This window comes from Brevibacterium zhoupengii, from assembly GCF_021117425.1.
Taxonomy (GTDB): Bacteria; Actinomycetota; Actinomycetes; order Actinomycetales; family Brevibacteriaceae; genus Brevibacterium; species Brevibacterium zhoupengii.
On the sequence record NZ_CP088298.1, the window covers coordinates 403,065 to 459,405 of the forward strand.

Below are 56,341 nucleotides of genomic sequence, written 5' to 3' on the forward strand. Positions count from 1 at the left end.
GATTGTCGAGCGTGGTCTCAACGGCCTTCGTGCCATCGATGTTGCCGCCTACTCCGAGCTGGGTGCCGGGTCGGTGGCGTACTACTATCCGGACCTCGGCGATCTGGTGCGCGACGTGCACGAGGATGCCGTTTCGCGTTTCTACTGGAACCGCAGGCAGCAGGGGGCCGAGAGTGAGGATCCTCGGGCCAGACTCGGGCGCATCATCCGTAGCGGAATTCCACAGTCGCGCGAGGACATCGATTTCCAAGTGCTCAACGAACTGCACACTCATGCCTACCGGGATACGTTTCACGCTTTGCTTATGGCGGAGTTGTATCGTCTCGAGGTTTCGCTCTACGTCGATGTGCTGAGCGACGGTGTTGAGGCGGGTGAATTCACGATGGCGCTGCCGGTCGAGACGGCGGCGAGCAATCTGGTCGCGATGGAGGATGCCTACGGGCTGCACCTTATGGGCGGGACACCGCTTGATGGTGAGGACATCTATCGGATGATCGCCGCCAACGCCGGGATTATGACGGGGTGTCGGTTGGGTGACGGATGAGCCTGCCTCCTGACGAGTGCTCGAGGTCGATTCCTCCATTGCGCGAAATTCTGAAAGGTCGGAAGACATGCACAGACAAGTAGTACAGACCGAACACTGGAGGCTCTGCATCATACCCATGACAGCACCATCCCTGGCAGATGCCGTAATGGGTGGGACGGTCTCGGTCGATAGTGCGGGTGGAGTGACTGTGCATACGGGGGCAATGTACGGACCCGTTGAGGTCACGATTGAACATCTCGACCACGCGCCAGAGAACTCTGCCGAGGACTGGGAAGATGTCGTCGAACTGAGTGCGTTAGCTACCGAGGACGAGCCGGTGACGTTGGTTGGAATGTTCAGCGAAAGCAGTGCACTCTCCGCCTATGGTTCGGGAGCTCCGGCTCTGGAGAAAGGGGAGTTCTACCGAATCCGCATCCACCTGTGCGGACGAGATGATTCGGACACGGACGAGCTGATCGAGCGCGACCACGGAGCAAAGGATCACCTCCTTCTCCAGCTGTGGCCCGCAGCCACGTCCGAGCCTGAAATCATCAAGATGACATCGTCGAAAGCCCACGATGACAATGAGAATTCCGAGTGGCTCACAAGGTCTCGGTCGGTCGTCATTGGCACGGGCGAACCCGATATCGAAGCCTTAAAGGCTCAAAATCTCTGCAGCGATCGATAAGAGGCCGGATCCGCCGCAGATCAGTTTGGGATTCCAGGCTGCCGACAAGAAGGGCGGCTCTCAGGGGTCGGTGTAAATGCGGAGGTCATGGCGGGTGTCGGTTGGGTGACTATCGGCAACGATGCTTGTTTCAATAGTGTGGAATAGCCGCCACCGCCGACACGGATATCGAGTTGGGAAGGGCCATGATGACTGAATCTTCGGACGCGCTGACGATCCCACAGAACATCGCGATTGATTCGAAGCCGAGCGGGCTGCTGAGGCTCCTGTTCCTTCGGCATGCTTGGGCTCTGGCTGCGAGGCCAGATGTTCCGGACCCTTCCCAAGCCCCTGATGTCGGCGAGACTGTTCGCCCGAATAACGTGACTACGCCGGAGTTGAATAACGAGTGGTCGCAGCTATGGGATGCACGCATTGACTGGTACTCACAGTACGGCGCAGAACAGCCGCGTTCACACGCTCCTATGCCGCAATGGGGAAACATGACGGCGAGCGACGAAGGCATCGACCTGGCTGTATTCGATCAGTGGTCGTGGCCACTTCGCGAACACAGCGGGTCGAGTCGTCCAGAAGACGCGGTCGCGGAATCGCTGTCGGAAGCGTATGCGAGTGGACTGAGGAGCATTACGGTTCTGCCAGTTGTGGGCGAGTATGTTCAGTGGCCAACGACTTCTGGGCTGATTGTCTCTGAACCCATTCGCGCGGATCAGGCTCGATATGCCGCCGTTCTGCGGCGGTCTCCCGCGCCCAACTGAAGCCGGACGCGGGAGAGCGTAAGAGGCTTCATCCCCACTGCAGCCAAGTCGTCTTGAAGTCCGAGTAGTTCTCCAGCGCATGGACCGAGAGATCACGTCCGAACCCGGACTGCTTGAATCCGCCGAAGGGTGTCGTGAAGCCCAGTGCATCCACGGTGTTCACCGACACCGTGCCGGCGACCAGGCGAGACGAGACTCGGTGGGCCCGAGCCATGCTGCCGGTCCACATCGAGGCCGCGAGACCATACGGTGTTCCGTTGGCCTTCTCGATCGCTTCATCCTCGGTGTCGAAGGGCGTGACGAGAGCGACGGGACCGAAGATCTCGTGCTGGTGGAGTCGGTGATCGGCCGGCAGATCGGTGACGATCGTGGGGTCGATGAACGCCTTCGAGCCGTTGATCTCTGGGCGGTTGCCGCCCTTGACGATCGTGCCGTCGGCTCGAGCTTCCTCGACGCATTCCCATACCTGATCGGCGTGCTTCTCAGAGACCAGCGAACCGATTGCCGTGTCCGGGTGGAGAGGATCACCGGGCTGGAAGCCATCGGCCGCGGCCTTGAAGAGTTCGAGGAACTTCTCGTACACGAGGCGTTCGACGAAGATGCGTGAGTTCGCCGAGCACACCTCTCCTTGGTTGTAGAAGGCACCGAACGCTGACTTGTTGGCAGCCGCCTCGAGGTCGTCGCAGTCGGCGAAGATGATGTTCGAACTCTTCCCGCCGGCTTCCAGGGCCAGGCGTTTCATGTTCGACGTTCCGGCGTACTGCTGGAGCTGCATGGCCACTTCGGTGGAGCCGGTGAAGCCGAGCATGTCGACGTCCATGTGCATGCCCAGTGCCTTGCCCACAACCGATCCGCGGCCGGGAACGACGTTGAGGATGCCTGCCGGAACCCCTGCCTCGGCGGCGAGTTCGGCCAACAGCAGGATCGAGTGCGAAGCCTCGACCGGGGGTTTGACGACGAGCGCGTTGCCCGCAGCCAATGCCGGAGCGATCTTCCACGTCGCGATCTCCAGCGGGTAGTTCCACGGCACGATGATGCCGATGACACCGAGCGGCTCACGAGTCACCAGGGCGGTCGATCCCACCGGAGTGACCGGGATTTCGTCGGCGGTCTTCTCGATCGCCTCCCCGTAGAAACGGTAGAGCGCAGCGGAACCGGGCGCATCGATCGTCGACGATTCCCCGATCGGCTTGCCCATGTCGAGAGTATCCAATAACGCGAATTCGTCAGCCCGTGCCTCGATGAGATCGGCCAGGCGCAGCAGCACCTCACGGCGATCGGTGGCCGAGGCTCGTGACCACTCACCGGATTCGTAGGCGGTGCGTGCCGCACTTACTGCGGCATCGACATCGTCCTGCCCGCCGAGGTGGAGCTGCGAGATCGTCTCGCCATTGGCAGGGTTGACCTTCGGCTGGGTCTGGCCCGAGATTGCATCGACGCGTTCGCCGTTGATGACGGGGCGTCCGTCGATGCTCAGGTTCGCGGCCTTGTCATGCCAGGTCGTGGCGGCAGCGGTGGGTGCTGAGATGGTGTCAGTCATGAGTGAGTCTCCAGTCGTTCGTGATGGCTCAGGTGGTCAGGGAATCGGCGGTTGCCGGGGTATCGAAATCGTCGTCCTTGAGCAGGTCCACACCTTGGGTCTCGGGAATCGAGACCACGGTGATGATGCCGACGACGCCGACCACGGCCAGGAAGAAGCCGGGGCTGAGCATGCTGCCGGTGTTCTCGATGAGCCAGGTCAGAGCGTAGGGCGCGGTGCCGGCGAACAGGGCAGCCGTGAGCGCATAGGCGATCGACAGCCCGGTCTGCCTGGTCCGTGTCGGGAAGAGTTCGACCACGGTCACGGCATGCGTTCCCAGGATGACGGCGAGGATGAATGCCAGGCCGAAAGTCGAGACGAACGCGGCCAGCGAAGACTGGACCTGCATGAGCATGAACAGAGGAATCGCGAGCACGGTGAGCGAGACCGCGGCGGTCATGAGCACGGGCTTGCGACCGAACTTGTCCGAGGCGATGCCCGAGAGTGGAACGATGATGAGTCCCAGCGCCGAGGCCAGTGTCGAGAGCAGGGCGGCCCGACCGGCATCGAAGCCCAGCTCGGTCTCCTGGTAGGTGAGCAGGTAGACGAGAACGACATAGAACGTGACGTTCATGAAGATCTCCATGCCGCACGTCTGAAGGAACTGCTTAGGGTTGCGTTTGAAGACCTCACGCAGCGGTGACTCGGAGACGGTCTCCATCTTCTGCAGTGCCTCGAACTCAGGGGTGTCCTCGATCTTGCGGCGGATGTAGAGGCCGATGAGGCCAAGCGGAACGGTGATGAGGAACGGAATCCTCCATCCTCCGGCCAGGACCTGTTCGGGGCTGAGCACCTGGGTGAGCAGGAAGACGACCAAGGAGGCCAGGAGGAACCCGAGCAGGGAACCGAATTCGAGCCAACTGCAGCCGAAGCCTCGGCGCTTCCGGGGTGAGAACTCACCGAGGAAGGCCGCAGCACTGCCGAATTCACCGCCGGCGGCCAGGCCCTGGACGATGCGGGTGACGATGAGCAGGATCGGGGCGAGCATCCCGATCGTCTCGTAGGTCGGCAGAACTCCGAGGACCAGCGTCGAGGCGGCCATGGCGATGATGACGACGGAGAGCGTGAGCTTGCGCCCCAGTTTGTCGCCGAGGCGGCCGAAGATGATCGCACCGACCGGGCGGACGAGGAAGGAGACCGCGAAGACGGCGAAGGTCGCGAGCAGTCCCGCGGTCTCGTCGCCTTCGGGGAAGAAGATCGCCGCGATCGTCGTTGCCATATAGGCGTAGACGGCCCAGTCGAACCAGTGGACGAGCACGCCGATGGATCCGGCTGCGACGCTCTTCTGCAGACCCTTCTTGTAGGCCAGGTCTTTCGCGTCGGCAGGGTGTGCACCGCTCATATCGAGTTCCTCCTTTGGAACTTCAGGCGCCGGCGGTGTGCCGGCGGCTTCGACTCGGTGAACCGACAACAGCTCGGTCCATGCGGGTGGCTGTTGTCGGTTCACCGAGCTGGTGGATCGGTTGGTCAGGTGCCCGAGCGTCGGGTGCTGACGTCGGCTGCGGTCCAGGCCAGCGCCGTAGCACCGTCGATCAGCGTCCGTTCGGCTTCTTCTCCGACACACGACTCGGCGAAGGCGGCCTGGTGGTTGCTGGCCTCCCCGCCGACCCCGATGTAGGGGTGGATCGCGTTGACCATTTGGGACACATTGCCCATGTCCGTCGAAGCACGGTTCATTGTCGCCGCGATCGGGTCGACGTCGAAGTTGCGTCCGAGTGCGATGGCATTGGCCCGATAGGACTCGAGCGCGTCCTCGTCGGTGCGCATCTCCGCATACCGCTTGCTCTCCGGTGTGATCGAAAGTGTGGCACCGGTAGCCAGCGCCCCGGCTTCGAAGCAGTCGATGACCCGTTTCTCCACCTCGAGGAGTTCCTCGGTGGACTCGGCGCGGACATACCAGCGGCCCTCGGTCTTGGCAGGGATGGCGTTGGGGGCTTCCCCGCCGTTCGTCATCACACCGTGGACGCGTACGGTCTTCGGCAGCTGCTGACGCAGCAGACCCAGGGCGACCTGGGCGACGAGGAAGGCGTCGTTGGCGTTGATTCCACGCTCGGGATAGGCGGCCGCATGAGCCGCGCGACCTGTGTATTCGACGTGCCAATGGGTGACCGCGAAGGGCTCTGCCTCGGAGACGTCGACGGGGGCGGGGTGGGCCATGAGTGCGAAGTCGAGGTTCGTGAAAGCTCCGCGTTCGAGCAGCTCGATCTTGCCGCCGCCACCCTCTTCTGCGGGAGTGCCGATGACCTCGACGCTGAGCCCTAAGTCCTCTGCCGCAGCGGCGAGGCCGATGGCCCCGCCGACGCTCATCGCGGAGATGAGGTTGTGCCCGCAGGCATGGCCGAGGCCGGGCAGGGCGTCGTATTCGGCGAGGAATCCGATGGTGAAGTCACCCGATCCGAACGTCGCGCGAAACGCAGTGTCGAGTCCCAGGTAGGGCTGTTCGATGGTGAAGCCGTGATCGGCCAGAACGCCGGCCACCGAGGCGGAGGAGCGGAACTCCTGCCACCCGATTTCCGGATCGTCGTGGAGCGAATTCGACAGGCCCACGAGTGCGGGGGTCACCTCGGCGAGGCGAGCGGCGATTCGATCCTTTACGGTCAGCTCGACATCGGTGGACTGGCTCATCGCTCGTCTCCGGGGACGCCGTAGGACGGCGAGGCCACGGGGTTGAGGCCGCGGGTGATGTAGTCCTCGCGCTGGGGCATCCAGATGTCGAGGAGTTCGCCCAGTTCGCCGATGGGGTCCTCATCGGCCCAGTCCACGCGCAGGTCGGTGACCCTCCACCCGGCGTCGCTGACGACGGCCAGCCCGGCCGAATGCACGGGACCGGCCTCTCCGCCCGCGTCGAAGGCGGCCTGGAAGGCTGCGAAGAGGCGACGTTCGATCGGCCCAGTCGATTCCAGGGCGGTCTCGATGAAGGCATCGAGGACGTCGAGTGATTTCAGCATATTGCCACCGGCCACGGCGTTCTGCTCGGTGCGGGCACCGAAGATCCCGAGAGCCTCGGCGCCGGAGTGTGCGGCGGTATTGCCGGCACCGTCGATGACGAGGATTTGCCGATAGGCGATGACATCGGACTCGACCTGATCGACGATCGAATCCAGAGCCAGCTGTGCCGATTTCCCGGACGACATCTCCGAGAGGATCGCGCCGCCGAGGCGGGGGTCGGTGACGTTCTGCGAGTTCACTCCGCCGATCCCATCGGCCAGGTTGAGGCAGCGAGCGGCAACGGCAGGTGAGGAGGAAGCGATCGCGGATCCGAATTCACCGGTGTCGGGATCGTGGAGGAGGAGGGAGAAGGTCACTTGGCCACCTCGGCGGTGGTGGAAGTCTTGGGTTCGCTGATGACGGCGGTGGCGTCGATCTCGACGAGCCATTCGGGGCGGGCCAAGGCCTGAACGACGATGCCGGTCGAGACGGGGTAGACCCCCTTGAGCCACTTGCCCACGGTGCGGTAGACGTCTTCGCGGTAGCGGGGATCGATGATGTAGATGGTGACCTTGACGATGTCCTCGAGCCGACTGCCGGCCTCGTCGAGGAGCATGGCGATGTTGGACATGGCCTTCTCCGCCTGCGCGGTGACGTCGCCGATGCCCACGGATTCGCGGGTTTCGAGGTCCTGGCCGATCTGTCCGCGGAGGTAGACGACACCGCCGGCGACGACGGCCTGGCACAGATCGTTGTCGAGGTTCTGTTCGGGGTAGGTCTCTTTGGTGTTGAACATTCTCAGACGTGTGTGCGTGGGTTCGGCCACTTCGGTCTCCTCTTCGAGCTGATCGGAACATGTCGAACGGGTTGTGGAGCCGTTCGGGTGTGTGGTTCTATTCTCGGAAACATCGGAGTATCTGTGAAATAGTTATTATCTAGAGACTCCATCTGAAAAACAGATTCCAAATCTGAATCATCGATTCCACTGACGAAGAGGTCGCCATGGTCCACAGATTCTCGATCACGCTGACTCAGCTCTCGTATTTCACAGAATGCGCGAAGACGCTGAATATGACGACGGCGAGCCAAGAGCTCCACATTGCGCAGTCGGCGGTGTCCACTGCGATCAATCAGCTCGAGAAGGCACTCGGTGCCCCGCTCTTCGTCCGTCAGCACTCCAAGGGCCTCGTTCTCACCCCCGCCGGCGAGGGGCTGCTCCACGAGACCCGGCAGATCTTCGGACTCATCACCGATGCGGTCGAATCGATCCAGGCCGGGCAGAACGAGGTCCGCGGCACGATCGTCCTTGCCTGCTTCAAGACCCTGGCTCCCTTCATCCTTCCCCAGCTCATCGGGCGGCTCAACGAACGCCACCCCGAGCTCTCGATCGAGGTCGTCGAGGGCGATCACGAGGAGTGCATGGCCGCACTGCGCAGCGGCCGGGCGGAGATGGCGATCAACTACGACCTCACCGATGCCGAAGGCATCCAGGCCAAGCGAGTCGGCGAGGTGCGCCCCCACGTCATCGTCGATACGAACCACCGTCTGGCCGGGAAGAAGAAGGTGAAGCTGTCTGCACTCGCCGAAGATCCTCTCGTGCTCCTCGACCTGCCCGACAGCCGCGAATACTTCCTCACCATGCTGCGCACCGCCGGCATCACGCCCAAGGTCAAGTACAAGTCCTCGAACTACGAGACCGTGCGCTCGATGGTCGCGATGGGTCTGGGATTCTCGATCCTCAACCAACGCCCCGACATCGAACAGACTTACACCGGAGCGAAGACTTCGATCCTCGAAATTGCCGACCCCGCACCTAGCCTCCACCTCGTCGTATCGGCTCTGTCGCAGGCGGCCGGGACCGCGAAGGCGAAGGCCGTGACGACCATGATGCGCGAGATCCTCGCCGAGGCGGCCCCACCGGAGAATTCTCCCTGACCCTGGCGAAGCTGCCGACGTTCGAGATACTCGGAAATGATTGACTCATGACGGCTACATCTATTCAGTAGATGCAATTGACCGTCAACAACTATTGGCATTGACACTCTCACCTGCGGTTTGCTGGATCACGAGAGGGCGAGGCGCACCATCGCCCCACGAGCAAAGACGCAAGTGCCGTATCTGCAGGTCAGGCACGGTTTTCGAGAACAGGAGTGTCCCATGTCGGGCAAGGAAACTGAGACCACCGAAGTCGTCATCATCGGCGCGGGTCAAGCCGGAATCGCGATGAGCGAGCACCTGCAGTCCAGGGGAGTACCCCACATCGTTCTGGAGAAGAACCGCATCGCCGAGGCATGGCAGTCCAGGCGCTGGGACTCCCTCGTCGCCAACGGTCCCGCCTGGCATGACCGGTTCCCCACCCAGGAATTCGCCGACGTCGACCCCGACGGATTCGCGACCAAGAACCAGGTCGCCGAATACTTCCGCACCCTCGTCGAGAACAACAACCTCCCCGTGCGCACCGGAGTCACCGTGACCACAGTGACTGAACGCGAAAAGGCCCGCGGCTACCTCGTCAAAACCGATCAGGGCACCATCGAGGCCGACTACGTCGTCGCCGCGACCGGACCTTTCCAGACCCCGATCATCCCGAAGATCATTCCCGAAAGTTCCGGGATCACCCAGATCCACTCGAACTCATACAAGAACCCCGCGCAGCTCGACGAGGGCGCCGTGCTCGTCGTCGGAGCAGGTTCCTCAGGCGTCCAGATCGCCGCCGAGATCCAGAAATCCGGCAAGAAGGTCTACCTGGCCGTGGGCCCACACGATCGCCCACCGCGAGCCTATCGAAACCGCGACTTCTGCTGGTGGCTCGGAGCCCTGGGCAAATGGGACCTCGCAGCCCCACCCGTAGGCGCTGACCATGTCACCATCGCCGTCAGCGGAGCCGAAGGCGGACACACCGTGGACTTCCGCAACCTCGCCGCTTCCGGAATCACCCTGCTGGGACGTGCAAACTCATTTGCGGATGGCAAGCTGCAGATCGGTTCCGACCTGGGCAAGAACATCGCCCGTGGCGACGACAACTACCTGTCCCTGCTGCGTGAGGCCGATGAATACATCGAACGCAACGGCCTCGACCTGCCGCCGGAACCCGAGGCTCATGAGCTCGGTGCTGACCCTGAATGTGTGTCCAACCCGATCCTCGAACTCGACCTCGCCGAGGCGGACGTGCAAACCGTGATCTGGGCGACCGGATTCGGAGTCGACTACTCCTGGCTGCAGGTCGAGGGTGTCCTGGATGAGCGCGGATACCCCGTCCAGCAGCGCGGCGTCACACCTGTTCCCGGCATGTACTTCCTGGGCCTGCCATGGCTCTCACGTCGCGGATCGAGCTTCATCTGGGGAGTCTGGCACGACGCGAAATACCTCGCCGACCAGATCGAAATTCAGCGGAAGTACCGCGACTATGAGCCAGATCATAACGCCCTGCTCGAGGCCGCAGTATCGTAAATGATGACGGGCACTGAGTGCCTTCGGGAACCCAGTGACCGCACACACCGGGGAACAACCTCGGCGAACATATCGACGTCCTCACGACGAAAGAAGGCACCAGCGGTGACCGACAGCGCTTTTGCACCCACCCGCACTGAGACCGATTCGATCGGCAGCCTCGAGATCCCGACGTCAGCGTATTGGGGTGTGCACACGGCGCGAGCGATGGAGAACTTCCCGATCGCCCGCCGCCCGGTCTCCGTCTATCCCGATTTCGTGCGTGCCTTCGCCTGTGTGAAGCAGGCGGCGGCCCGGGCGAACTTGGAGATCGGGGCCCTCGACGAACAGCGAGCGAACCTCATCGACGCCGCCTGCGAGGAGATCAAGGGCGGGCGACTCCACGACGAGTTTACCGTCGGCGTGATCCAGGGCGGTGCGGGTACCTCGACGAACATGAACGCCAATGAGGTGATCACGAACCGCGCCCTCGAGATCGGCGGTCACGCGAAGGGCGACTACTCGTTCATCAACCCCAATGACCACACGAACCACAGCCAATCGACGAACGACACCTACCCGACGGCGATCAAGATCGCGCTGGCCTTCTCACTGCAGAACCTCCTCGGCGAACTTACGCTCCTCGCCGATGCCTTCGCTGCCAAGGGACGCGAGTTCTCCCACATCATCAAGGTCGGTCGCACCCAGCTCCAGGATGCGGTGCCGATGACCTTGGGCCAGGAATTCAACGCCTTCGCCACCACCTTGCGCGAGGACGTGCAGCGACTCGAAGAGGCCGTCGCCCTCCTCGGTGAGGTCAACATGGGCGCCACCGCGATCGGAACGGCGATCAACGCCCCGGTCGGGTACAAGGAAGCGGTGATCAAGCACCTGCGCACCATCACCGGACTCGAGCTCGTCACCGCCGGTGACCTCGTCGAATCCACCTCCGACACCGGTGTCTTCATCACCTTCTCCGGGGCACTCAAGCGCAGCGCCCTGAAGATGTCGAAGATCGCCAACGACCTGCGGCTGCTGTCCTCAGGACCGCAGGCAGGCTTCGGTGAGATCAACCTGCCTGCCCGCCAGGCCGGGTCGTCGATCATGCCCGGCAAGGTCAATCCCGTCATCCCCGAGGCTGTCTCCCAGGTCGCCTACTCGGTCGCCGGAGCCGATGTCACCGTGTCCATGGCCGTTGAAGGCGGCCAGCTCCAGCTCAACGCCTTCGAGCCGATCATCGCCCACTCCCTGTTCCAGTCGATCACCTGGCTCGAGCGTGCCTGCCAGACCTTCCGCGTCAACTGCGTCAACGGCATCACCGCCAACGAGGCGGCGCTCGAGGACACGGTGGCGCGTTCCGTCACCGTCATCACCGCACTCGCCCCGGTCATCGGCTACGCCCCGGCCGCGCAGCTGGCCAAACAGGCGCTGGCGACCAACGAGCCGATCGCTGACCTGGTCATTGCGCAGGGTCTGCTCGACCGCGCCCAGCTCGAGGAGATCCTCAAGCCCGAACGCCTGACCGGTCTGCCCGCCGATCATGGTGTCAAGAACACGGCCGACAGCGCCGAGGCGGTTCCCCGTGACGAGATGACCTCGGAGCTGCCGGTGGTGCCGTCTCCAGAGTGACCAGCGTTGGCCGTGGGCGGAGTGAATATTCCTTCGCCGAGTGCTAAACTGGGCGCATCAGACATCGTCTCCCTCTGAGTCTTCGGACTCAAGGAGACGATTTTCATTTGCGCGATAATAAGCTGCATGCACTTCACAAAAGCGTTCAAAGAGCGCGAGGATCTGATTACAGACCTGGCTGAAGCTGGGCTGAAGATTCCGAATCACGCACGCGCCCTCGGTTTCCTTACTCGGGTGGGCTACCACCGGTCTGGAGGATACCGCTACGTGTTCCGTGAGCTGCTGCCGGCCGACCAGATCAATGCCGCAATGCGCGAATACCGAGCTGCCACGTACATGGCAGGGGCGAGCATGGACCATGTCATGACTCTTGAATCGTTCGATATGAAATTGGCCCGCATCTGCATAGACGGGACTTTGGACTTCGAAATTCGCTTGCGGGCTTCGATTGCGCACGCCTTGGCCAGGTTGGATCCGGCTGCGCACTTAGACCAAAACTGCCTCGACACCGCGAAGTGCAATACGCTGATCCTCAGGAGCCAGCCACCTCAGACCAAATTCCAGGCCTGGGAACGCACCGTCAACAGAGCTATAAGAAGCGCGAAGCCGGAAGAGGACTTTGTTGCTCATCACCTAGCGAAATATCCCTCTCAACCATTACCGGTCTGGGCCGTAACCGAGCTTCTCAGTTTCGGGAGCTTGCCGTATCTTTTCGAACTGATGAAGTCCGCTGATGCCCGGGCTGTGGCCAATGATTTTGGCTTCATGCATCCCGCCCCGTTCGGGAAAGTCATCCGGGCAGTCGCCGATTTACGCAACTACTGCGCCCATGGCTCGCGGCTTTTCAACCGACACTTCAAGCGCGCGCAGTCGATCGCGCCCAGACACACAGTCGGCCCATTGCTGGACCACGTCTCAACCCCTGGATATTCTCGCACTTCAACCGAGAGCAAGCGGCTCTATATAAATGCCGCCGTCTTGGCCTTCATGCTTAGGTCACATTCTGAACCGAGTGATTGGCCTGCCAGGTTTCGAGATCACATCCTGTCCTTCAGCCTCCCGCTAATCACACCCGATGGACATCATGTAGTCACGCCGGAGTTGGACATGGGCTTCCCTGCGAGTTGGAACACCAAGCTCCTGTGGCAGTAACTTCTGGACGATAGTCGACCACCAGGTTTGGGTAGAGAGCTGACACATACACGCCCCCGGTCCTTTTGCGGTTCGCAAGTCACCTGCCGTACCCACCAATCTCACCCCTTCCTGAGTTCCAGAGCTTCCCAAGCGAACGTCGCCACCCAATGCGAGGCCATGTACTCATCGGACACGGCAGCCTCGAGTCCCGTCGCCATGAGGTCATCGACTCTGGTGAGGAAGCCCCTGGTGCGGTCAGCGCGGTCCAGATTGCCTGAGTCCTCGGCGATCTGCAGGAGTCGTGGGGCCAGGCGCATGATCGAGGCTGCAACGGAGAGCCCGAGACCATAGAGGTGGCTCTGGTATCCGTCCGTGGGATCGAGGACCTCGATTGGTTTGAGTGCAGGCGATTCCGGCGTCAGTTCCGAGAGGAAGTCCGGCAGCCACACGGCGAGCTCGTCGGCGGTGAGGATCTCGGCCATGAGGTCGGCCTCGGACAGGCCGGGGGAGAGGAAGTCGTGGCCGCTGCGCTCCTGGCTGAAGTTCCAGGCGTGATCATCGGCGAAGCAGCGCCGAGCGGCACCAGCGATGGCATCGACGACATCATGTCGGCCGAAGTCTCGTGCGCCGAGCAGAATGCGGCGCAGACCGAACGCGGTGTTCGGGTGGATTCCATGGCGGACGGGTTCGGGCATGTGCGGAAGCCATGCCACGGTCAGGTCGAAGACCGTCTGGGCGAGCACCTCGGCGCCGGGAGCCAAATCCCGCAGTCGCGGTTCATCGTTGGCCCGAAGTGCACGTACGAGCTCGACGGCCCAGGCCCAGCCATAGGGACGTTCCCAGGTCGGATGCTCGCGGAGGAACATCGCTTCGGCGGTGAGATTCTCCGAGCTGAGATGGGAGGTGAGGACTATGATGGCCTCGTCACGCCACGGAGCTGTCTGGGCGGTCTCGGTGCTCAGCAGGGTTACGAGCAGGTAGTGCATGTGCACGCTGGAGTGCCAGTCGAAGGAGTTCGCGAACGCCGGATTCTTCTCCCGCGGTTCGACGACGTCGGCGGCAGATGAAGCGACGTGGTGGGCGGCGTACGGATATTCACGGGTGATGTTGCTCAGGGCCACCTCGGCGAAAGGTGTGATGAACTTGGCAGACTGTGGCATGGATCCTCATCGGTTCGGGGATTTCACTCTACTCGGACGAGTCGCGTCGGCAATTAGAGTGAGAACTGGCAGCAGTTCAGCAAGGGAAGGTAGGTGCGGGGTGTCTCGGTCACCTCAGGTCTATGGCAAGACCTTTGATGAGCACACGCGGTGTGAGCACTATGCGACCGAGCTCGACATCATCGCCATTCGCTTCGCGTGCTGCGACCGGTACTATCCATGCCACCTCTGCCATGGCGAGACCGCCGACCACCCGGCGCAGCAATGGCCGCGTGATAAGTGGGATCAGGCTGCCATCCTGTGCGGAATGTGCTGGGCAGAGCTGACGATTGACACGTACCGGGGTACCGACGCGTGTCCCGAGTGTGCGGCGGCGTTAAACCCTCGGTGCGCGGCGCATTCGAGCTACTACTTCGAGGGCTGACTCAAGGCGACCGCAACGGCGAAGGAGTGGTCGCAAGTCGGTTCGGCGCGGTGGGCCTCAAATTCACTGTCGTGGCTCTGAAGAACGGCCGAACAGGCAACACGACTTTGGTAGTCTGGCGAACTATGGACCTGGCTTTTCTCTTTGGGACTGTGACGGGGATCGTGACGCCGATGTTGTGTTGCCTCGTCGGTCTTGCGCTGTTTGCTTGGCGCGGACGCGGCAGAACCCGATTGCTTGGAATCATCGGCACCGCACTGCTGTTGTTCTGTCAGCTCTTCGAATTGGCCTGGATGCCCTTCGGCTTGTCGCTGGGCCTGGCCACCGGCATCCCGGCTGTTCAGTGGGTCGTCCTGACACTGGGTGTGGTGCTTCAAGCTGGGGGTCTTGTCCTCATCGGGTTGGCATTTGTGACTAAGCCAAGCGGTGTCCCCGCTACTCAGTCTCCTCGGGCCGACGGCTCCGTACGTCTTGGCCCTGGTCCGGAGGGAGTCGCGCCATGATGCCTTCCACAATGTCTGGTCCGGCAGGAATCGTGGTCACGGTCCTCGCCGCCGTCGTTGTCGCCATAATGGCGATCATCCACCGCCGAGGTGGTGCCCGAGTCGCCGGCATCATCGGCGTTGTCCTCGTCATCGGAGGAATCCTCGCACCGCACGCCATCGACCTCTTCGGAATCGGTCGAGTCGGAATATCCACCGAGGCCGTCCCCAAATTCATCGTCGGAGCTGAACCCGGAGTGCTCACGGGTGGAGGGATTATTCTGATCTGTATCGCCGCGCTCAGCTGGCGAACTGTTCCCAAAACTCCTCGACCATCACGGTCTGAGTGAACGAGACTATGGACTGCTTCTCGAAAGGCAACGATGCCAAACGATGACAGGCGCCCGGCTGGGGCTCCATTCTGGGTCGAATCCTTCCAACCGGACCCCCACGCCGCGGCTGAATTCTATGCAGCGTTGCTCGGCTGGAGTTTCGACAATGCTCCGGGTGTATCCGATGGTGCTGAGCCACTCCTTGCGCTCGCCGGCGGAAAGAGAGTCGCGAGCATTCGCCAGTCACCCGACGGGGTTCCTCCGACCTGGCTGATGCACATTCGAGTCGAGAACCTTGCGCGGGCACTCGCCGAGGTGGACGCGGTCGGCGGCAGCAGCCTGATGTCCCCGTCCGACTGGGACTCGACCAGCCGAATGAGCATCGTTGCCGATTCCACGGGTGTGCCCTTCTGCATTCGTGAGGCAGACAGCGATGGCGGAGTCGAAGCCTCCGGCGCGGCGGGTGCGTGGGCGATGTCCTCACTGCACAGTTCTGATGTCCAAGCGGCGCAGGACTTCTACGGGTGGGTCTTCGGCTGGGAGCTACGACCTGTTCCGGATACGCTCTTCTCTGCCTGGTCTTTGGCGGATCAGCCAGTCGGTCTCCTCATCGATGCTGGCGACACCCCGCAGCATTGGAGCCTCAATTTCGCGGTCGCAGACGCGGATACAACTGCCCGAAGCGCGGCTGAACTCGGTGGAACAGTGCTGCTTGACCCATTCGACACCGACCAGCACCGCAACACTGTCATCGCGGACCCCGCTGGTGCCGTCATCGCATGCAGTTCGTTGCGAGCCTAAGCTTTCGATCTGGCAATCAATATTTACTTTAGGCAAACTGAAGTAAATATTCTCGAGCGTAATGTGACTTTAGCTCTGGCTGCCTTCGTCCTTGCTGCTGCGATCGAAGAGGACGATAAACGTTGCACCAGCGAGCACCAGCCCGGAGGCAATGATCGCGAAGATATGCTCTGGTGCTGTCGATAGCGTCGCGCTATATTTGAGGTATGGGACGGTTCCATGCAGAGAATCCGAGCGAACTCATTCGCGAAGCACGCCTTGACGCTGGCCTGACGCAGGCAGAGCTGGCGAGGCGCGCTGGATTGCGCCAACCAAGTCTGGCGCAGATGGAATCTGGGACGAGAAACGTCTCTGAGGAGATGCTCGATCGAGTTCTCGAAGCGGCCGACTATCGACCGTCGCTCGCCTTGGAACGCAATTTCAACGCAGTCAGAAAAGCCGCATCTCGGCGTGGCCTGCGCAATGTGAGGGTATTCGGCTCTGTGGCGCGCGGCGAGGACAACTTCAACAGCGACATTGACCTTCTTGTCACCCCTGACAAAGGGACTACTCTGTTTGATCTTGCCCTATTCGGTGAGGACGTCCGGACGATCACCGGATTCACGACCGATGTCATTGTTGACGACGGCCCCTTCCCTTCAGGGTGGCAGGCGCTGCGCGAGGCGGTTCCTGTATGACTTCATCGGACCAGCCTGGTGTTCCGTTCGTCAGGAAGCCACGTCAGACAGCGTCCAGTTCGGTCGATCACGATGAGGAGAACATTCGCACAGAGCTGTCACGCATTCTGTTGCGCTCGAAGTCTGTGGCCACCAGCCGACGTGATGAGTTCGCCGACGGATCTGTTGCCTATGATGTCGCGAGCATGGTGATTATCAGGTTGGCTTCACTGACCGAACGATCTGAATTCTCGCCCTGGGCAGAGTTGCTTTCAGCGGAGGAGATCGCTGCAATTCGCGCAACTCGCAATATCGCCGCTCACGCCGGGTACGCGGTGATGAATGATGATCGTTTCTGGGAGGCCATCACGGTGAGTGTGCCAGAAATTATCGAGCGACTGCTCAAGAGCTGAGTTCAGTCCACCAACGAGTACCTGCGGCTACCCCTCGAGCAACCCCCGAATGTCCTCGGCCGTCACCGTCTGGCTGAATGCCTGACCGTTGGGGCCGCGTCCCTCGAATGCTCCGCCGTCGGTCATGAGAGAGTCGAAGAGCTCGGCTTTCTTCTTCTGCAGGGCCAGGACCTTCTCCTCGATCGTGCCTTCGGCGACATAGCGATAGACCATGACGTTCTTCGTCTGCCCGATCCGGTGCGCTCGGTCGATCGCCTGATTCTCCGTCGCCGGGTTCCACCACGGATCCATGAGGAAGACGTAGTCGGCCTCGGTGAGGTTGAGGCCGAACCCGCCGGCCTTGAGGCTGATGAGGAACACCGGAGCCGCACCGGATCGGAACTCCTCGACGACCTGGCCGCGATTGCGAGTCGAGCCGTCGAGGATGACGTAGGGGACACCTCGGCGATCGAGGTCCTCGGCCACCTTGTCGAGGAAAGAAGTGAACTGGCTGAACACGATTGAGCGGTGGCCCTCGGCGACGACATCCTCGAGGCGTTCCATGAGGGCGGCGAGCTTGGACGAGGGCACGCCTTCGTGTTCGACGTCGACGATGCGCGGGTCCAGGGCGATCATGCGCAGCAGGGTCAGTGAGCGGAAGACGATGAAGCGCTGCTTGTCATACTCGCTGTCGATGAAGCCGAGGATCTTCTTCCGCTCCTTCTGCAGCACCCGATCGTAGAGTTGGCGGTGCGCAGTGTTGAGCTCGACATTGATGACCTGCTCCTGCTTCTCCGGCAGATCGGCGGCGACGAGATCCTTCGTGCGGCGCAGTATGAAGGGCCTGATCCGCTTCTGCAGCCGTCCCATTCGTCCCGGATCCTCACCGCCTTCGATGGGCCGCACGTATTCCTTCTCGAATTGATGCGCGCTGGGGAAGAGTCCAGGTGCGGTGATGGAGAACAGCGACCACACATCGCGCAGAGAATTCTCCATCGGAGTGCCCGTCAGAGCCAGCCGGAAGGGTGCGTTGACCGATTTCGCAGCCATGTGGACCTGGGAAGAGCTGTTCTTCACGAACTGTGCCTCATCGAGAATGAAGCCGGCCCAGTCCAGGCGGGAGATCGGGTCCTCGTCCAGGCGCAGCATTGCATAGGACATAACGATGACATCGGCACCGGCGACCACCTCGGCGAGGGGCTTCTGCCTCTTCTTCGTCGACTCGGAAACAACACGAACGTCGAGGTCAGGGGTGAACTTTGCGGCCTCCTTCGCCCAGTTGTCCACCACCGAGGTGGGGGCGACGACGAGGAACGGAAGCTCTGACTTTGCATGAGCGATGAGTGCCAGGGTCTGCAGGGTCTTGCCTAGGCCCATGTCGTCGGCGAGGATTCCGCCGAGGTGGCACTTGTACAGCAGAGCCAGCCACCGGAATCCCTGCACCTGGTAGGGCCGCATGGTGACGCCGTTCAGACGAGGGACTTCGACGGTGGGCAGGTGGTCGAGGTCGAGGTCGAGCAGAGCCTGTGCGGATTCTTGCCACGACTGGGCCGGCTGGGACTCATCGGCGAGCTCTTCGAACTCCGACCACAGGCCCACATGCAGGCGCGTGATCTTGGGCGACTCGGGCTCCCACTCGGGGATGAGATCGGCCTCGGCCAGGAGCGCCTTGAGCTTGTCGAAGGCGGGTTTGTTCAGCGATAGGAACGTGTGATCGACGAGCTTGATCTTCTTCGTCCCCGATGCCAGGGCTTTGTAGAGCTTGACGAAGGGGATCGGCTTGCCGTCGATGGTGATCTGGAAGCCGAGGTCGAACCAATCGTTCTTCTCCGACTCGACCGAGGTGATCGTGATGTTCGGTTCCCCGCCGAGCTCGCGGTAGGGCTGCTTCTTCCCGCGCGTGATGACTTTGACGTGCTCGATCTCCTCGAGCCCGGGCAGGACATTGACGACGAAGTCCGCGGTGTCGACGTCGGAGAGCTCCATGTCTCGGGGGTGACCGGGCGGTTGAGTCTCAGCGAGAACGGACGCGACTTGGTCTAGCACGGCGCCTTCATGCTCTAGGTCGCGGTTGTCGCGTGGGTCCGGCGTCGGAGTGGTGCTGCGCGCGCCCGCTGTGGTGCGGATGGCGGAGGTCCCAAGCTCCGACAGGGGCACCACGGGCAGGGTCCGGCGCGGTCCCGAGTACTCCCAATACCACTGCAGGCTCAGGTGGTCCTTCGCACCGTAGACCATGAAGAGGACCAGCCGCGGCTGGCTGAACTGGGGGAACTTCACCGTCTCGTCGGTGCTGACGACCTCGGCGGAGGTACGCAGCAGCGGGTAGTACTCCTCGAAGAATTCCTCGGATTCGCTTGCCGGGATCGTGATCGGGCCGGGCGATTGGAATACTGAGAGTGCTGACTGTGCGGTCGGTTTGGCCGCCGGTGCCATGGCTACGGTGAAGCCCGTGCACAGATCGACGCCGAAGAACCCGTGCGTCCAGATGGGTTTGGTCAGACCCGGTGAGAATTCGCGTTCATCGATCGTGACCTGTGGCTGCACTCGCAGCTGGTTCTTCACCCGGTTGACGTCGATGATCGCCTTCGCCTCACGACCGATGTGCACATCCATGCTCTGATTGACGCCGACGAGTTCGATCCCAAGTTCGACGGCCTGAGCGAAAATGTCCCACAGCAGTGGAGTGTGAAAGTCGCCGAGGTTGTAGGGCGCACCATCGGGTGTGAAATCCGTTTTGTCCCGAGTCCGCAGACCCGAAAGTTGAGTGAACCACTCTTGGTGGCGAGGATCGACGTTGAACTGCCTGGCCATGCGGTCGATGGTGCGCCAGGTGAGGGATTTCTTCACCCAATTGCCGGATTCGCTGAGGATGAGCGGGCGGATCGCAAGGCTGGGATTGGAGCCGGGGGAGACCTCCTGCTTCTCCAGCACGACCGAGTGCTTCGGTTCGAACCATGTCCGGGCGATGACCTCGACGAGTTCGAATCCCAAGGCCACGGGCGTGTACTCCTGCGGGGCCACCTCGGCGAGGGAGGCGAAGGCATCACGCCAACCGGCGGTGTGATGGGACGAAGCATGGTCATTGTCGGGCACCGTGCCATCTTCTCATTGAGGGCGGACACATCGGTTCCCAGCACCCACCGAACATCGCGTGGACACGCGATGTGGACACAGTCATCGAAGGAGAACAGACTGTTGATCATGGGCCAGGATGGGGAGTGCGAATACAGTGAGACGCAGAAATGGATGGTCATCAAGGGCCGGAAATGGCGCAGAACCGATCCGGAACTGCCTGAGGAGATGGTCGCAGAACTGAAAAGCCACCTCGGCACAGCACGCAACGCTGTCCGGACTGCAAAGAAGACAGGCACGGACGAGGACGTGAGCACGGCCCGCAATCGGGTCAATATCGCCAAGCACGGACTCGGCGAACGGGGCGACTACTGGTGGCAGATGTGCGCAGACAAGCGACTCGCCCGCGCCGAGGATGCGCTGGATCGATTGCGCTGAGAACCGTCGAGGGGTGGCGTTACCCTGCGACGAGAATGAGAGCGACGGCGATCGCGCTGACTGTGAGGCAGATAGCCAGCGACACCAGACCTCGCACCCACCACTTCGCCCGCATCGTCTTATTCAGGAGGGCCGTGACGATTGCGCAGAATCCCAACCAGCCGATGGTCGCTGGAATGCCGAAGAACAAGGCGAACATGGCGATCGTGTCGCGTGGAGATGGAGAGCAGCCGAAACCAATGCCTTCACACGACCCATTGACGTTGTGGGCCGGAGCGAAAGCCCACATAACGACGGTAGCAAGTGCTGCCAGGGCCCACACGCTGAAGGGAATCAGGTAGGCACCCAGCGTTTCTCGCCGTTCGACGGCTGGTGGTTCGACGACCATGCGTACACTTTAGCGCGGCGGTGTCCGTGGCGGCATGGAGTCACGGAGGCAGTTCAAGGCTTGAACAGCTCGATCTCGTCCGGGGAATAGTAGTCCTGTGTGCCCACGCCCGTGCGTACAAGGTACTTGCCTGTCTCCTCATAGAGGTAGACGACGGTGCCGACGCTGTGGGCCATGGCTCCGGAGGTGACTTGGACAGTGTCGCCGATCTTGAACTCAGTCATGACTCAATGTAAGCATGCCGAGGCCGCTGCCATGGTCATGCGCGGGTGGCCACAGTGGATGGGCCGACAGCGAATCTTTCCACACCAGAGTGAGGTCCGCGCGAAGAAAATGTGTGTTCGGCTCTAGACTGGGTAACGTCTGGTACCGACGACGCAGCGGCGAGGGGAACGACCCGTGGGGTGGAGTACGAGCGAGTTGGCGGAGTTGACCGGGACCACGGTCAATACGATTCGGCATTATCACAAGCTCGAGCTGCTGGCTCAGCCCGAACGGATGAGTAACGGGTACAAGCAGTACGGGGCGGCCCACGTGCTCAGGCTCCTGCAGATCAGGCGGCTGCGCGAGATCGGCATTCCGTTGTCCGACATCGGCTCCATTCAAAATGATCATGAAGCGCAGCAGCTGACGCTCAAACGTCTCGACGTCGAACTCGGCGAGACCATCGCCGAGCTGGAGAAGGCGCGTGGGCAGATTGCGGAGCTGCTTGAGTACGGCGCCCCGATCGACACTGCCGCCGGCTTCATCGACATCGCGGCGAAGATGTCAGCTCCCGACCGCAACCTGATGTCACTGTATTCGCGGCTCTACGACGAGACGACGATGACTGAGATCAAGTCGATCATGGCCACAAATTCACCCGCCGATAGGGAAATCGACGATCTCGCCGAGGACGCCGACGAAGCCACGCGAGCACGGCTGGCCGAGGTCGTCGCGCCGAGCATGAAGGCGCATCTCGAGGCGAATCCCTGGCTGCTTGCACCAGCACACGGCATGCGCGGAGACATCAGCATCGGACAGTCTGCCATCGCCGGTTCGATCACTGAGCTCTACAACAGCGCCCAAGTCGATGTCATCCAGCGAGCCTTCCTCCAGATCTTCCCGACCTTGGACATCTCAGACGAAGAACGCGAGCGCTTCATCGAGTTCGTGAAGGCCCAGGCGGCCAAAGAATCGAACTGAAACCCGCCGAGGTGACCGTGCGGCAGCCCGCCCAGCTGTGAATTTCCGGTGTTCGACCTTCAGGGCTTGACCCTGTTCTGAGAACACAGTTTCCACTGGAAGTAATCAACCGGACTACTTCCAGAGGACATCATGAACACCCTCATCACCTTCTTCCAAAGCCTCGCCTCCCACGTCCCCGACCTTCTGCAGCCGTTCATCATCGCGCTCGCCGGAGCAGTGCCCTTCGTCGAGGGCGAGGTCTCAGCTGTCATCGGAGTGTGGGCTGGCCTCAACCCGATCGTCGCAGGGCTCGCCGGGGCAATCGGCAACTTCATCTGCGTTACCGTCATCGTGCTGCTCGGTGCCCGGGCTCGTGAGGCCGTGGTTGCTCGCCGAAGCCGAGCTCGGGAAAGCGTTCCCGTGGGAGCCGGAGTGGCTGGAGCTGGGGCGGACGCAACCTTTGCCGATGAGGGCGCGACCGTTGCCGGTGAACGCGGACCTGCGGAGGGCGAAGTAAGGTTCCTCGACGAGCCACCCGCTCAGAAGAAGCCCGAGTCGAAGGGCCGCATCAAGTTCAAACGCTTCCTCACCCGCTTCGGTGTCCCGGGGGCGAGCCTGCTCGGACCCCTTGCCATTCCGACTCAGATCACCTCGACGATCTTGGTCAGCTCAGGAGTCAAGACCTCATGGATCCTGCTCTGGCAGGGCATCGCCATCGTCGCCTGGACGACACTGACCACACTCATCGCCACCGGAGCACTGTCCCTGTTCACCAGCTGAACCGGAAAGGAAGAACCATGACCACCGCCTACCGCCACAGGAAGATCCTCACCTATTCGGCCATCGCTGTTGTGGCCACGGTCCTTCCCCTGCTCATGCCGTTCTCGGCCACCCTGCTGGGCTGGGCGCTCGAGGTGCCGATGCGTTTGGCCCTCTCCGAGTCACTGCTGGCGACCTTCGGCATCTTCGTCGCCTGGTTCGTCATTTCCCGGCTCATCGACGTCATCCTCGACGGCAGCGACATCGGCGGGACGCTGACCAGCCGCATGGTCTCAGCCGGAGTGTCGATGGTGCTCCTCGGCGGAGGTTACTTCCTCATCGTCGACTCGGCGATCGCTTCGCTGCTCATGGCCGTGGCCGTCTGCAGCCTGCCGTTCGGGATCGGAGTCGTCAGGGATGCGTTTGCCGACGAATCTCGGCGTCAGCGGGCCGTCTGATCTCAGCCGTATGAGATGACCACTCCCAAATATTTCTCATCAGGACGGACGACGTAGCACTCCTGCTTGGTCACCTTCCGGCCCTGGAGCTGGTGAGCGAGGGCCTTTCCTGCCGTGACTTGTTGGCATTTTTCGAGGGTCGGGTAGTACCCGTACGTGGACTTGCTCGTGTCTGCCATCGCGGGGCCGGCACCGAGCACGCTCACCGAGGCGAGGACGAGCGAGGCGGTTCCAATTCCGAGAATCCTTTTCATTCTCACGACAATCTCCTTTTTGCAGTCGTGCCCCTGACCAGTCGGCCGGGGACACAACTGACTCTAGATTCGGCCTTTGGCCAGGTGAGGAGATCGGTGTACCCGGTTCGGCACATCGTGTGACCAGCCTGGTACGCACAGCCGACGTTGCCGGAAAGCAATGCCCAAGCGGGGAAGAGCTTCAGCGAAGAACACTTCGCAGATGCGGCACGTAAGATGAAGTCGATGATTGACTCCGACACCGACAGATCCCACACCGCCGCCCCCGCACTCATCGGGGCGCTGCTCCACCTCGCCGCGACCGACGCTGACCTGGCCCCGACTGCCGCGTCCGCGCTGAGTCCCAAGGACCGCGAGATCCTCGCCGAGGTTGAGGTAGCCCTCCACAATCAGACGTTGGATGAGAGTGGTGTGAAGAAGGCCCTCGCCGAGGTGGCTGATTCCATTGCACGCGTGCGCAGCTCACCCAGCCCGGTGGCGTTGACCGCGGCGAAATACGAGAAGGCACGCACCGCAGTCCTCGGGCAGCTGGGCGTGGTCTCGACTAAGGGCGCCAGCGTCTGGCCGCCTACCAGCCAAACTGCTGTCCAACGTTTCGGTTCCTGGAACGAGGCACTCAAGGCCGCGGGACTTGCCACGAGCTCGGTGGGTCGAGCACGAGGCCAGCTGCGCTTCGACGAGGCCGCATATGACAAAGCGATCGCCAACTTCGTCGCCGACTGCGACGACCGGGACCTCGGTGCCACGTACAAGGCCTACGGAGAATACGCCGCCGAACACAAGGGTGAAGTGCCCTCGGCCGCCGCTGTGCGGAAGTTCTACGGCAGTTGGAACGCGGCACTTGCCTCGGCGGGGTGAGCGCCCCAGGTATCCCGAGCGCGGGGTCAGTGGCCCAGCACGGAATTTTTAAGCCACCGCGGGATGGCTCGATGACGCCGAAATGTGCAAATACACAATTCTGAGCCCCACCCCGGTGTGAAATTTCATTGTTGGCGGAGTGCACACAGGGAAGAGTGATGACAGTCACTTCTAACCCTGTTCATCTGCACTCTCGGAGGCACCACCATGAGTTCGCCAACTCGCACCGACGACGGTTCCGTCGACAACTCAGGCACCGGCACCGCCGCCAGCGCTCGCCTCGATCGCACGAAGATGCGCAAGATCGCGACCGCCAGCGTCATCGGCACCACCGTGGAATGGTACGACCTGTTCCTCTTCGGCACCGCCTCGGCGCTGGTGTTCAACCAGGTCTTCTTCCCCGAACTCTCACCGGCCCTGGGTACGATCCTCGCGTTCCTCACCTTCGCCGCCGCCTACCTGGCGCGCACGGTCGGTGCGGTCCTGTTCGGACACTTCGGTGACCGCCTCGGACGCAAATCGATGCTGCTCGTCTCCCTCCTCGTCATGGGTGGCGCTACCCTGGCCATCGGCTTGGTCCCCGACTTCAACACGATCGGCATCGCCGCACCGTTCATCCTGCTCACCCTGCGCATCATCCAAGGGCTGGCGCTCGGCGGCGAATGGGGCGGGGCGGTTCTCATGACCGTCGAACACGCACCCGAGGAGCGCCGAGGCTGGTACGGCTCGATGGTCCAGGTGGGCGTCCCCGTGGGGACCCTGCTGGCCAACCTCGCCTTCCTCATCGTCACCGGTCTCGTGTCCGAAGAAGCGCTCATCTCCTGGGGCTGGAGGGTCCCGTTCATCGCCTCCGTGCTGCTCGTCGCCGTCGGCATCTACATCCGCCTCAACATCGAAGAGACCCCGAGCTTCCAGCAGGTCCGCGAACAGGGCGCGAAGGCCAAACTGCCCTTCGCCCACCTCATGCGCCACTACTGGAAACCCGTCATCCTCGGCGGCATCGCGACCCTGTCGACCGGTTCCACGTTCACACTCATGGTCGCCTCGGGCGTCAACTACGGCACCCAGGAGAAGGGGCTGTCGAGCAACTTCATGCTCTGGGTCGTCCTCGTCGCCTGCATCATCGGGCTCATCTTCATCCCGGTCTTCGGCCGCCTCTCCGACAAGGTCGGACGGCGCCCGATCATCGCCGCAGGAATCGCCGGCGAAGTCATCCTCGCCTTCCCATTCTTCTGGCTCATGAACACTGGCAGCGCCGCCGCAGTCTTCCTCGCCTACGGGCTGATGATGATCGCCTTCTGCGCGAACTACGGGCCGATCGCGACCTTCCTCGCCGAGCTCTTCGGCGCGAAGATCCGCTACTCCGGACTCTCCGTGTCCTACATGCTCTCGGGTCTGCTGGGCTCGGCCATCACCCCCGCGATCACCGTGTGGCTGCTCGACGTCACCGGCAAGTCCGACTCGATGGCCTGGTACATCGCGGGCTCCGCGGTCCTGTCCCTCATCGCCCTGTTCCTGCTCACCGACAATCGCCTGCAGAGCATCGACAAGGCCGACACCGCCGAGGCTGGAGTGGCGCCTGATACCGCTGCCCCCGCCGAGGTGGGGGAGGAGGGTCGATGATCCGCCGGATTGAGACCGCCCCTGGGCTGGCCCCGAGCATTGGACCCTACTCCCAGGCCGTCGTCGCCAACGGGTTCGTGTTCACCACCGGACAGGTCCCCTTCGCCGCCGACGGAGTGAAACCTGAGGCCTTCGAGGACCAGGTGCGAACCTGCCTGAGCAACCTCAAGTCGGTGCTCGAAACCGCGGGCAGCGGAATCGATCGGGTCGTCAAGGTCAACGCCTATCTGACCGCGCCCGAACAACGGGAACCATTCAACCGCGTCTACGCGGACTTCTTCGCAGAGGCGAAGCCGGCACGGACCACCGTGTGCGTCTCGATCTGGGACATCTCTCTCGAGGTGGAATGTGTTGCCGTCGTCGACGAGGCTGCCTCTGCGGACGAGACTGCAGGGGTAGCTGACGTTGCTGCGCCCGAGGTGGTTGCGTGAGCCGGCCTTCTGCCGAGCTGCTCGCTGCCCTTCGTGAGGTCGAGCTGCCTACGCTCGGACACTTCCTCGAGGACGGCTTCTGCTCCCAGACTATGGCCCCGATCAACGCCGGGCCGCAGATGGTCGGCGTCGCACGGACCCTTGATCTGCGTGAACCCGACGCGCTCGCCGTCAACCGGGCGCTGCATGCGTTGGCCCCGGGTGATGTGCTCGTCATCCGAGTTGCCGGTGGGCTCCACGCACCGGTAGGGGCAGTGACTGCTGCTGCGGCGATCGCCCAGGGCGCCGCGGGCATGGTCGTCGATGGGCCCGTGACTGATGTCGTTGCGCTCCGCGCAGTCCAGGACCAACTCCCGGTCTTCGCCACCGGACTCACGGCGCGGACGACGAAACGGTCAGGCAACCTCGGCGACGGCGTGCTCGACTGCGAGGTCGAGGTCGGCGGGGTCAAGGTCCGACCGGGTGACCTGGTTCTCGGTGACGCCCAGGGAGTGCTCGTTCTGCCGCCCGACGGACCGGGCGATGAGATCCTGCAGGCGGCACTGGACTCCGACCGTGGAGAAGGCGAGCTGCTGGCTAAGATCGCGGCCGGGGGTGACCTGAGAGTGCTGTTGCCGGGGTGAGGTGCTGACTGTGTTCGACCGCGACCTCGGGACCGAACGGCACTGGACCGGGAGTTAGCTCAGAAAATCCACCGAAGCTCAGGGGCAAGCCGGCATGAGCGGTTGCACGCGGATCGGGCAGGTATAGATTGTGTCGTGTAAGCAGTCCTGTGGACACGCGATGTGAGGAGCCACCGATGTCAGAACCGCGAACAGTCACGAACGCCGAGGAACTGCAGTCAGCCGTGGCCGACGGCGCCCCGATCATCGAAGTCACAGGAACGATCACGGGATCACCGCGCATCGTTCTCTCCCCAGGGACCACCCTGCGGGGCGGACGTCTCGAATTCGGCTCCAAGGGTGTGATGCTCACCGGCGACAACATTCTCGAAGACGTCGAGGTCATCGTCCCCGAACACGAAGTTGCGATCTACGCGGACACGAGTGTCGCCGACTGGGGCACCCTCAACCTGCGCAATGTCACCACAGTCGGCCAGGTTGCCCTCGTAGCCACAGACCAGGCGAGGTCCGGACACATCGCCATCGACGGACTCGCAGTCACAGCCGCGGACCTGCGGGGACGCTTCGACCGACCTCGAGGATTCGGCGTCGAAGCTCTGCAGGGCGGACTCACGATCTGGAACCGCCAGCCTGAGGCGGGCGCTGCCATCACTGCCGAAGTCACCGGAATCTCCATCGGAACCGAGCAGACCCCGGTGCGCGGCAGCGGCGTCTTCGTCGGAGGCCACGGCACCGACGAGGGCAAAGCCTCCGGCGGCACCCTGACGATGACCCGGCTGGTCACAGGTGAGATCCACACAGACGGAGGAATTCCCGCAGGCGCGGCCGACCTCATCAGCGGAGGTGTGTTCGTCATCAGCGGTGCCCATGTCGACGAAGTGGTCAACGAGGGGCCGGTGACCACGAATGGTCAGAACGACATGGTCCTCGACAACTGGGGCGATGTGAGGTCCTGGACTGCGAAGGCCCCGATCACATCGAACGGGCCCAGCGGCATCGGGTTCGTCAACTTCAGCGATATCGGCACGCTCACTGTCACCGCCCCGATCCAGACCTTCGGCAAGGGGGCGCGCGGCTTCAACCTCTACGACGGTTCACTGGCTGAGGCGAACTTCGAATCCATCGCCACTCACGCGGACGGGTCGATCGGCATCCAACTGTCCAGGCCGCTGCCCAAGCTCCGGGTCAAGGGCGACATCAGCACCGAGGGCGGGACCGGACTCAGTCTCGTCAAAGGAGTGCAGATGACGCTCAAGGCAGTGGCATTGAGCATCAAGCCCGGCGGATCGGTTGAAGAAGTGCGGGTCGGAGGCGCGATCACCACTGCCGGGGATGATGTCGTCACCGTGGAGATCGCCGACACCGTCGATTCGTGGGATGTTGCAGGCGGCATCATCGCTCGGGGACTGAGGTCAGACGGCGTTCAAGTCACCGCATCGGGTGCTGCGCCGTCTGGAGTCAGCGTCACCGCAGAGAACGGCACCGGGATCACCGAGGTGGAATGACGGCTGCACGGTGACCGGATGACCGCTTACCGGCTGGCTGCAAACGCGGCCAGCCGGTCACACGCTTCATTGATCGTCTCCGGGGCAACGGCGAACGTCAGCCGCATGTACCCCTCGCCCGCAGCACCGAACGCCGAGCCGGGGATCGTCGCGAGATTGTGCTTCTCCAGCAGCTGCGTGGCCAGCTCCCAGCCGGTCAGTCCCCACTCCTTGATGTTGACGAAGGCGTAGAAGGTGGCTTCGGGGCGCAACAGGCTGAGCCCGTCGATGGCGTTGATGCGCTCCATCATGAGATCGCGGCGCTGCGCGTAGGATTTCACCATCATCTCGACGTCGGACTGCGGCCCCTCGATCGCGGCCACTGCTGCCTCTTGGACGAATCCCGGGAGGCTGGAGGTGAGGCCCTCCTGCAGCAGCGCCATCGGTGCAATGAGATCGGTTGAACCGATGACGAAACCGCACCGCCAGCCGGTCATCGCGTAAGTCTTCGAGAAGCTGCCCACGACGAGGAAGCGATCGAAGCCGGGCCGCACCTCGGCGATGGAGGTGAAGACGGCATCGTCGAAGACCATCTCTTCGTAGACCTCGTCAGAGATGATCGTGAACCCGTGCTCCTCGGCCAAGTCCGCGAGCTTCTCGAGCTCAGCCCGATCCATGACCGAGCCCAGCGGATTGGACGGACTGTTGATGATGATCGCCGCGGTCTTGTCGCTGATGGCGGCGCGAACATCCTCGGCGCGGAATTTGAACCCGGCCTCTTCCTCCACCGGAACTGCCACCGCGACCCCGCCGAGGCGGTGGATCTGACCGACATAGTTCGGGAAGCTGGGATCGGGGATGATCACCTCCTCACCGGGGGAGACTGTGACGTCGAGGGCGAAGGTTAAGGCTTCCATCGCGCCGAAGGAGACCATGACGTTGTTCGAGGTGACTTCCCGGTCCCAGCGCTTCGCGTACTTGCCGGCGATGGCGTTGCGCAGCGGTGGGATTCCGGCGTTGGCAACGTAGCGCGTCTGGTTGTTCTCGATCCCGCGGATCCCGGCAGTCTTGATGTGCTCCGGGGTGTTGAAGTCGGGCTCACCGACAGTGAGCTTCACGGCATCGGGGTAGTCCAGTGCGAGGTTGAACATCTTCCGGATGTTCGAAGCCGGGTAGTTCTGAGCCATCGGGGAGATGCGGCGGTACTCATGTGTCATTGATTCCTCGTACTTCTGTGTGGAGCCACGTTGGTTGGGCCGGGTCTATTCGTGGAGCCCGGCGAGGCGGGACCCGAATTGGGCGAGCAGGCTCGTCTTCTTAGCGCCCGTGATTCGCTCCCACTCATCGGCGATGTTGAAGATCTTGTACATCGAGCGGATACCCAGCCAGCGAATCGGTTCGGGCTCCCACTGGCCGGAGAAGTGGTCGTTCCACGGCAGCGCCGTCAATGGAGTCGACGCGCCGGACGCCCGATCGAGCAGGGTCTTCGCCGCCAGATGCGTGGCCGTGACCCCATGTCCGGCATAGCCGCGGGCCACACCGATGCGCTGGTCGGCGTCGAAGAAGATCCCCGCACACCAGTCGCGGGTCACACCCAGCGCACCGCGCCAAGCGTGGGCGACCTCAAACTCGAGGTCGGGAAAGAGCGAGGCCAAGCGCGAGGCCAGCAGATCGACCACCTCGGCGGGGACCGTCCCGTCACCGGGCAGACCCGAGCGAAAGGCATACGGTGCCCCGCGACCGCCCAAGGCGATCCGATCGTCGTCGGTGCGCTGGGCGTAGATGAAGGTGTGCGCGGTGTCGCCTAAGCATTCGCGACCGTCCCAGCCGATGTCCTCCCACGCCGAGGCGGGAAGCGGGTTGGTCGCGATCATCGACGAGAACACGGGGATGACCTGACGCCCCTCCAGCCCGGGCAGGTCACCGGTGACGGTGTCCGAATACCCCTCGAGGCACACGAAGATCGTGTCCCCGGTGACCGGGCCACGATTCGTTGCGACGATACCCTTGCCGATGTGACCCGCCGAGGTGTCCTCGCAGATCGTGACACCGTGATTCTTGAGGACTGCGGCCAAGCCACGCGTGAGGAGTGCTGGATCAACGCGGGCGGTGCCGGGGAAGAACACGCTGCCGTGGGCGTTGTCGACGTTGACGTGTGCCTTGGTCGCCTCGGCGTCGAGGAACTGCATGTCCTCGGGTCCGTAGCCGTACTGCTTGTCACCGTCGAAGAGTTCGCGCAGTCGGGTCATTCCGGCCTCGGACTGGGCGATGTCGATATGGCCGCCGCGGGCCTGATGGGCGTCGATGCCCTCCCGTTCGAGGACGTCGAGGACCTCGTCGATGGTGTCGAAGAGCGCGGATTGGAACGACCTCACCGACTCCACTCCGGTCAGTCCGGCGGAGCCGACCGGACCGTTTGGGTCACTGCTGCGGGCACGGTCGACCGCCTCGGTGTACTTGGCTCTGTTCCCGGGCATCAGCGTGGAGAGCCAGCCGCCGTTGCGGCCCGAGGCCCCGTAGCCGATGTGCTTGGCCTCGACGACGGTGATCTGCCAGTCAGGGTGGGCCTGCCTCGCGTAGTAGGCCGACCACAGCCCGGTCATGCCGCCGCCGACGATGACGAGGTCCTGTTTCTCGGTGGGCAGCGGAGCGGGGACAGTGGTCTCGGGAGGGGACTGGGTCAGCCAATGGGAGGCCTCGCCGTTGAGGTAGGACATGGAATCAGTTCTATCCCACCGCTGGAGCGAAGTAAATGGTTGCAGGGCGGCGTATTGCCATATGGATTCCGTGCAGCCCGGGGACGGTTTCATGAGTGCCGTCGCATGGGGCGGTGGGAGTCTCGATAAACTGGCACCATGAGCGCACTGGAGCCGATCAGCACCCACGATTTCCCACTCGAGCATGAGCCCATCGAGGACTGGCAGCGGTTGGATGACGGTGTCCCGACGAGAGGTCGTACCGATAATCCGACCACGGCCTTCGCCGAACTCGGCACGATCGCCGGAGCCGAATACGGGCTGTGGGAGATGAGCGCTGGGACGATGCGCGACATCGAAGACGATGAGGTCTTCATCGTCATCAGCGGCAACGGTCGGATTGATTTCGATGACATGAAGCTGGACCCGATCGATCTGTCGCCGGGGACGCTTGTGCGTCTTGAAGAGGGAATGACGACCTGGTGGTATGTCGACGACGCACCTTTGCGCAAGCTCTACATCGCCCCGGGCGAAGACTGGCCGAACCCGCACGGGATGTGAAGCGGTCTCACCGACAGCGGACGGCAGATCAATGTCTTGACCACGTCCTCTATCGTGTTCAATACGGCTGTCGATCGGTGTATCAGTTCGCTGGAACCGAACCGCAGACCGTAGCAATCCCATCTGCACTAAGGAGCCGACAATGAAGACTGCTCGCCGCTTGGAGAACCTCGGCACCGAGACCTCGTTCCGAGTTGCCCAGGACGCCGCCGACTGGAAGGCCCGCGGCAATGTGGTCTATCCGTTCCACCTCGGCGATCTCAACTTCCCCATGGCGCCCCACATCGTCGAAGCGATGGACAAGGCGATCAAGGACGGCAAGACCGGCTACTGCCCGGGCCCGGGAATCCCGGAGCTGCGTGCGGCGCTGGCCGATGACATCGGCTCCCGACGCGGGATGAGCATCGACCCCGCCGAGGTGGTCGTGACCACCGGTGGCAAGCCGGTCATCACGAAGTTCCTCCAAATGGTCATGGATCCCGGTCAGGGTGTGCTCTATCCCAGCCCCGGCTTCCCGATCTACGAATCCCAGATCGAGTACCTCGGCGGCACTGCCCTGCCCTATCGGTACGTGCCCACCGACGATGGATTCGCCATCGACCTCGACCACCTGCGGGCCTCGATCGACGACCAGACCGTCGCCATCATCTACAACGACCTGCAGAACCCGATCTCAGCCGAATCCACCGATGCCGAACGTGAGGCGATCGCGGCGATCGCTCAGGAATTCGACCTCTGGGTGCTCTCCGATGAGGCCTATTTCGAGATGCGCTACAAGGGGAAGTCGAAGTCCATCGCCGCGCTTGACGGCATGCGCGAGCGCACCGTCATTCTCTACACGTTCAGCAAGAAGTTCGCGATGACCGGCTCCCGTTTGGGCTGTGCCGTAGCACCGCGTGAGATCGCCGAGGTGATGTCGACGTTGAACACCAACGACGAATCCTGCACCACCCATTACGTCCAATGGGCCGGTATCGCCGCACTGCAGGGACCGCAGGACGGCGTAGGGAAGATGCTCGAAGTGCTGCGCAAGCGCCGGGACGCCACCTGCTCGATCATCAACTCGATTCCGGGCATGAGCGTGGCGACGCCGGGTTCAACGTTCTACGTCTTCCCCGATGTCACCGAGGCGATGGAGACCATGGGGATTGCCACGTTGAGTGAGTTCTCTACCGCGGCGCTCCACAACACGGGAGTCTCCTTCTGCACCCGCGAACACTTCGGTCGGAAGCAGGAGTGGGAGGACCGCGGCTACATCCGCCTGGCCTACTCCGGCATCGGCGTCGACGAGATCAACGAAGGTCTGGGACGCTTACACGACTGGGTCACGCAGGGGTAATCGCCGGCGCCCAGTTGCCGCCGGTCGAGCAGGTCAGTCGGCGGGTTCGGTCTCAGGTTTCCGGTCATTGATGAACGGTGACTTCTCGGGTTCGGGGTGCCTCAGCCTTTGAATGACGATGATGGCGATTCCGAGAGCTACCGCGCCGATCGCTGCCCACACATTGGTGCGCAGGCCGAGGACGACGAAACTGGGGTCGAGGCGAATGGACTCCCACACGATGCGGCCGGCGCCGTACCAGACGAGGTACATGCCGAAGAGGCGTCCCCACTGGAAGAACAGGTGGCGGCCCAGCCACAGCAGGACCAGGGCGCCGAGGCTGTTCCAGATGACCTCGTAGAGGAACGTGGGGTGGAAGAGGGTGTCGGCAGGCAGTCCTGCTGGGAAGTTCGCGTTGCTCGGATCGATCTCCAGACCCCAGGGCAACGTGGTCGGTTGGCCGAAGAGCTCCTGGTTGAACCAGTTGCCGAAGCGTCCGCACGCCTGGGCGAGGATCAGTCCCGGAGCGATGGCGTCGAGGAGTGCGGAGAGTTTGATGTTGAGTCGGCGGCACATGATCAGGGCGCCCAATGTGCCGCCGATGAGTGAACCGAAGATGGCGATTCCGCCTTCCCAGATCGCCCACACAGAGCCGGGCTCAAAGGGGTTCCACGGGTTGCGACCGGGGCCGAAATAGTCCGTGTAGTGGGTGATGACGTGGTAGATCCTGGCCCCGATGATGGCCATCGGGACTGCCAGGGTCGCAATGTCGAGGACCTGCCAATCTTCGACTCCGCGCTTGGTCAGACGGTGATTGGTCAACACGATGGCGATGACGATTCCCGCCAGAATGCACAGCGCATAGAAGTGAATCGTCAGAGGGCCCAGCGAGAAGCTGGAGACGCTCGGGCTGGGAATAGAAGCAAGAACATCGTGGGGCAGCGTGGGCAGGTCATCGACCGCTGGATTGGCAAGCACGGTGTCAGTCTATTTCCTCGACCCACTGAAGAGACATTCTGCTGGCCGTGCACCGGTTGAGAGGTGTCTGCGCCGTCGGGTGAGATGATGACACTTATGGCTCTCGACTTCACTCTCGTTCAACTGCGGTACTTCCAGGAGGTTGCCCGCAGGGAGAATATGACCGAGGCGGCCAAGCATCTCAACGTCACCCAGTCGGCGATCTCAACGGCCATGGCCCAGCTCGAGCGAACCCTGGGCATCGACCTGTTCATTCGGCAGAAGAACCGCTCCGTGGTCCTCTCACCTGCAGGCCGACGCTTCCTCTTCGAGGTCAACCCGTTCCTCGAGTCCTCCGACGCGCTCGGCGAGACCGCCCACGGACTGGCGCAGTCGCTGAGCGGGAATCTCACAGTCGGGGTGTTCTCACCGATTGCCCCGACCCGACTGCCGCTCATCCACGCCGAGTTTGAGAAACGCTACCCCGATGTGCGGGTCAACTACTTCGAGGCCGACCTCCACGAACTCCAGACCGCGGTCATCGCCGGATTCTGCGACATCGCGCTCACCTACACGCTGGGACTGACCGACCGGTTCGATTCGTTCCTCATCGACGTCGTCAAACCGCACGCGCTCGTCTCACTCGACCACCGCCTCGGCGGGGGAGCGGAGGGACCACGTCCGATCCATCTGCGTGAACTCGCCGACGAAGATTACATCCAGCTCGATCTGCCGTTCTCCCGGCAGTACTACGATGAGCTCTTCCGCATCGCCGGCATCGTGCCGAAGGTGCGGCACAGCTTCGCCGGTTATGAGACGGTCCGATCATTCGTCGCGATGGGCCACGGGTACTCGCTGCTGAGCCAGAGCGTGTCCTCGGGAACGTATATCGGATCGATGACGGTCGACGTGCCGCTGCTCGACGATTTCCCGAGCATCGATCTGTCCATGGTGTGGCCCAAGGAGGTGCGTCTGAGTAGGCGTGCCCGGGCTTTCAGCGAGCTGACCAGGGAGATCCTGGGACCCGCACAGCAGTAGGCATCAGGGACCGGGCGTGTCGGCTGGTCCGAGGTGGTCGACTCCGGGCCTGAGTCCCGTGGGTCAGTTTCCGAGTCCGAACAGCCTTTGGATGAGGTTGCCTTTCTGCTCCGGTTCCTTCTCGTGACCGCCGCACCACTGTTGTGCAGGCACTTCGCGTTTGACGGAGTCGACGTGGAGTCCGCACCCGGCCCAGGTCGTCTTGCCGCAGGTTGTGCAGGTGACAGCTCGGCACATAGTTCGTCTCCTTGAGTGGTCTGTGAGTATGGGGCCTGGCGCAGCTGTGAGCCTGCGAGTTTGGGCCTGCGAGCAGTCTCGCACGGCACCGTGCTCGTGCGCATACCCGCGCCCCACCGCAACTGGATTTACAGCCCATCAAGTCGATCTATGGCCAGGCTAAAAAGTATCTGTTGGACTGATGCACAAAGCCGGGCAACAATGGTTCCCACACCTGAGGACTAGGCAAGGGAGCTTCTATGTCCGCGACACCTGCGACGCCCACGACACAACCGAAACAGTCCGGCAAGACCACGAGCATGCAGAAGAAGGTGCTCGTCGGCGGCAGCATCGGCCAGTTCGTCGAGTTCTACGACTTCACGCTCTACGGGCTCTCGGCCGTCATCCTCTCCGAGTACTTCTTCCCCGACGGCGACCGGGTCACCGGTCTGCTCGTCATCTTCGCCACCTTCGGCGTCGCCTTCGTCATGCGGCCCCTGGGCGGATTGTTCTTCGGTGCCCTCGGTGACAAGGTCGGCAGGCGCAAGACCCTGACCATCACGATCTTCCTCGTCGGCATCTGCACCGCGCTGATCGGCATCCTGCCCGGCTTCGACCAGATCGGCTGGTTCGCGCCCATCCTGCTCATCCTCGCCCGCCTGGGCCAGGGGTTCTCCGCCGGCGGCGAATCGGTCGGCGGACCCTCCTTCGTCTACGAACACGCACCGGTGGGCAAGCGCGGACTGTGGATCAACATCACCCTGGCCGCCACCGCTCTGCCCTCCGTCTTCGCCGGTGGCCTCATCCTGCTGCTCTCGACGGTGATGAGCGACGCATCCTTCGAATCCTGGGGCTGGCGCATCCCCTTCCTCCTGGCGTTGCCGCTCTCGGCCGTCGGACTCTGGATCCGCTCGCGCACCGATGAGTCCGATCTGTTCAAGAAGACCGCGGCCGAACGGCCCAAGGAATTCAGCCCGATCCGTGACTCCTTCCGCGAGAACTCGGTGGGAATGCTCCAGGTCTTCTTCGTCCTCGGACTCACCGCCTTGGGCTTCTACATGCTTTCGGCCTATTTCGTCACCTACATCCAGACCACCGGCGACCTCACCCGCGAGCAGTCACTGCTGACGAATGCCATCGCCATGGCCAGCTACACGATCTTCCTGCCCATCGCCGGAGCTATCGGCGACAGAGTCGGACGCAAACCCATGCTCATCGCCGGCTCCATCCTCCTGGCCATCACATCGATCCCCGCCTTTGGCCTGGTCACCAGCGGTAACATGGGCCTGGCATTCCTCGGACAGACGATCTTCGTCATCTCCCTGTGCTGCTACGGCGGAGGCTGCTACACCTTCTTCTGCGAACGTTTCTCCACGAAGACCCGCTTCACCTCGGCGGCGATCAGCTACAACATCTCCTACGCCATCCTCGGTGGAACCGCGCCGTTCGTCGGCACCTGGCTCGTCGACATCACCGGTGTCAACACCGCACCAGGGTTCTACATGACCATCTGCGCGGTGATCGTCCTCGTCCTCATCTTCGTCACCCGCCTCCCCGAGACCCGGGGGCGGCTGGGGTGAGCGCCGGCCACCTCGGCGAACCGACTCCCACTTCAGCACCAAACTCGCAAGAGAAAGAGACGCACCATGACCACAGCATCCCCCGGAACTTCGACCGCATCCCCTGCAAGTGAAGCTCCCGCGAACGCGACCTCTTCGACCGCGGCACCGTCCAGTGATGCCGCCTTCCTCACCGACTTCCACCACGTCGCCACATTCGGGGCCACCGACAATGACGGCGTCGACCGGCAGGCACTGACGCCCCAGGACAAGCAGAGTCGCGACTGGATGCGCGGCTGGGCCGAGGGCAACGGCTTCGAAGTCCGCGTGGATGCGATCGGCAACATGTTCGCCTGCTTCGAACTCGTCCCCGACGCCCCCTACGTCCTCATCGGCTCACACCTGGACTCCCAGCCACTGGGTGGTCGCTTCGACGGCGCCTACGGAGTCATCGCGGCCCTCTTCGCAGCCCTGCGCGTCAAGGAGAACGTCGCCGAATCCGGGCAGAAGCCGCGGTTCAACATCGCCGTCGTCAACTGGTTCAACGAGGAGGGCGGACGCTTCGCCCCATCCATCATGGGCAGCTCCGTCTACGCCGGACTCTTCGACCTCGACCAGATGCTTGCCGTGGAGGACCTCGAAGGCACGTCCGTCGCCGAGGCGCTCGCCGCCATCGGCTACAACGGCACAGACACCCCGCCCGAGGCGATCTCCTACGCGGAGATCCACATCGAACAGGGTCGCATCCTCGAACGCGAAGCCACGAACATCGGCGTCGTCGAATCCAGCTGGTACACGCAGAAGCTCGACATCGACGTCCTCGGCGAACAGTCCCACACCGGCGCCACCGCCATGGCCGATCGCCACGACGCCCTCGTCGCAGGCTCCAAGATCGTCCTCGCTGTCGCTGACGTGGTCAACGAGTTCGCCGACGAGGCACTCGTGTCCTCGGTTGGCCAGCACGTCGTCGAACCCAATTCACCGATCGTTGTGCCCCGCCGCGTGCACATGGTCGCTGACCTGCGGTCCTCTGACCCGGGCATCGTCAAGGCCGCCCGGGACTCCCTGCACCAGCAGATCGCGAGCATCGCCCTGGACCACGACATCACCATCAAGGTTGAGGACTTCGATGTCCGCGGCAAGCTCTACTTCCCGGAGACCGGCGTCGAACTGGCCGAGAAGGCCGTGGCCAATGAGGGGCTGTCGATCCGGCGCCTCGAGACCATGGCCGGTCACGATTCGGTGGCCATGAACCACCGGGTGCCCGCCGTGATGATGTTCGTGCCCAGCGTCGACGGCGTCTCCCACTGCGAACGCGAATTCACCACCGACGACGACATGATCCGCGGACTCGGCGTCCTCACCAACGTCGTCACCGAGTTGGTGGGTGGTGAACTCAGCGAGGAACGAGACGGCGAGATCTGGGTCGGCAAGTCCGTCGCCGAGGCGCGAGCATGAGCGGCAGCGAAACCTGGGCGCTGTCCGCGAGCGAGGCACTGACGAAGTTCCGCTCTCAGGAGCTGTCTCCGGTCGAGTACCTCACCGCTCAGATCGGACGGATCACGTCCGAGGACGAGCGCATCAATGCGGTCACGGAAGTCGTGGAGGATGCAGTCACCTCGGCGAGGGAGGCCGAAGGCTTCTACGCACACGCGTCGAACGATGAGCTCGCCGGGGCAGCCGCCGCTCGACCGCTGCTCGGCCTTCCCATCATCGCCAAGGAGAAGCACGCGATCGCCGGGCGCACCCTGACCCAAGGACTCATCCACGAGCGCGACACCGTGGCCGGAGCCGACGGGGCGATCATCGCGCGCGTCCGCGCCGCCGGAGGGTTCGTCCATGCCCGAGCGACCTCGCCGGAATTCAGCTGCGCGACGGTCACGCATTCCCCGATGTGGGGCGTGACCCGCAATCCGTGGAACACCGAACTCTCACCCGGAGGGTCCTCGGGCGGCTCGGGTGCGGCACTGGCGGCGGGCTTCGCGCCCCTGGCCACAGCCTCGGACATCGCCGGATCGACCCGGCTGCCCGCCGCGTTCACCGGCACCGTCGGATTCAAGGCGCCCTACGGTCGGATTCCCGGCGTCCAGCCCCTGGCCGCTGACTGGTACCGCGGGGACGGGCCGATGGCGCGTACCGTCGCCGACACCGCGCTGCTTGCACGAGTGATGGTCGGCGTCGATCCCAGCGATCATGCGACGATCGATTCGTCTGGTTTCCTCAACGGCTTCGATGCCACCTCCGCCGAGGTGGTTGAAGGCTTGAGGGGGAAGCGGATCGCACTCTGCCTGCGCCTGGGCGACTTCCCCGTCGGTCAGGACATCATCGCCAATACCCGGGCGGTCGCCTCGGCGCTGGAGGCTGCGGGGGCGATCGTCGAGGAGATCGAACTGCCGTGGACAGCGGAGCGGATCTTCGAAACCGCGTTCACACACTTCGGCAACATCCTCGCCCCCGCGATGCGGGCCGCGACGCGCGGGCACGAGGACACCCTGGCCGACTACACGCTCCAGATCATGGCCGACGCCGAGGCGGTCGCCAGCCGTCATACGTTCTACGAAGGGCTGGCCGCTGAGGCGCAGATCCAAGCGGAACTCGCGACCGCAATGGAGGGATTCGAGGTCCTGCTGGCGCCCACCTCGGCGGTGGCGGGACTCGAAGCAGATGCCAGCTATCTCGACGGGATCACGATCGACTCGACCGGTGTGGGCCGGGGGGCTTCCGGTGCTGACGGCAGCGTTGGCGGCGATGGAGCTGGAGTCGATGGTGGGGGAGTGCGGCTCGAGCACTACTGGCAGTCGCACATGACGATGCCCTTCAACATCTGCAATCGGGTACCGATCGTCAATGTCCCCAGCGGTATGGCCGACTGCGGAATCCCGACGGGTCTGCAGATCATCGCCCATCCCTTCGACGACCGCGCGGCCTTCGACGTCGCGGCCGCGGTCGAGCAGCTGGTGCCGTGGACGGGGATCGCGCCGAGGTGATTGCCTGCGGCTGCTGATGCGCCGGTCAGCCGGCCCGCGGTTACTCAGTCTGCGGAACAGTACACAGGTTGCAACCGATGTACTGTTCCGCAAGCTGACGCGTCGCAGGGCTGGGCATGTCGTCCGATGCGTCGCTCAGCCTTCTGGCACGATGAGCATCGTGGGCGAAACCAACGGAGCGCAAAGGGAGCAGGGTTCAATGCAGAGCCTCGAACAGACACTGGCTGCAGTCGAAGGAATCGGTCGAGACCTCAATGCCGTCACCTCGGTGATGGGCGACCGGGCACGCATTCTTGAACGGAAGTCTGCGGAGCGCGCCGCGGCCGGTGAAGACGCACGCGCCCTCGAGGGTGTTCCCTTCGCGGTCAAGGACGTCATCGACGTGGCGGGATTCCCCACAACGATGGGATCGAACGTCAGCAGCGGACCTGACCCGAGCGCATCAGCCCCGGTGGTGAGTCTCTGGGAGCGAGCCGGTGCTCTGCCGGTGGTGAAGACGAACTGTCAGGAATACTCGTACGGCATCCTCGGCGATGAGAGTGCTTTCGGGAGAGTCATCAACCCGGTTGACCCCGCGCTGTGCACCGGTGGGTCGAGCTCGGGGTCTGCGGCCCTTGTCGCTGCCGGCGTGGTGCCGTTGGCGTTGGGAACTGACACTGCGGGTTCCGTGAGAGTGCCTGCCGCCTGTCAGGGAGTCATCGGGTACAAGCCGACCTTCGGCACCGTTTCGGTCGAGGGGGTGTTCCCTCTGTCGCCGTCCTTCGACACGGTGGGGCTGTTCGCGCGAGATCTGCCGTTGCTCACCGCGGCGTTCAAGGCGATATCCGGGAGTGGGGCGGGTACAGCTCCAGCAGCATCCTCAGCGGCATCGGCGCCTACTCCGGCAAAGACACCCACAGTCGACCTGAGCCTGCTGAACCGTGCAGATGAATCATCAGCGGGAGTACTGACCTGGGCCGAGAAACGCCTTGGTGATTCAGTGCTCGCCTCAACCACCTCGGCGAATTTCGATTACCTGACGGAGCTCATCGAACGAGGCATTGCCTTCTACGACATCATTCGACGTTACGAAGCCTATGTCCTGCACAAGCAGTTCCTTGATGCCCAAGGCGAGCAGTATCAGCCGGGCGTCTGGGCGAAGATCCTCTCCGGCCAGGACATTACCGAAGCTGAATACCAGTCCAATGTCGCCTCTTTGGAGGAGCTTCGAGCCGCTGCCGAATCGTTCTTCGACGACGTTGATTTCATCATCACCCCCGCCATGGGCGGCGAAGTGGCAGCGTGGGATGAGCTCGGACCGGAGTCTGCAGCGAAATTCATGCGCTTCTCGTTGCCGTTCAACGTGCTGGGATGGCCGGCAGTGACGCTGCCCATCGGGGTGGTGTTAGACAGCTCCACGTCGGTTGCTGGCACGGCGTCTGACACGGCCACCGGGACATCGTCACGAGCAAAGCCAACCTCTGTGCAGTTCGTGGGCGCGCCACACAACGACGAGAAGCTGCTCGAATTCGTCGCAGGACTCTGAAAGCGGTTCAGTTGCGCTGAGCCAGCGTGCACCACAGCGGAAACCAAGCCGCACAGCCCGGCACGGATGTCATGCCGGGCTGCGCGGAATGGTTGCTTTGTTTGGCAGGCGTTGCCAGGTTCACCCATGGTCAGTGTTTAGCGGTTACCTTTCATGAATGCGTTGACGTCGTCGCTGTTGAACAGGTCCGGGACCGTCCAACCATCGAGGTTGTACTCGCCCATGCATTGTTCGACCATCCCATTCATGCTCTCGACGGTGCCGTTGTTCATCGCGTTCATGAGCATCTCAACGCGCACGTTCTCATGGTTGCCGGAGTAGTTGCGTTCGTAGAGTTCGTGACGTCCCCCGAACTCGGAACCGATGGCGTCCCACAGCAGCTTCATCAACTTGACCCGGTCCACGGCCTGCACACCGTTGGATCCGCGTACGTATTTGTCGAGGTAAGGCCGGATCTCAGCATTCTTGAAGTCCTGGGCACCGGAGGGCAGGTAGATGAGTCCCGAGGCGACGTCTTGTTCGATGATCTCCTTGATCCGTGAGTACCCCTGGGCCATGAACATGCGGTAAGCCATGCCGTAGTCCATCTTCGGCAACACGGACCCGTTCGGTCCTTCGTCAGGATTGAGCATCATGGCATCGGCGAGGGCCCAGAACATGTTGCGCCACCCGATGACCTCTCCGGCCCGGGCCTGGACACCGCGGAAGTCCTGCGTTCCGGCGATCTCGAGTGCTTTGAGGAGAAGTCCGGCGATGAAGTCGAGCTTCACGGCCAGGCGGATGCAGCCCTGGTAGGTGAAGCGCTGAATGAACCCGGTCTTCGGCATGAACCCGTTGATCTGGTCCGGGTCTCCGTAGGCGAAGATGTTCTCCCACGGCACGAGTACCTTGTCGAATATGAACACGGCGTCATTTTCATCCATACGCGATGACAGCGGGTAGTCATAGGGAGTGCCGGTCACAGCAGCATTTTGTGCGTAGGAGGTCCGTGAGATCAGTTTGATGCCGGGAGCATCCATCGGGACGGTGCAGATGAGAGCGTATTCGGGACGTTTGATCGGCAGGCCGTAGTGGGAGATGAAGTTGTAGTTGGTGATGGCTGAACCGGTGGCCACGACCTTTGCTCCGGAGACGATGACACCGTTGTCGGTTTCCTTTTCCACCTTCATGAAGACGTCCTTGACGTCGTCCGGGGGCAGGTGGCGGTCAACGGGCGGGTTGATGATGGCGTGGTTCCAGTACAGAACCTTCTCCTGCGACTCCTTGTACCACCGCTGGGCGTTCTCCTGGTAGGGAGAATAGAACTCGGGCATCGAGCCCAGAGTTCCTAGGAAAGCTGCCTTGTAGTCGGGGGAGCGACCGAGCCAACCGTAGGACATGCGGGCCCAAGTTTCGATCGCGGTGCGGCTGTCCTTGAGGTCGTCGACGGACTTCGGGACTTTGAAAAAGGGGTGGGTTTTGCCGCCGCTGCCGGTGTCGGTATCGACCAGGAGTTTGTCTGCAGTCGCTTCGTCGTGGAATCCGTCGTAGAGCCGGGCGACCATGCGTACGGAGTTGCGGAATGCCGGGTGGGTAGTGACATCCTCGACGCGTTCTCCGTGGAGGTAGATCTCTCGACCATCACGCAGGGACTCGATGTATTCGTCGCCTGTCATAGGCAGTTTCGGGTTGGCTGGTGTCGTCCTTTCGGACATTGTGTTCTGCTGGGTCTCTTCAATGGTCATGACGACCGTCCTTTCAAAGTTGTGTCGGACTGCTGCTTGTGGGCAGGACGACAGTTGGATTCGTTGGTGGTAGTTCTCCGGGAGTCGGGAGTCAGTTGCTGGGGCCCTTGTTTTCAGATGCTTCGTTACGCCGAAGATCGGTTCAGACGGGATTGAACGTCGACGATCCCTCGAACCAGCCGTGGGCGATCGAATCGCCTGATGCCTCCCACGGCGTGCCACCGTGCAGAGTGCCGGCATGATGGAACTTGCCGGAGATGAAGAGCAGAGGATCGACGTCATTGATCTCCAGGTCGATGACTTCGCCGATGACGATCACGTGGTCGCCGCCGTCGTAGATCCGCCAAGGGCGACATTCGATGGTTGCCGCATTGCCGTCGAGGACGGGGATCTCGCCCTCGCAACGCCACTTCACCGAGGTCTTCGAAGGTTTTCCGGCAAAGTTCATGCAGGTGCTCAACTGGTCCTCGGACATGATGTTGATGGCGAACGGGCGGTCCTCGAGATACTCGGATGCCTTGTTGCCGCGGATCAGTGTCACCTGGGCCAATGGCGGGTCGAGTGACACGGCTGTGAAGGCATTGACCGTGGCCCCGTGTGGTGTGCCGTCGGGCGCCTGGCAGGTCACCACCGTCACACCGGTGGCGAACTTTCCGAACGCATGGCGAAGATCCTTGGAATCGATCGCCCGCCTCGGCGAATCTGTTGCAATGGTGTCAGTCATCGAATGTGTCCTCTCCCTGGAGCAGCTTCCGGAGATTGGTCGGATTAGCTATCTCTAGACAGTGTTGTGAGTCACATTTGCGATGTGAAGTGCTCGTCCCGATTGGGACATCGCCTGTCCCGCCCAGACCAACGCGATAACTGAGAGCAATGGATTGAGACGCTGAGGAGTATGAATCTATGCTCTGGAAGTCCTTCTAGAACTCGGTTGCGCGTTGCAGCTCCAGCGGAGTCAACCCGGTGCGAGCTTTGAAGACACGGGAGAAATGCGAGGGAGAGGCGAACCCGCACCGACGTGCGATTTCGGCGACCGTGGTGTGAGGTTCCGAAGCCAAGATTGTCTCCGCGATCTGCAAACGATAGTTCTGCAGGTGGTCGGCAAAGGTCTCGTCCTGTGCAGCGAAGATGCGCGAGAGCTGACGCTCGCTGACCCCGATGGCCGCAGCGACCTGTCTGCGATTCAGCGCGCCGTCGCCGAAATGGCGCGCGATCTCCTGCAGGGCATGTCGATAGCTGGCCTCCCGGCTGGAATCCACCGTGGGCGAGAGCATTCGTTCGACCAGTTCGAAGGTCTCCTGCTCCACTCGATACAGATCGTCGGGGGACCGACGCAGTGCGGAGTCGATGACCGAGACCAGGTCTGTGGCGCTGGGGTTGGGGAATCGTCTGCGCAGATCCGATCCGAAATCAAACACCAGCGGTTCATTGAGATCTCTCCCACCTGCCAGGTGGGCGAAGTCTTCTCGCGGGACGGTGAGTACCAGTTCATAGAGTCCGTGTGAGAAACCGCGGACGAATGGCCGGTCCGCGTCGTAGACGACAGCCTGGCCAGGTTTGAGGAGAATCGTCCCCTTGGAATGATAGAAAAAGGCATCACCGCTCATCGCGAAGAAAATGGCGATGTCACCGGTGGGATGCTCGGCAATCATTCGTGCGGAACGCTCGACGATCTGGGATGAGCCCTTGACTCCAGCGAACCGGAGGGCAGGGAAGTGAAGGTTGATCTCCTCCGCCATGAGGGGAGTGTCCTCTAAGGTGCGAATGTCGAGGCCGATGAGTGCCTTGGCGTTATGAGCTTCCCAATATTCGATGCGATTCTTGGACGGTATCTGGGCGGTGGAGAACCGCAGCGGGTCCGGGGTGGAATGAGGCGTCGGTGGTTCAGCCACGGGGTTGCTCCTCCCAGTCTCCGGTGCGAAGCGCAGGATCTTTGGGTGTGGGCCCCGGCGGCGATCGCAACATCGTTGTTGTCAGCCCATGGTAGCTTCTCGGCGACGATTTCTGATTCCTGCCTGCGGTCTCTGGGACAGTACCGAGCTAGAGAGTCAGTCCAATCCCGCCTCCTTCGGAAGAGCTGCGAACCGCTGGGTCCGAAACCGGTTCGGCCGGTCTGCTGAAGCCCTTCTCGATCGAGTCGGTGTCAGAAGAACGGTGTGAGCAGGCAGACGATGATGAGCGAGATGAAGGAGGCGAGGGCTGTGACAAAGGTCAGCGCCTTCAGCGCACCCTTGGTCGTCACCTGCATCATCGTCTGGAACATCCAGAAGAAGTTGCTGTTGACCTGCAGCGCGAACAAAGCACCGGAACCGATGGCGAGGCCGATGATGATCGGTGAGACATCGAGCTGACCGAGGATGGGTCCGATGATGCCGGCGGCTGCGATCGCCGCGACAGAGATGGAACCGATCGCCAGGTGCAGAACAGCGGCGATGAGCCACGCGATGAGGACGCTGACGATGACGGGAGCGGCCGAATTCGCTGTGAAGAGGCCGCCGAGGACGTCTGCCAGGTTCGTGGCACTGATGACTTCGCCAAGAGACCCGCCGACACCGGTGATGAGCAGAATCTGGCCCGTGGTGCTGAAGCCTTCTTCCATCGACGAATTCGTCTTCTCCCGACCATTGAAGATCTGGGAGAGCACATAGGCGATGACGAGCCCCAAGAACAGGGCGAAGACCGGATCGCCGAGGAAATCAGTGACGGAGTTGGCGGCGTTGAGGGCGCTGAGGATTGCTCCGGTGGCAATGAAGACGAGAGGCACGTAGACCGGACTGAGTGCCAAAGCCAAGTGCGGCTGACGGGTCTGAACGGTGGTGGTTCCACCAGCTTCGGACGAATCGTCCTGTTCTGCTTCGGACACGATTCCGGTCTCATCGGTCTCGGGATTCCAGAACCCGCGATTGACGAGGAAGGAATAGACGAACACGGTCAGCAGGACCGTTGCCACGCCGACTGCGAGTCCGATGCCGAGCATCTGCGCAAGAGGGATGTTGAGGAGACCTGCGATGGAAATCGTGCCGAGGCCGGGGACCACGAACACGTATCCGACGAGGATGCCGGCAGTGACCGAGCCTGCCATGATGCCCAAGCCGCGACGTCCGAGTGCCGGTGCCGCGTTCCGAGCCAATGGCGATGCAAGCACAAGCTGCACGTCGACGTAGATCGAAGGGAAGACCGCAGTGAGTGCTGCTGCCAGGGCGTAGGGCAGCTTCCGTGGTCCCAGGAGCCGGAGCAGCAGTTCGACGAATCTTTGCAATGCCCCCATATTGAAGAGCAATGCCCCGATGAGCACCCCGAAGCCGATGAGCAGACCCACCTCGGCCATGATCGAGCCGAACCCCTCGACAATTGTCGTCAGTGTCTTTTCCAGGCCGAGCCCAGCCGCTATGCCGTAGTACATGGCACCGATGACCAGTGAGATCACTGGATCGACTTTCAACAGGATGATGAGCAGGACGATCGCGAGAATTGCAATGACTGCGTGGAGAATGACCATGGCGGCTCCTCGTTGAGCTGAGAAAAGTGATTAAGTCATTTAATCACTATGATGGAAATGATGGTAATAAGTGTCCCCTTAGGCGATATCGGTGTCGATGCTCCCGTGGTACCTCAAGGTGTGAACAGGGAAGCCGCAACCTCGCCGATGACCAGGATCGCCCCAATGATCGATGCGCCGACGGCCACACGATAGAGAACTGTCTTGTTCGCTCGTCGGATCACAAGATTCGACAGCCACAACCCTGCAAGCATAAATGGCAGTAGAGAGGCTGCCGCGATCAGGTGTTCGCTCCGAACCTCGCCTCCGATCGTCAGTCCGGTCAAGGACAGGATGCTTCCGATGGTGAAGTAGGCGCTCATGGTGGATCGCATCGAAGAGGGATCTAGAGAGCGCAGAACCAGGGCGATGGGCGGGCCGCCGATGCTTGTCGACGTGCCGAAGATGCCAGAAACGCTGCTGGCGAAGAACATGTTGCGGTTGCTGGCAGCAGGCGACCAGCCCACCAGGCTGAAGCCGACTCCGGCCAGGACCGTGACTGCTAGGAGCAGAGAAAGTCCTTGATCTGGCAGCAGCACTACTGCAGTCGTGCCGATGGCGATTCCCGGTAATCGGCCAAGCGCGCCCCAGCCGACGAGCTTCCAGTCGACATCGGCTCGTTCGCGGATGAAAGCGGTGAACGAAGTGAGAGTGGCGAGCAGAAGCAGTGCGGCAGGAAGCAGGTTCGGTTCGAGCAGCACGAGCACCGGGGCCGTGATCATTCCTAGCCCGAACCCGACGGAGCCCTGCACGCAGGAAGACCCCAGCACCACTGCTCCGATGATGAGGTAATGGATCAACTCCATCGGGACTCTGCTCCTTCGCATTGCGTAGTCGAGACGGGGCGAACGCCGCGAACTCGACCGCGGACTCAACCTCGAGCTCTTATCAAGTCAACAGTCTTCCATCACTGTGCGCAAAATGAGCCAAATGTCCGGCATCTGGACTCGTTGTTGCGCGAAACACGCAATCATGGTCTAGTCTCTACGTAGACCGCGCAGATTGTTTGCTGTATCGCTACGCTGTGTCAGCGACCCTGAGGTCGCGGTCGCCAGCCATCCAATCGTCTACACACTGGAGTGCACGCCATGGCCACGGACGTCCATAGCATGAACGGCAGTTCTGGCTCACCGAAGCCGAATCAGCTTCCTCTGCCACGCGGTCTCGGGCTCGTCACGTCGGTGGGGCCGGGCCTCGTGCTGGCAATGTCCTTCCTTGGCACGGGCGACCTCGTCAGTTCCTCGGTCTCAGGTGCATCCTACGGATATGCGCTGTTGTGGACCCTGGTGCTGTCCTTGCTTGCTCGCACCTTCATCATCTCGTCCATCGCTAAGTACACGCTGATGAACAAGCACGGAGACACGCAGATCCTCGACGGGTTTGCACGGCTGGCTCCCGTACTTCCGGGGATCATGGCTGCTGTCGTCATCGTAGCCGGTTTCATCACCCAGGCCACCTTCGTTCTCGCGGCGGCGACCGGACTGCATGAGCTCACCGGCGGTCAATGGGGCGGTGGCTGGGGCCGCTTCTTCTGCGCGGTCATCATCGTCATTCTGACTCTGTCTCTGGTGATGCTGCGTAGGCAGTTCGTCGTCCTCGAGTACTTCGCGCGCTTCGCCTCGGTGGCCATGATCGTTGCGTTCGTCTACGCGCTGATCAAGATCGGTACCTTCGACATCGGGGGCTTCGTGCAGGGACTCGCATTCGAGATCCCTGAGGAGCAGAACACCTCTGCCTTCGCCCCCATTGTCATCGCTTCGGCAACCATCGGCACGATAGCCGGCAATATGCCGAACCTGCTGTATTCCGGCTTCATGCGGGACAAAGGCTGGGTTGGACCGAAATACCGGCGCCTTCAGCAGTTCGACCTCATCGCCGGAATGGCACCACTTCTCGTCATCAACCTTCTGTTCTGGATCGTTGCCGCCGAGTTCAGTGCCGCACATCCTGGATTCTCGATCGCTGATGAGTTCGATCTCTCGCACATGCTCGAAGTTGCAGTCGGACCAGCCGGGCCCTTCCTGCTGTGGATGTGTATCTTCTTCGCTGCGATGACGAGCTTCCCACCACAGTCACGCGGGTTCGCGCAGCTGGCCATCAATGGAATCAACCATTCGGTGCCCTCCATGCGCAAGTACCTGGGTCGAGATGAGCAGAATCCTGCTTTCCGGTGGATCCAGGCGATCGTGTTCATCATCGTGCCTCTGGTCTCGACGATTCCAGGCGCACCAGACCTGATCTCTCTCAATATCGTCGGCACTGCCATCTCGACTGTGCTCAGCCTGCCGATCATCGTCGTCTGCATCCTCCTCCTGACGTCGAGGAAGAAGCACATGCACGGTTACGCGGTGAACCCGAAGTGGCAGACCGCGCTGCTGGCACTTCTCGGTGTCATTGCGATCATCATCGGTTTTCAGATTGCGATGCAGATTCCGTCGATGTTCGAAACCGCCTTCGGATGATCTGCATCGGATGCGACACTGACCGGACCACACAGCATAGGAGTCACTCATGAATCTGCTCGCGAACCAGAGCCTCGAACACGTCCCGGCGCCCCCCGCTGATGGCAAGCTCCGCCACTTCGAAGATTCGGACAATGTCGCGGCAGTCATCCCTACCGATCGTCGTTCCAACCACGCCCCGTCGATACTGGCGCTGAGCAACGGCGGATTGCTTGCGGCCTGGTTCGGCGGCAGCGATGAGGGCAATAGGGACATCGACGTGCTCGTTTCTCGATTCGATTCGAGCACTGCCACATGGTCTGCTTCTGCGGCTGTCACTCACGACGAGATCCGCTCCGATCAGAACCCGGGTTTGTTCGAGGCCCCCGACGGTCAGATCTGGCTCGTCTACACCTCTCAGCTGTCGCGGCAGTCAGGTGTGCCGGAGACATTCAACCTGCAGCACACCTCGGTAGTGAAGGTGATCCGTTCAGCTGATGGCGGCGCAACCTGGTGTCAGCCGGCGACGCTGTTCGACGCTGAGGGAACATTCTGCCGCCAGCCGATCCAGGTCCTCAGCGACGGCAGATGGGTTCATCCTCAATGGCTGTGTTTCGATGACGATTCGAAGAATGGCTCGGACCAGCCGGTTCTTCAGATCTCCGAGGACGAGGGCGGTGGCTGGCGCCGGATTGATTTCCCCGAGGCCGGCGGCAGGGTCCATCCCAATATCGTCGAGCTGGAGCCCGGACGCCTGGTCTGCCTGTTCCGCTCGCGCTTCGCCGACTGGGTCTACATCAGCAGATCCGAAGACGGAGGCGAGACCTGGACCGAGCCAGAGGCAACCGATGTGCCGAATAACAATGCCGGTCTCAGCGCATTCCTGCTGCCTTCTGGAATGTTGGCTCTGGTCTCGAACGAGCACCAGGTCACTCGCGAGCCCGCGGAAGTGGTGTGGCCCTACGAGCGGATGAGGATAGTCATCGCCGTCTCCAACGACGAAGGTCGCACCTGGCCGGTGCGCCGGGTCATCGAGCCCGGCGATGGGTTCACCGGCTCCGGTAATCTTCGCAGCAACCGCCGTCAGGAGTACCCGCACGGAATCGTTGACGCCGATGGGCTTATCCACGTCGTCTACACGTACAGTTCGCGTCGAGCAGTCAGGCATGTTGTCTTCTCTGAGGACTGGATCTCGGGAGTCGAGGACCAAGTCCATACCGACTGCAAGCTCTGGGGCTGACCCCATCTGGAATGTCAGTGATCGAGTTGTTCTAGCTGTGGGCCATGCCCATGTCGTCGACGGTGACCACGCGGATGCCGCGGGATTCGAATGCCTTGATCTGCTCAGCGTCAGCTGTGTCATCGGTCACGAGTGTCCACCCATTGCCCAGGTCTGCCCAGGCATGGAAGGGGCGTTGGCCCAGCTTGGCCGAATGGGCGACGACGAAGACGTGGGTGGCTCGTCGGCTCATGAGCTCTTTGAGACGAACCTGTTCTGCTGTGGCCTCGCATACGCCGTCTTCGGCGGTGACGGCATCTGCGCCGAGGAAAGCGAAGTCGAAGGTGAACTTCTCCAGCCCGACTTCGGTGATCGGGCCGATGAAGCCCTGGCTGATCGATCGGTACCGGCCGCCGAGGAGGGTGAACTCGACGCCCTCCGCGCCCGTCATCTGCTGCAGCGAGGTGAGCCCTGTGGACACAACCGAAAGGGGAGTCGTCTCGCGTAGTGCACGTGCGATCTGCGCAGTCGTGCTGCCCGCGTCGAGGAGGACATGTGATCCCGCTGGTACCTGCTGCGCGCACCACGCGCCGAGCGCCCGTTTGATTTCGGGTGCCTCGTGGGAGCGTTCGTCCAGAGTGCTCTCGGCCTCGGCGGGGACGGCGATGACACCGCCGTAGGTACGTGCGAGATCTCCTGAGTCGGTGAGTCGCGCGAGGTCACGCCGGATCGTCGAAGCGGTGACACCGAGCATCTCCGACAGAGTCTCGACACTCATCTCACCCTGCGCCCGGACACGCTGGATGATCTCCTCGCGCCTATCGCCTGCGTTCATCACTCTCCGATGTCTGCTGTCAGTGGTCGAATCCTGCCGCCCTCCGATGGGCGGCTCTTAGCCGTGCGGCCACTGTATCGCGATTGATCACGACTGGTTGAATCCCTGTCCAGCGGCCAGCGACGGGTCCAGTGCTCGTGAGTGCGCTGCAATCGTGGAGTTGACCCGGTTCAAACTGCAGCCAGAGCGGCTGCCTGTCGCATGGCTTCACTCATGCTTTCCGTGTCGACCTTGCCGGAGCCGGCGATGTCGAATGCCGTTCCGTGGTCGACGGAGGTGCGGATCACTGGCAATCCGACAGTGATGTTGACCCCGGCGTCGATGCCGAGGACCTTGATCGGCCCATGCCCCTGATCGTGGTACATCGCGACGATCAGGTCGTAGTCGCCGCGTCCAGCGAGGAAGAAGGCGGTATCGGCCGAGAGCGGGCCGACCGCGTCGATCCCATCGGCCTTGAGCGTAGTGATGGCTGGAGTGATCTTCTCCGCTTCCTCGCCGTAGCCGAAGAGTCCGTTCTCACCGGCGTGCGGATTGATCGCGCAGACTCCGATATGGGGGCGTTCGATTCCTGCCCTGATGAGAGCGTCGTTCCCGCGACGGACCGTGCGCTCAACCAGGCCCGGTTCGATCTTAGCCACGGCGTCGATGAGGCCGATGTGGGTCGTCACGTGAATGACTCGCAGCTTGGGCGAGGAGAGCATCATCGAGACCTCCTCGGTCCCGGTCAGAGCGGCCAGCATCTCGGTGTGCCCGGGGTACTGGTGGCCGGCAGAATGCAGCGCTTCCTTGTTCAGCGGTGCTGTGCAGATTGCCTGGACCTCACCGGACATGGCCAGCTGCGATGCTCGTTCGATGTAGCGGAACGCAGCGTCGCCGGCAGTGTCGGACAACTGGCCCCACGCCAGATCCGCGGGCAGCAGATCGAGGTCGATGACGTCGATGGTGTCTGAGGAGTCCTCAGCCGCAGCTGGGGAGTCGATGACGCGGATCGACGCATCGACCCCGAGAATCTCAGCGGCCTGTTTGAGCCGAGCTGCATCGCCGATGACGACGGGCCGAGCCACTTCGAGCACTGTGGGGTCGAGGCAGGCGGCGACGCAGATCTCGGGACCGACTCCGGCTCCGTCGCCCATGGTCACTGCGACTGTGGGGCGCGATGTCATTCGTTCTCCTTTGTGGTTCGCGAGGGTGTTCGCGGTGATCGGGGTGGCCGCTGTCCCGTGGGTCAGTGACTCGTGGATGAGGGTGAGGGAATCGTCGTCTCCCTGGCCGCCGGGTCGTGTGACGACACGGCTGAGCTCAATGAGTTCGCCAGCCCTCGCCGAGGTGGTTCTCACCTGAGAAAGGACCGCGCCCGGGTGGATCTCCCGAATGGTTTCGATCTCCTCGACGCCGAGGCGGTTGAGGAGTGCGCGTGCTGTCTCGCCTCCCGTGGCGCCCAGGTGGACCGGTCCGATATCTGTGAGTGACAACGCAACGAGTTCGGCTAAGAGGCCCGGCAACGGCCGCGGGTCGAGGGAATCTCCGGTGTCCGTGAGTCGAATGACGAGACCGCCGTCTGTGAGTCGCTTCCGGATCACTGCGGAGGTGGCACGCAAGTCGTCGGAGTTCTCGTTCCAGGCTGAGACCTCGATAGCCGGGATGTCGAGGACGTCGATGTGTGCGTGGGCGAGCAGGTGAGCGACCTGATCGTCGATGCGATCTGCCGCTGTGCCGAGAATGAAGAGAACCGGAGTGTTCGATGCAGCGGGCCGTTCGATGAGAGTGGCGATGGGCCTCTGGGGTCGAGCCTCGCCGATGACGCGGGCCAGTGCCGCGGAACCGACGACAGTGGCACCGATCGATGCTGCAAGGGTGCTGATCTGTTCTAGGTCATCCACGGTTTCGGCGTCGGCTGTGACGAGGCGGCTGGATCGGAATCGGTCGATCAGTTCACGGGCAGTGCTCGTGCGCAGAACGTCCAGTCGCAGGCGAGTTGGTGCTTCGGGGCAAAGGCTGCTGAGATCCTCCGGGGCTGAGGTGTCCTCAATGCTCCAGGCACGAGTCTCTGCAAGTCGAATACCGTCGACATAGGGGACGCCATCGACAACGGTTCGATTGTGCTGGGGGAGGGCGGGGGCGAAGATGACCGGTCCGCTTGTGTTCTCCAGCGCCGCCGACAGATGCGCTTTGATGTTGCCGCGCAGCAGCGAGTCAATCTTGATGACGGTGGTCTGATTCTCGGTCCGCAATGTCTGCAGTGCTGAGCGTGTGCGTTCCGCGGCGATCGTGTGACAGAGATAGCGGCAGTCGAGGTCGACGGCGACATCCTGTGAAGCGGACTTCGTGTTTTCGGTTGCGACCGGCCGTCCCTCCACGTCGGTGAGGAGGATACGGACGGAGGTTCCGAGGGTTGCTGCGGCCTCTGCTGCTCCGCTGAGGTCATCGGCAAGGATGAGCATGCCGGGGTCGCGTGTGGGCATGGCACTCCTTTGCGTCCGATCTGGCTGGAGTTCCAGATTGTCATGAGTGCGCGAAATGCGCAACTCGTTGCACGTTGCGCGCATAAATGAGATGATGCTGTTGATTTGGATCGCATCATTCACTCGACGAGGAGCACCGTATGACAGCAGACAAGAGCCTCCCACTAGAGGGTGTTTCCGTCGGATTGTCGCCGCTGGTATTAGGCACCATGACCTTCGGAGACACCGTCCCGCAGGCGACCGCACACGAAGTGATCGAGGCAGCGCTGGATGCGGGCATCACCGGAATCGATACCGCCAACGGCTACGCGAAGTCGGCCACCGAAGGCCTCATCTCACCGTTGGTGAAAAAGCATCGTGAAAAGATCGTGCTGGCGACGAAGGCAGGAATGCCCCACGCCGACGCCGGTGACAATTCGCCGCTCTCGGCGGTAGGACTGCGGGCCAGCGTCGAGGGGTCATTACGTCGTCTCGATGTCGACACCATCGATCTCTACTACCTGCACCAGCCGGACCGGTCTGCGGGCCTCTCGGAAACCATGGGCACTGTGGCGCAGCTGCATTCTGAGGGCAAAATCAAGGCCCTGGGCATCTCAAACTTCGCTGCCTGGCAAGCCGTGGACGTCATTGCGGCCGCGGATGTTGCCGGTGCACCGCGGCCCGTGATCGCCCAGAATGTGTACAGTGTTCTCGCCCGTCAGATCGAGGACGAATGGCTCGAATGCGGGGCGGCCCACGGTATCGCGACGATGGCCTACAACCCACTTGCCGGTGGACTACTGGCCCGCCGGCCATCCACCGACGGCACCCCGGACCGCTTCACAGGCTCGGTTCTGGCGCAGATGTACTCGCAGCGGTACCTCTCTGACTCGGTGCTGACCGTGGTCGAAGCTTTCGCCGCCGTCGCCGATGATGCTGGCATCCCGCAGCCCGAACTGGCTCTTCGGTGGGTAGCCGGAGCGCAGGGGATCGACTCGCTGCTGCTGGGCGCCAGCCGCGTCTCTCAGCTGGAGGCGAACATCGCCGCCGTGGCCAAGGGGCCTCTGCCCGAAGATGTTCTCGCAGCGATCGACGCCGCCACGGTTTCGGTACGCGGTTCGCAGCCGAAGTACAACCGCTGAACGCTAGTTACACCATTTCGAAGGGAAGACCCATGTCCTCAATAAGAGGTATCCTCGCCGCAGCAGCCACTCCGTTCGATGATGACGAACAGATCGTCGAATCGGCTCTGAGAACTCATGTGCGCCGTCAGTTGGACGCCGGTGTGCACGGCATCTTCGCGCTGGGCACCAACGGAGAGTTCTACGCCCAGTCTGCGGCAGAGCGAGCCGAAGCCGCCCGGATGGTCATCGATGAGGTGGCTGGTCAGGTACCCGTCGTCATCGGTGCAGGTGCCGCGACAACCCGAGAGACCATCTCCATCTCCCAGGACGCGGCCGCAGCTGGAGCTGATGCGCTGTCCATCATCACCCCGTACTTCGCCGCGGCGTCGCAGACGGAGATCGCCAATCACTTCCGCGCAGTGGCGGAGTCCGTCGAGGTTCCGGTCATCGTCTACAACATCCCCGCACGAACCGGCAATGCCGTCGCACCCGCAACTCTCGAAAAGCTCGCCGAGGTGGACAACATCACCGGAGTGAAGGACTCGAGCGGCAACTTCGACACGATCCTGCAGTACCTGGAGCGCACTGACCGCGACAGCTTCGACGTCATCTCCGGCAATGACTCACTCATCCTGTGGACGCTCATCGCTGGCGGCGCCGGGGGTATCAGCGGGATTGCAAACGTCTATCCGAAGACCATGGCATCGATCTACGACCTCTTCGTCGCTGGAGACTCCGAGGGTGCGCGTGCCGCGCAGGACAGCATTCGCCCGATCCGTAACTGCCTGACGCTGGGCAATCCCAACACTGTGGTCAAGCACGCCGCGAACGTCCGCGAATTTGGACTCGGCCCCGCGCGGGCTCCATTCAACGCACTCTCCGAAGAGGCGAAGAAGCAGATCGCTGAAACCGTCACGGCTGATCTGGGGCGCGGACTGTCCTGACACAGAAGCTGGCTGGGATCCCTGTCTGAGTCACGCAAGGAGGGGCTGCACCGGTTCGGTGCAGCCCCTCCTTGCGTGTTCGGAGATCAGCGAACCGGGAAGTGGGGTTCCTTCCCCTGCAGTATCCGGACGACATCTTCGACAGCCCAGGTGCCCATGTTCGCGTTCGCGATGTCCGAGTAAGCACCGATATGGGGAGTGGCGATGAGGTTCGGTGCCTGCAGCAGCGGATCGTCCACTGGTGGGGGCTCGGTGCCGAACGCGTCGAGTGCGGCGAAGGAAAGTCGACCATGGTGCAGCGCCGACGCCAGCGCGGCTTCATCGACCAATCCGCCACGGGCGGCGTTGATGAGCCCGGAACCGTGAGGCATTGATTCGATGTGTTCGGCAGACAGCAAGGGCTCTTCACCACCGGGCAGATGGAGGGTGAGGAAATTGGACTCCGCCACCACCTCGGCGAGGCTCTGCGGCCTTGCCCCCGCCTCGGCGATGGACTCGTCGGGGACGAACGGATCGTAGGCGTTGATCTGCAGACCAAAGCCAGCGGCTCGCTTGGCAACGGCACGGCCGATCCGGCCGAATCCGAGAATGCCCAGCTGCTTGCCGCTGAGCTCGGTGCCGAAGAAGACGTCCCAGTGACCACCGCGCAGTGATTCCTCGGCCTCTCGAATACGCCTGGCGCCCATGAGCAGGAATCCCATTGTCAGATCAGCGACGGCATCGGCGTTAGCTCCAGGAGTGTTCACCA

Annotated in this window: 55 protein-coding genes (2 of these 55 only partly in view); 33 read left to right on the forward strand and 22 right to left on the reverse strand. The window is 62.4% G+C overall.

The window, feature by feature from the left end:
- From LQ788_RS01825 to LQ788_RS01835, 3 genes are all read left to right on the forward strand, one after another.
- Window positions 1–544: the 3' portion of a TetR/AcrR family transcriptional regulator gene (locus LQ788_RS01825; RefSeq protein WP_231444702.1), read on the forward strand. 62 nt of this gene lie to the left of the window's left edge; 544 of the gene's 606 nt are visible here — the last part of the coding sequence; the start codon falls outside the window, past its left edge; its stop codon occupies window positions 542–544.
- Window positions 545–560: 16 nt separating this feature from the next.
- Window positions 561–1,214 (forward strand): hypothetical protein, encoded by a 654-nt coding sequence (locus LQ788_RS01830; RefSeq protein ID WP_231444704.1) that lies wholly within the window; start codon window positions 561–563, stop codon window positions 1,212–1,214.
- Between the two features lie 185 nt (window positions 1,215–1,399).
- Window positions 1,400–1,969 carry a hypothetical protein gene (locus LQ788_RS01835; protein ID WP_231444706.1) on the forward strand — a complete coding sequence of 190 codons (570 nt, stop codon included), beginning with the start codon at window positions 1,400–1,402 and terminating at the stop codon, window positions 1,967–1,969.
- A gap of 28 nt (window positions 1,970–1,997) precedes the next feature.
- Here LQ788_RS01835 and LQ788_RS01840 read toward each other — a convergent pair whose 3' ends face one another.
- The 5 genes from LQ788_RS01840 to LQ788_RS01860 all read right to left on the reverse strand — a co-directional run bounded on the left by LQ788_RS01840 (window position 1,998) and on the right by LQ788_RS01860 (window position 7,302).
- On the reverse strand, window positions 1,998–3,509 hold the full coding sequence (locus LQ788_RS01840; protein ID WP_231444708.1) for an aldehyde dehydrogenase family protein: 1,512 nt from the start codon (window positions 3,507–3,509) through the stop codon (window positions 1,998–2,000).
- 28 nt (window positions 3,510–3,537) lie between these two features.
- Window positions 3,538–4,890, reverse strand: coding sequence for an MFS transporter (locus LQ788_RS01845; RefSeq protein ID WP_231444710.1), 1,353 nt, complete (start codon window positions 4,888–4,890; stop codon window positions 3,538–3,540).
- Between the two features lie 125 nt (window positions 4,891–5,015).
- The gene (locus LQ788_RS01850; protein WP_231444712.1) at window positions 5,016–6,173 is read right to left on the reverse strand and encodes a M20 family metallopeptidase; all 1,158 of its coding nucleotides are present in this window, start codon (window positions 6,171–6,173) and stop codon (window positions 5,016–5,018) included.
- Entirely contained in the window at window positions 6,170–6,853 is a 684-nt protein-coding gene (locus LQ788_RS01855) for a DUF1028 domain-containing protein (RefSeq protein WP_231444714.1), read from the reverse strand. The genes LQ788_RS01850 and LQ788_RS01855 overlap by 4 nt, the downstream gene beginning before the upstream one ends.
- The gene (locus tag LQ788_RS01860; RefSeq protein ID WP_231444716.1) at window positions 6,850–7,302 is read right to left on the reverse strand and encodes a RidA family protein; all 453 of its coding nucleotides are present in this window, start codon (window positions 7,300–7,302) and stop codon (window positions 6,850–6,852) included. Before LQ788_RS01860 ends, LQ788_RS01855 begins: the two co-directional genes overlap by 4 nt.
- A gap of 176 nt (window positions 7,303–7,478) precedes the next feature.
- Between LQ788_RS01860 and LQ788_RS01865 the strand changes: the two genes are divergently transcribed.
- From LQ788_RS01865 to LQ788_RS01880, 4 genes are all read left to right on the forward strand, one after another.
- Complete coding sequence (locus tag LQ788_RS01865; protein WP_231444719.1) at window positions 7,479–8,411, forward strand: LysR substrate-binding domain-containing protein; 933 nt, start codon at window positions 7,479–7,481, stop codon at window positions 8,409–8,411.
- A gap of 222 nt (window positions 8,412–8,633) precedes the next feature.
- On the forward strand, window positions 8,634–9,926 hold the full coding sequence (locus LQ788_RS01870; protein ID WP_231444721.1) for a flavin-containing monooxygenase: 1,293 nt from the start codon (window positions 8,634–8,636) through the stop codon (window positions 9,924–9,926).
- Window positions 9,927–10,031: 105 nt separating this feature from the next.
- Window positions 10,032–11,534, forward strand: coding sequence for an aspartate ammonia-lyase (locus LQ788_RS01875; RefSeq protein WP_231444723.1), 1,503 nt, complete (start codon window positions 10,032–10,034; stop codon window positions 11,532–11,534).
- Window positions 11,535–11,660: 126 nt separating this feature from the next.
- Entirely contained in the window at window positions 11,661–12,686 is a 1,026-nt protein-coding gene (locus tag LQ788_RS01880; RefSeq protein ID WP_231444725.1) for an Abi family protein, read from the forward strand.
- A gap of 101 nt (window positions 12,687–12,787) precedes the next feature.
- Here the strand turns inward: LQ788_RS01880 and LQ788_RS01885 are convergent, their stop codons facing one another.
- Window positions 12,788–13,828: a DUF2891 family protein gene (locus LQ788_RS01885; protein WP_231444727.1), complete on the reverse strand. Its 1,041-nt coding sequence runs from the start codon at window positions 13,826–13,828 to the stop codon at window positions 12,788–12,790.
- Between LQ788_RS01885 and LQ788_RS01890 the strand changes: the two genes are divergently transcribed.
- The 6 genes from LQ788_RS01890 (at window position 13,827) to LQ788_RS01915 (ending at window position 16,936) form a co-directional block, all read left to right on the forward strand.
- Window positions 13,827–14,252, forward strand: a complete 426-nt coding sequence (locus tag LQ788_RS01890) for a CHY zinc finger protein (RefSeq protein ID WP_231447530.1) — start codon at window positions 13,827–13,829, stop codon at window positions 14,250–14,252. The genes LQ788_RS01885 and LQ788_RS01890 overlap by 2 nt on opposite strands.
- A 125-nt stretch (window positions 14,253–14,377) precedes the next feature.
- Entirely contained in the window at window positions 14,378–14,755 is a 378-nt protein-coding gene (locus tag LQ788_RS01895; protein ID WP_231444729.1) for a hypothetical protein, read from the forward strand.
- On the forward strand, window positions 14,752–15,084 hold the full coding sequence (locus LQ788_RS01900; RefSeq protein ID WP_231444731.1) for a hypothetical protein: 333 nt from the start codon (window positions 14,752–14,754) through the stop codon (window positions 15,082–15,084). Before LQ788_RS01895 ends, LQ788_RS01900 begins: the two co-directional genes overlap by 4 nt.
- 33 nt (window positions 15,085–15,117) lie before the next feature.
- Window positions 15,118–15,867 (forward strand): VOC family protein, encoded by a 750-nt coding sequence (locus tag LQ788_RS01905; RefSeq protein ID WP_231444733.1) that lies wholly within the window; start codon window positions 15,118–15,120, stop codon window positions 15,865–15,867.
- A 206-nt stretch (window positions 15,868–16,073) separates the two neighbouring features.
- Window positions 16,074–16,544 (forward strand): helix-turn-helix domain-containing protein, encoded by a 471-nt coding sequence (locus tag LQ788_RS01910; protein WP_231444735.1) that lies wholly within the window; start codon window positions 16,074–16,076, stop codon window positions 16,542–16,544.
- Window positions 16,541–16,936, forward strand: a complete 396-nt coding sequence (locus LQ788_RS01915) for an antitoxin (protein WP_231444737.1) — start codon at window positions 16,541–16,543, stop codon at window positions 16,934–16,936. The genes LQ788_RS01910 and LQ788_RS01915 overlap by 4 nt, the downstream gene beginning before the upstream one ends.
- A 27-nt stretch (window positions 16,937–16,963) precedes the next feature.
- Here the strand turns inward: LQ788_RS01915 and LQ788_RS01920 are convergent, their stop codons facing one another.
- Complete coding sequence (locus LQ788_RS01920) at window positions 16,964–20,008, reverse strand: DEAD/DEAH box helicase (protein ID WP_231444739.1); 3,045 nt, start codon at window positions 20,006–20,008, stop codon at window positions 16,964–16,966.
- 69 nt (window positions 20,009–20,077) lie between these two features.
- Here LQ788_RS01920 and LQ788_RS01925 point away from each other — a divergent pair, with 69 nt between their 5' ends.
- Window positions 20,078–20,425, forward strand: coding sequence for a biopolymer transporter Tol (locus tag LQ788_RS01925; RefSeq protein WP_231444741.1), 348 nt, complete (start codon window positions 20,078–20,080; stop codon window positions 20,423–20,425).
- Between the two features lie 19 nt (window positions 20,426–20,444).
- Here the strand turns inward: LQ788_RS01925 and LQ788_RS01930 are convergent, their stop codons facing one another.
- Window positions 20,445–20,813, reverse strand: coding sequence for a hypothetical protein (locus LQ788_RS01930; RefSeq protein ID WP_231444743.1), 369 nt, complete (start codon window positions 20,811–20,813; stop codon window positions 20,445–20,447).
- Between the two features lie 53 nt (window positions 20,814–20,866).
- Window positions 20,867–21,037, reverse strand: a complete 171-nt coding sequence (locus LQ788_RS01935) for a KOW domain-containing RNA-binding protein (protein WP_231444745.1) — start codon at window positions 21,035–21,037, stop codon at window positions 20,867–20,869.
- Window positions 21,038–21,233: 196 nt separating this feature from the next.
- On the opposite strand from LQ788_RS01935, the gene LQ788_RS01940 reads away from it, so the two are divergent.
- The 3 genes from LQ788_RS01940 (at window position 21,234) to LQ788_RS01950 (ending at window position 23,197) form a co-directional block, all read left to right on the forward strand.
- Window positions 21,234–21,998, forward strand: coding sequence for a MerR family transcriptional regulator (locus tag LQ788_RS01940; RefSeq protein WP_231444747.1), 765 nt, complete (start codon window positions 21,234–21,236; stop codon window positions 21,996–21,998).
- Between the two features lie 132 nt (window positions 21,999–22,130).
- On the forward strand, window positions 22,131–22,760 hold the full coding sequence (locus LQ788_RS01945; RefSeq protein ID WP_231444749.1) for a small multidrug efflux protein: 630 nt from the start codon (window positions 22,131–22,133) through the stop codon (window positions 22,758–22,760).
- Window positions 22,761–22,777: 17 nt separating this feature from the next.
- Window positions 22,778–23,197 (forward strand): hypothetical protein, encoded by a 420-nt coding sequence (locus LQ788_RS01950; RefSeq protein WP_231444751.1) that lies wholly within the window; start codon window positions 22,778–22,780, stop codon window positions 23,195–23,197.
- A gap of 2 nt (window positions 23,198–23,199) precedes the next feature.
- Here the strand turns inward: LQ788_RS01950 and LQ788_RS01955 are convergent, their stop codons facing one another.
- Window positions 23,200–23,451, reverse strand: a complete 252-nt coding sequence (locus LQ788_RS01955; RefSeq protein ID WP_231444753.1) for a hypothetical protein — start codon at window positions 23,449–23,451, stop codon at window positions 23,200–23,202.
- Between the two features lie 225 nt (window positions 23,452–23,676).
- Here LQ788_RS01955 and LQ788_RS01960 point away from each other — a divergent pair, with 225 nt between their 5' ends.
- The 5 genes from LQ788_RS01960 to LQ788_RS01980 all read left to right on the forward strand — a co-directional run bounded on the left by LQ788_RS01960 (window position 23,677) and on the right by LQ788_RS01980 (window position 28,491).
- Entirely contained in the window at window positions 23,677–24,309 is a 633-nt protein-coding gene (locus LQ788_RS01960; protein WP_231444755.1) for a homing endonuclease associated repeat-containing protein, read from the forward strand.
- A 207-nt stretch (window positions 24,310–24,516) separates the two neighbouring features.
- The gene (locus tag LQ788_RS01965; RefSeq protein ID WP_231444756.1) at window positions 24,517–25,932 is read left to right on the forward strand and encodes an MFS transporter; all 1,416 of its coding nucleotides are present in this window, start codon (window positions 24,517–24,519) and stop codon (window positions 25,930–25,932) included.
- Window positions 25,929–26,363: a RidA family protein gene (locus tag LQ788_RS01970; RefSeq protein ID WP_231444758.1), complete on the forward strand. Its 435-nt coding sequence runs from the start codon at window positions 25,929–25,931 to the stop codon at window positions 26,361–26,363. The genes LQ788_RS01965 and LQ788_RS01970 overlap by 4 nt, the downstream gene beginning before the upstream one ends.
- A complete protein-coding gene (locus LQ788_RS01975; protein ID WP_231444760.1) occupies window positions 26,360–26,986 on the forward strand; it encodes an RraA family protein in 627 nt (208 codons plus the stop codon). The genes LQ788_RS01970 and LQ788_RS01975 overlap by 4 nt, the downstream gene beginning before the upstream one ends.
- Window positions 26,987–27,162: 176 nt before the next feature.
- Complete coding sequence (locus tag LQ788_RS01980) at window positions 27,163–28,491, forward strand: hypothetical protein (RefSeq protein ID WP_231444762.1); 1,329 nt, start codon at window positions 27,163–27,165, stop codon at window positions 28,489–28,491.
- A 26-nt stretch (window positions 28,492–28,517) separates the two neighbouring features.
- Here the strand turns inward: LQ788_RS01980 and LQ788_RS01985 are convergent, their stop codons facing one another.
- The gene (locus tag LQ788_RS01985) at window positions 28,518–29,687 is read right to left on the reverse strand and encodes a pyridoxal phosphate-dependent aminotransferase (protein WP_231444764.1); all 1,170 of its coding nucleotides are present in this window, start codon (window positions 29,685–29,687) and stop codon (window positions 28,518–28,520) included.
- A gap of 45 nt (window positions 29,688–29,732) precedes the next feature.
- Window positions 29,733–31,187 (reverse strand): NAD(P)/FAD-dependent oxidoreductase, encoded by a 1,455-nt coding sequence (locus tag LQ788_RS01990; RefSeq protein ID WP_231444766.1) that lies wholly within the window; start codon window positions 31,185–31,187, stop codon window positions 29,733–29,735.
- Between the two features lie 138 nt (window positions 31,188–31,325).
- Between LQ788_RS01990 and LQ788_RS01995 the strand changes: the two genes are divergently transcribed.
- Both LQ788_RS01995 and LQ788_RS02000 read left to right on the forward strand, forming a co-directional pair.
- On the forward strand, window positions 31,326–31,727 hold the full coding sequence (locus tag LQ788_RS01995; protein WP_231444768.1) for a cupin domain-containing protein: 402 nt from the start codon (window positions 31,326–31,328) through the stop codon (window positions 31,725–31,727).
- 142 nt (window positions 31,728–31,869) lie between these two features.
- Entirely contained in the window at window positions 31,870–33,066 is a 1,197-nt protein-coding gene (locus LQ788_RS02000) for a pyridoxal phosphate-dependent aminotransferase (RefSeq protein ID WP_231444770.1), read from the forward strand.
- A gap of 33 nt (window positions 33,067–33,099) precedes the next feature.
- Here the strand turns inward: LQ788_RS02000 and lgt are convergent, their stop codons facing one another.
- The gene (gene lgt, locus LQ788_RS02005; protein WP_231444772.1) at window positions 33,100–34,023 is read right to left on the reverse strand and encodes a prolipoprotein diacylglyceryl transferase; all 924 of its coding nucleotides are present in this window, start codon (window positions 34,021–34,023) and stop codon (window positions 33,100–33,102) included.
- Between the two features lie 96 nt (window positions 34,024–34,119).
- Here lgt and LQ788_RS02010 point away from each other — a divergent pair, with 96 nt between their 5' ends.
- Window positions 34,120–35,040 carry a LysR family transcriptional regulator gene (locus tag LQ788_RS02010; RefSeq protein WP_231444774.1) on the forward strand — a complete coding sequence of 307 codons (921 nt, stop codon included), beginning with the start codon at window positions 34,120–34,122 and terminating at the stop codon, window positions 35,038–35,040.
- 63 nt (window positions 35,041–35,103) lie between these two features.
- Here LQ788_RS02010 and LQ788_RS02015 read toward each other — a convergent pair whose 3' ends face one another.
- The gene (locus tag LQ788_RS02015; RefSeq protein WP_231444776.1) at window positions 35,104–35,277 is read right to left on the reverse strand and encodes a hypothetical protein; all 174 of its coding nucleotides are present in this window, start codon (window positions 35,275–35,277) and stop codon (window positions 35,104–35,106) included.
- A gap of 239 nt (window positions 35,278–35,516) precedes the next feature.
- On the opposite strand from LQ788_RS02015, the gene LQ788_RS02020 reads away from it, so the two are divergent.
- From LQ788_RS02020 to LQ788_RS02035, 4 genes are all read left to right on the forward strand, one after another.
- Window positions 35,517–36,836: an MFS transporter gene (locus tag LQ788_RS02020; RefSeq protein ID WP_231444778.1), complete on the forward strand. Its 1,320-nt coding sequence runs from the start codon at window positions 35,517–35,519 to the stop codon at window positions 36,834–36,836.
- A gap of 66 nt (window positions 36,837–36,902) precedes the next feature.
- Window positions 36,903–38,273, forward strand: coding sequence for a M20 family metallo-hydrolase (locus LQ788_RS02025; RefSeq protein ID WP_231444780.1), 1,371 nt, complete (start codon window positions 36,903–36,905; stop codon window positions 38,271–38,273).
- Window positions 38,270–39,802: an amidase gene (locus LQ788_RS02030; RefSeq protein ID WP_231444782.1), complete on the forward strand. Its 1,533-nt coding sequence runs from the start codon at window positions 38,270–38,272 to the stop codon at window positions 39,800–39,802. Before LQ788_RS02025 ends, LQ788_RS02030 begins: the two co-directional genes overlap by 4 nt.
- Before the next feature lie 199 nt (window positions 39,803–40,001).
- Complete coding sequence (locus LQ788_RS02035) at window positions 40,002–41,327, forward strand: amidase (protein ID WP_231444784.1); 1,326 nt, start codon at window positions 40,002–40,004, stop codon at window positions 41,325–41,327.
- Window positions 41,328–41,464: 137 nt separating this feature from the next.
- Here LQ788_RS02035 and LQ788_RS02040 read toward each other — a convergent pair whose 3' ends face one another.
- The 5 genes from LQ788_RS02040 to LQ788_RS02060 all read right to left on the reverse strand — a co-directional run bounded on the left by LQ788_RS02040 (window position 41,465) and on the right by LQ788_RS02060 (window position 47,395).
- Window positions 41,465–43,051 carry a 4-hydroxyphenylacetate 3-hydroxylase family protein gene (locus tag LQ788_RS02040; RefSeq protein ID WP_231444786.1) on the reverse strand — a complete coding sequence of 529 codons (1,587 nt, stop codon included), beginning with the start codon at window positions 43,049–43,051 and terminating at the stop codon, window positions 41,465–41,467.
- Window positions 43,052–43,193: 142 nt separating this feature from the next.
- A complete protein-coding gene (locus LQ788_RS02045) occupies window positions 43,194–43,775 on the reverse strand; it encodes a flavin reductase family protein (protein ID WP_231444788.1) in 582 nt (193 codons plus the stop codon).
- A gap of 196 nt (window positions 43,776–43,971) precedes the next feature.
- A complete protein-coding gene (locus LQ788_RS02050) occupies window positions 43,972–44,943 on the reverse strand; it encodes an AraC family transcriptional regulator (protein WP_231444790.1) in 972 nt (323 codons plus the stop codon).
- Window positions 44,944–45,194: 251 nt separating this feature from the next.
- Window positions 45,195–46,550, reverse strand: coding sequence for a GntP family permease (locus LQ788_RS02055; protein ID WP_231444792.1), 1,356 nt, complete (start codon window positions 46,548–46,550; stop codon window positions 45,195–45,197).
- A gap of 113 nt (window positions 46,551–46,663) precedes the next feature.
- Entirely contained in the window at window positions 46,664–47,395 is a 732-nt protein-coding gene (locus LQ788_RS02060; RefSeq protein ID WP_231444793.1) for a sulfite exporter TauE/SafE family protein, read from the reverse strand.
- Between the two features lie 303 nt (window positions 47,396–47,698).
- Here LQ788_RS02060 and LQ788_RS02065 point away from each other — a divergent pair, with 303 nt between their 5' ends.
- Window positions 47,699–49,051, forward strand: coding sequence for an Nramp family divalent metal transporter (locus LQ788_RS02065; RefSeq protein WP_231444795.1), 1,353 nt, complete (start codon window positions 47,699–47,701; stop codon window positions 49,049–49,051).
- A 49-nt stretch (window positions 49,052–49,100) separates the two neighbouring features.
- Window positions 49,101–50,270, forward strand: coding sequence for a sialidase family protein (locus LQ788_RS02070; RefSeq protein ID WP_231444797.1), 1,170 nt, complete (start codon window positions 49,101–49,103; stop codon window positions 50,268–50,270).
- 31 nt (window positions 50,271–50,301) lie between these two features.
- On the opposite strand, the gene LQ788_RS02075 is transcribed toward LQ788_RS02070, so the two are convergent.
- Window positions 50,302–51,084 carry a DeoR/GlpR family DNA-binding transcription regulator gene (locus LQ788_RS02075; protein ID WP_231444798.1) on the reverse strand — a complete coding sequence of 261 codons (783 nt, stop codon included), beginning with the start codon at window positions 51,082–51,084 and terminating at the stop codon, window positions 50,302–50,304.
- A gap of 170 nt (window positions 51,085–51,254) precedes the next feature.
- Window positions 51,255–53,546: a 4-hydroxythreonine-4-phosphate dehydrogenase PdxA gene (pdxA, locus tag LQ788_RS02080; RefSeq protein WP_231444800.1), complete on the reverse strand. Its 2,292-nt coding sequence runs from the start codon at window positions 53,544–53,546 to the stop codon at window positions 51,255–51,257.
- A 140-nt stretch (window positions 53,547–53,686) separates the two neighbouring features.
- On the opposite strand from pdxA, the gene LQ788_RS02085 reads away from it, so the two are divergent.
- Window positions 53,687–54,667, forward strand: a complete 981-nt coding sequence (locus LQ788_RS02085; RefSeq protein ID WP_231444803.1) for an aldo/keto reductase — start codon at window positions 53,687–53,689, stop codon at window positions 54,665–54,667.
- 32 nt (window positions 54,668–54,699) lie between these two features.
- Window positions 54,700–55,593 (forward strand): dihydrodipicolinate synthase family protein, encoded by an 894-nt coding sequence (locus LQ788_RS02090; RefSeq protein WP_231444805.1) that lies wholly within the window; start codon window positions 54,700–54,702, stop codon window positions 55,591–55,593.
- Window positions 55,594–55,679: 86 nt separating this feature from the next.
- On the opposite strand, the gene LQ788_RS02095 is transcribed toward LQ788_RS02090, so the two are convergent.
- On the reverse strand, window positions 55,680–56,341 hold the 3' portion of the coding sequence (locus tag LQ788_RS02095; RefSeq protein ID WP_231444807.1) for a phosphoglycerate dehydrogenase. Its footprint extends 283 nt past the window's final position; the window shows 662 of its 945 coding nt (coding positions 284–945); its start codon lies beyond the right edge, outside the window; its stop codon occupies window positions 55,680–55,682.

What these genes read in the sequence shown, in the direction of transcription:
- LQ788_RS01930 (WP_231444743.1), bottom strand. Translation starts at nt 20,813, where the DNA reads ATGGTCGTCGAACCACCAGCCGTCGAACGGCGAGAAACGCTGGGTGCC.
- LQ788_RS02000 (WP_231444770.1), top strand. Translation starts at nt 31,870, where the DNA reads ATGAAGACTGCTCGCCGCTTGGAGAACCTCGGCACCGAGACCTCGTTC.
- LQ788_RS01885 (WP_231444727.1), bottom strand. Translation starts at nt 13,828, where the DNA reads ATGCCACAGTCTGCCAAGTTCATCACACCTTTCGCCGAGGTGGCCCTG.
- LQ788_RS01905 (WP_231444733.1), top strand. Translation starts at nt 15,118, where the DNA reads ATGCCAAACGATGACAGGCGCCCGGCTGGGGCTCCATTCTGGGTCGAA.
- LQ788_RS01935 (WP_231444745.1), bottom strand. Translation starts at nt 21,037, where the DNA reads ATGACTGAGTTCAAGATCGGCGACACTGTCCAAGTCACCTCCGGAGCC.
- LQ788_RS01870 (WP_231444721.1), top strand. Translation starts at nt 8,634, where the DNA reads ATGTCGGGCAAGGAAACTGAGACCACCGAAGTCGTCATCATCGGCGCG.
- LQ788_RS02035 (WP_231444784.1), top strand. Translation starts at nt 40,002, where the DNA reads ATGCAGAGCCTCGAACAGACACTGGCTGCAGTCGAAGGAATCGGTCGA.
- LQ788_RS01895 (WP_231444729.1), top strand. Translation starts at nt 14,378, where the DNA reads ATGGACCTGGCTTTTCTCTTTGGGACTGTGACGGGGATCGTGACGCCG.
- LQ788_RS01925 (WP_231444741.1), top strand. Translation starts at nt 20,078, where the DNA reads ATGTGGACACAGTCATCGAAGGAGAACAGACTGTTGATCATGGGCCAG.
- LQ788_RS01880 (WP_231444725.1), top strand. Translation starts at nt 11,661, where the DNA reads ATGCACTTCACAAAAGCGTTCAAAGAGCGCGAGGATCTGATTACAGAC.
- LQ788_RS01950 (WP_231444751.1), top strand. Translation starts at nt 22,778, where the DNA reads ATGACCACCGCCTACCGCCACAGGAAGATCCTCACCTATTCGGCCATC.
- LQ788_RS01955 (WP_231444753.1), bottom strand. Translation starts at nt 23,451, where the DNA reads ATGAAAAGGATTCTCGGAATTGGAACCGCCTCGCTCGTCCTCGCCTCG.
- LQ788_RS01965 (WP_231444756.1), top strand. Translation starts at nt 24,517, where the DNA reads ATGAGTTCGCCAACTCGCACCGACGACGGTTCCGTCGACAACTCAGGC.
- LQ788_RS02075 (WP_231444798.1), bottom strand. Translation starts at nt 51,084, where the DNA reads ATGAACGCAGGCGATAGGCGCGAGGAGATCATCCAGCGTGTCCGGGCG.
- LQ788_RS02045 (WP_231444788.1), bottom strand. Translation starts at nt 43,775, where the DNA reads ATGACTGACACCATTGCAACAGATTCGCCGAGGCGGGCGATCGATTCC.
- LQ788_RS01985 (WP_231444764.1), bottom strand. Translation starts at nt 29,687, where the DNA reads ATGACACATGAGTACCGCCGCATCTCCCCGATGGCTCAGAACTACCCG.
- LQ788_RS02060 (WP_231444793.1), bottom strand. Translation starts at nt 47,395, where the DNA reads ATGGAGTTGATCCATTACCTCATCATCGGAGCAGTGGTGCTGGGGTCT.
- LQ788_RS01970 (WP_231444758.1), top strand. Translation starts at nt 25,929, where the DNA reads ATGATCCGCCGGATTGAGACCGCCCCTGGGCTGGCCCCGAGCATTGGA.
- LQ788_RS01845 (WP_231444710.1), bottom strand. Translation starts at nt 4,890, where the DNA reads ATGAGCGGTGCACACCCTGCCGACGCGAAAGACCTGGCCTACAAGAAG.
- LQ788_RS01960 (WP_231444755.1), top strand. Translation starts at nt 23,677, where the DNA reads ATGATTGACTCCGACACCGACAGATCCCACACCGCCGCCCCCGCACTC.
- LQ788_RS01840 (WP_231444708.1), bottom strand. Translation starts at nt 3,509, where the DNA reads ATGACTGACACCATCTCAGCACCCACCGCTGCCGCCACGACCTGGCAT.
- LQ788_RS01995 (WP_231444768.1), top strand. Translation starts at nt 31,326, where the DNA reads ATGAGCGCACTGGAGCCGATCAGCACCCACGATTTCCCACTCGAGCAT.
- pdxA (WP_231444800.1), bottom strand. Translation starts at nt 53,546, where the DNA reads ATGCCCACACGCGACCCCGGCATGCTCATCCTTGCCGATGACCTCAGC.
- LQ788_RS01850 (WP_231444712.1), bottom strand. Translation starts at nt 6,173, where the DNA reads ATGAGCCAGTCCACCGATGTCGAGCTGACCGTAAAGGATCGAATCGCC.
- LQ788_RS01990 (WP_231444766.1), bottom strand. Translation starts at nt 31,187, where the DNA reads ATGTCCTACCTCAACGGCGAGGCCTCCCATTGGCTGACCCAGTCCCCT.
- LQ788_RS02020 (WP_231444778.1), top strand. Translation starts at nt 35,517, where the DNA reads ATGTCCGCGACACCTGCGACGCCCACGACACAACCGAAACAGTCCGGC.
- LQ788_RS02040 (WP_231444786.1), bottom strand. Translation starts at nt 43,051, where the DNA reads ATGACCATTGAAGAGACCCAGCAGAACACAATGTCCGAAAGGACGACA.
- LQ788_RS02025 (WP_231444780.1), top strand. Translation starts at nt 36,903, where the DNA reads ATGACCACAGCATCCCCCGGAACTTCGACCGCATCCCCTGCAAGTGAA.
- LQ788_RS02030 (WP_231444782.1), top strand. Translation starts at nt 38,270, where the DNA reads ATGAGCGGCAGCGAAACCTGGGCGCTGTCCGCGAGCGAGGCACTGACG.
- LQ788_RS01835 (WP_231444706.1), top strand. Translation starts at nt 1,400, where the DNA reads ATGATGACTGAATCTTCGGACGCGCTGACGATCCCACAGAACATCGCG.
- LQ788_RS02010 (WP_231444774.1), top strand. Translation starts at nt 34,120, where the DNA reads ATGGCTCTCGACTTCACTCTCGTTCAACTGCGGTACTTCCAGGAGGTT.
- LQ788_RS02055 (WP_231444792.1), bottom strand. Translation starts at nt 46,550, where the DNA reads ATGGTCATTCTCCACGCAGTCATTGCAATTCTCGCGATCGTCCTGCTC.
- LQ788_RS02065 (WP_231444795.1), top strand. Translation starts at nt 47,699, where the DNA reads ATGAACGGCAGTTCTGGCTCACCGAAGCCGAATCAGCTTCCTCTGCCA.
- LQ788_RS01945 (WP_231444749.1), top strand. Translation starts at nt 22,131, where the DNA reads ATGAACACCCTCATCACCTTCTTCCAAAGCCTCGCCTCCCACGTCCCC.
- LQ788_RS02070 (WP_231444797.1), top strand. Translation starts at nt 49,101, where the DNA reads ATGAATCTGCTCGCGAACCAGAGCCTCGAACACGTCCCGGCGCCCCCC.
- LQ788_RS01910 (WP_231444735.1), top strand. Translation starts at nt 16,074, where the DNA reads ATGGGACGGTTCCATGCAGAGAATCCGAGCGAACTCATTCGCGAAGCA.
- LQ788_RS01915 (WP_231444737.1), top strand. Translation starts at nt 16,541, where the DNA reads ATGACTTCATCGGACCAGCCTGGTGTTCCGTTCGTCAGGAAGCCACGT.
- LQ788_RS02015 (WP_231444776.1), bottom strand. Translation starts at nt 35,277, where the DNA reads ATGTGCCGAGCTGTCACCTGCACAACCTGCGGCAAGACGACCTGGGCC.
- LQ788_RS01900 (WP_231444731.1), top strand. Translation starts at nt 14,752, where the DNA reads ATGATGCCTTCCACAATGTCTGGTCCGGCAGGAATCGTGGTCACGGTC.
- LQ788_RS01980 (WP_231444762.1), top strand. Translation starts at nt 27,163, where the DNA reads ATGTCAGAACCGCGAACAGTCACGAACGCCGAGGAACTGCAGTCAGCC.
- LQ788_RS02085 (WP_231444803.1), top strand. Translation starts at nt 53,687, where the DNA reads ATGACAGCAGACAAGAGCCTCCCACTAGAGGGTGTTTCCGTCGGATTG.
- LQ788_RS01865 (WP_231444719.1), top strand. Translation starts at nt 7,479, where the DNA reads ATGGTCCACAGATTCTCGATCACGCTGACTCAGCTCTCGTATTTCACA.
- LQ788_RS02090 (WP_231444805.1), top strand. Translation starts at nt 54,700, where the DNA reads ATGTCCTCAATAAGAGGTATCCTCGCCGCAGCAGCCACTCCGTTCGAT.
- LQ788_RS01890 (WP_231447530.1), top strand. Translation starts at nt 13,827, where the DNA reads ATGGATCCTCATCGGTTCGGGGATTTCACTCTACTCGGACGAGTCGCG.